The following is a 57,302-nucleotide window of genomic DNA, read 5'->3' as shown; positions in this document are numbered from 1 at the left end:
GCCGCGTCCTCGAGCGCCTGGCAGGCGCCCTGGGCGAGGTACTGCAACATCGGGTGCGCGGCGTCGCCCATCAGGACCATCCGGCCGGCCACCCAGTTTTCGATCGGGTCGCGGTCGTACATGGGCCAGCGCATGCTGGTGCCCAGGTTTTTCAGCGCTTCCTGGACGGCCGGGACGCAGTCCTTGTACGCAGCCTCGAGCTCGTCCACATCGCCGTACTGCTCTTCGCCGCGTTCGAAGGAAGGGGACTTGAAGACGGCCACGGTGTTCAGCAGCTCGCCCTTGCGCAGCGGGTACTGCACGAGGTGGCAGTCCGGTCCGAGGTAGACGATGACGTCCTCCAGGTCCGCCTTCGGGGTGTTTTCCGTAATGGGAACGGTGCCGCGGTAGGCGACGTAGGCCGACGAGACCGGCTCGTCCTTGGCCACGAGCGGACGCAGGGTGGACTTGAGTCCGTCGGCGCCGATCACGACGTCTGCTTCGTAGTCCACACCGGCGGCGGTGTGCGCCACGCCCCGGCCGTTGACGGTTTCGACGCTCTCGACCATGACATCGTTGACAAGCCTGACGCCCGCAGCTTCACAGCCTTCAAGCAGGACCCGGTGCAGGTCGCTGCGGTGGATCACGACGTACGGCGCACCGTAGCGTTCGGCAAATTCGCCGCCGAGCGTCTGCCGGGTGAGCTCCTCGCCGGTGATGGCGTCGCGGAAGACCAGGTGCTTGGGCTGGACACCGATTTCCAGTGCCTTTTCCAGCAGTCCCCAGCGCCGGAGGACGCGGGAGGCATTGGGGGCCATCTGCAGCCCCGCTCCCACCTCGCCGAATTCCGGCGCCCGCTCCACGAGGGTGACATTGGCGCCGTTCTCGCGCAGCGCGAGTGCTCCGGCCAGTCCGGCCATTCCCCCTCCGATGACGAGAACATCGGTGGACGGTACATCGGTAGACGGGGCGTGTTCAGACATTGATTGCTCCTGTTGGTGAAGGTGAAATGGAGAGTTTTGACTTGAGTTTGAGGCCGACGGCGGTTAGCAGCACCGCGGCGATGGCGGCTGCTCCGGCGAAGGCCAGGAAATTGGAATTGACGCCCAGCCCGGCGGCCAGCAGCAGGCCACCTATCTGGGGTGCGGCGACGGCGCCAATCCGGCCCGTGCCAAGGGCCCAGCCCAGCGCGGTCCCCCGCAGGTGACCGGGATAGTGGCTGGCGACGGCGGCGATGATGAGGCACTGAGTGCCGTGCGTGCCCACACCGGCGAGGACCAGCATGAAGTACACGACCCCGACGGGTGGCCCGAGCACGAGGACCACCAGCGCTCCGGCGGCGACGAAGGCGGCGGCGATCGCCGTCGGAATCGGACCAAAACGGGTGCCTGCCCAGGCCGCGATGACCGAGCCGGCCACCGCCCCGAGGTTGAGGGCCAGGGCGAAGGTCAGGGCGGAACCCAGGTTGTAGCCGGCCAGCTGCATGAGGTTGGGCAGCCAGGTGCCCAGCCCGTACCAGGCGAAAAGGGTGGCAATCGTCGCTACGGCGAACAGCACGCTGATCCCCAGGTAGGGGGCGCGAAGCAGGGAACTGAAGCCGGATGGTTCTTTGCCTGTGGCGGCTTTGTCGGGGCCACCCGCCGGTGCCAGCGTCTCCGGAAGGTATTTCAGTCCGAGAGGCACCACGATCACCAGGGCAAGCACGGCCACCAGGAACATTGACTCCCATCCGAAGGTTGGGATCATCTGAATGCCGACGAGCGCGGCGACGGATCCGCCGATCGGGACACCGGACATCATCAGGGTGGCAACGGTAGACCGCCATTTGGCGGGCACCAGCTCGGCAACGAGGGCGTTCGCCGACGGCACCAGGCCGCCGAGTCCAAGGCCGGCGAGGAGCCGCAGGGCGCCGAAGACGGCGGCGTTGGGCGCGAAAGCGCACAGGATGGTGAAGACCGAAAAGACCACGGCGCAGCCCAGGATGGTGCGGCGGCGGCCCCAGGCGTCGGCCATCCGGCCGGCAAAGATTGCCCCAATCATCATGCCGACGAAGGCCATGGATCCTATGGTTCCGGCGGTGGCCTTGCTCAGTCCCCAGCCGGTTTCGGAGATCAGCGAGGACTGGACGGTGCCGTAGACGATGAGGTCGTAACCGTCGAAGACCACCAGCAGCCAGCAGACAAGCACGGCAAGGGCGGACTGTTTCGAGAAACGGGGCGCCGGCGCCGGCGGGAGGACTGCCTCCGGCATGGACCGCTCCGGCGCTGCAGCGGAAGGTGTGTGATTCATGCCACCAACTCTCATGGCTGAGGCGGCGGCACTCCAATACAATTCTGGCATGCAGAATTCACCGCTCAAGAGGAAGCCCACGTACTCGATCGAGGCGGTGGACAATGCCCTGCAGCTGCTGCAACTGCTGCGCGACGGGGGCAGCCTGCGACTCAAGGACGCCGCGAGCGAACTTGGCGTGGCACCGTCCACGGCACACCGCCTGCTGGCGATGCTGGTGTACAGGGGCTTCGCCGTGCAGGACGAGACGAGGCGGTACGTCCCCGGACCCGCGATGGGGGCGGGCCCGGCAGGGGTCACCTGGACCCGGCTGCTGCGGAACCTGGCACGCCCCCACATGGAACTGCTGAGCTCGCGCCTCAACGAGACCGTGAACCTCATGATCCGGGTGGGCACCAAGGTCCGGTTCCTGGAGACAATTGAAGGCACCAACGCCCTTCGCGTGGGCGACAGGCAGGGAACCGTACTGCCGGCGCACAGGGCATCCGGCGGCAAGGCCATGCTCGCCGAGCTGGAACCGGCACTGGTTGAGCAGCTGTTCCGGAGCCAGAATGCCGAGATTGGCGGGGACAGCATTCCCGACGCCGAGTTCCCGGCGTTCCTGCGGGAGCTGGAAACCATCCGCAGCAACGGCTTCGCGGCCAACTTCGAGGGAACCGAGGAGGGCATCAGCGCACTCGGCATGGCCCTGCACAACGGGAAGGGCGAGGTGGTGGGCGCGATCACCGTAGCCACGCCGGTGACCAGGTTCCGCACCGTCTTCGACGCCGGCCTAGTGCGGGCCATGCTGGAAACGCGCCGGCAGCTGGAGATCGATATCGCCGCCAATCCCGCCGAGCCGGGCTGACGGAAACGAGCGAGAGGCGGCTTCAAGATTCTGCAGGACAGAATATGCTGGGGGTCACAGCCGCAGCGTCCCTAGTCTCGGTAGTGCGCCCAGACGTATTCGCACTCACCGAGGAGGCCCCCGTGTCCATCAGCGCCGAGACCACGACCCATGCATCAGTTGCCGCCGCCCATGTGGCCCCGGAGCCGACCCCGGAGGAAGCCGTGCAGCTGGAGCAGCTGTACAGGGACTTCGAGTCGGAGAACCTGATCCCGCTGTGGACCGAGATCGGTGACCTGATGCCGATGGTCCCGTCCCCGAAGGCCGTGCCGCATGTGTGGCGCTGGGACGACCTCTACCCCTTGGCTGCCCGCGCCGGTGACCTGGTCCCGGTCGGGCGCGGCGGCGAGCGGCGGGCCATAGCCCTCGCCAACCCGGGGCTGGGTGGCACGCCCTATGCGACACCGACGCTGTGGGCGGCCATCCAGTATCTCGGCGCCCGGGAGACCGCCCCGGAGCACCGGCACTCGCAAAACGCCTTCCGGTTCGTCGTCGAGGGCGAAGGCGTCTGGACCGTGGTGAACGGCGACCCGGTACGGATGTCCCGCGGAGACTTCCTCCTCACACCCGGCTGGAACTTCCACGGCCACCACAACGACACCGATGAGCCGATGGCCTGGATCGACGGCCTGGACATCCCGTTCGTGCACTACGCCGACGCCGGGTTCTTCGAGTTCGGCACCGAGCGCGTCACCGACGAGGCGACCCCGGACATCTCCCGGTCCGAGCGGCTCTGGGCCCACCCGGGCCTGCGTCCCCTCTCCGGCCTGGACGACACCACCAACTCCCCCATCGCCGCGTACCGGTGGGAACACACCGACGCCGCGCTGCGCGAGCAGTTGCTGCTGGAGGATGAGGGCCACCCGGCCACGGTGTCACAGGGCCATGCCGCCGTCCGGTACTCGAACCCGACCACGGGCGGGGATGTGATGCCCACCATCCGCGCCGAGTTCCACCGGCTCCGGGCCGGCGCCGCCACCGAGCGCCTGCGCGAGGTCGGCTCCAGCGTGTGGCAGGTCTTCGAAGGCACCGGCACCGTGCTGCTCAATGGCGAACCGCGGAACCTGGCCAAGGGAGACCTGTTCGTCGTCCCGTCCTGGCAAGAATGGTCCCTGCAGGCCGACGCTGGTTCTCAAACGGGGTTTGACCTGTTCCGGTTCAGCGACGCCCCCATCTTTGAACGACTGAACTTCAACCGCACCTACACCGAAGGACGCAACAAGTAATGAGACTCCTCACCCTCCGCCTCGCCGAAGGCACCGGAAATTCCAAAGGCACGGCCGCCGTCCGCCAGGACGGCGACACCCTGACCGAGATCGACGGGTTCAGCGACGTCGGCGCCCTGCTGAAAGACTCCAACTGGGAGTCGATCGCCCGGGCGGCCAACGGCGCAACGCACCCGCTCGAGGGCGCCGACCTCGAGGCCGTTGTCCCGGCTCCGGGCAAGATCATCTGCGTGGGCCACAACTACCGGAACCACATCAAGGAAATGGGAAGGGAAGTCCCGGAACACCCCACCCTGTTCGCCAAATACGCCGAATCCCTGATCGGCCCCAACGACGACCTGGCGCTGCCGCAGGAATCCGACGCCGTGGACTGGGAAGCCGAACTCGCCGTCGTTATCGGTAAAACCGGCCGCCGGATCAGCGAAGCCGACGCGAAGGACCACATCGCCGGATACTCGGTCCTGAACGACATCAGCATGCGCGACTACCAGTTCCGCACCGTCCAGTGGCTGCAGGGCAAGACCTGGGAAAACTCCACCCCGTTCGGCCCCGCCCTGGTCACCAAGGACGAGTTCAGTGCCGGCCCGCTGATGACCTCCGCCGTGGATGGCGAGATCCAGCAGCAGACCCCCACCGGGGACCTCGTCTTCACCCCCGAATACCTGGTCTCCTACATCTCCACCATCATCACCCTGAACCCCGGCGACGTGATCGCCACCGGCACCCCCGGCGGTGTGGGCCACGCCCAGGACCCTAAGCGCTACCTGCAGGAAGGCCAGGTCCTGGTTACCACCGTCGAGGGCCTGGGCCAGCTGGCCAACCGCGCGGTCAAGGAGGCCTGATGGTCGCCCGCAGCGACCTCGCCACCGATCGGCGCCTGCAGGAAGAACTCCTGCAGGCCCGGCGGGGCACCGCGTTCTTCGCCCGCAAACTGAGCGAACTCACCGATGATGAGCTCGACGGCGGCTCCCTCCTTCCGGGCTGGACCCGCCGACACGTCGTGGCCCACGTCGGCTACAACGCCCGCGCGATCGCCCGGCTGGTCGAATGGGCCGCGACCGGGGTGGAGACACCCATGTACCCCTCCACCGAGGTCCGGGACCACGAGATCAACTTCGGCGCCACCCTCTCCCCGATCGCCCTGCGGAACCTCTTCGACCACTCCGCGGTGCACCTGTCCGTCGAATGGCGCGACCTGCCCGACCGGGACTGGGCCAACGAAGTGAAGACCGTCCAGGGCCGCACCGTGCCTGCCTCCGAAACCGTCTGGATGCGCACCCGCGAAGTCTGGATCCACGCCGTCGACCTGGGCAACGGCGCAACCTTCGGCGACATTCCCGCACCCGTCCTGGAACGGCTGCTGCGGGACATCACCGGCGCCTGGAAAACCCGTGGCACCGACGCCGGGCTCCTCATCAAAGTCACCGGCACTGAAGTAGCAGGCACGGATCTCACGTTCGGCGACACCAGCGCCACGGACCCGACGATCATCACCGGCCCCCTGCCCGCCGTCGTCGAATGGGCCACCGGCCGCGGCACCACCGGCGTCACCGCCGCCCGCGGGACCGAGGGGCTGACCAACGTTCCCGCCGCCCCGAAGTGGATCTGAGGTCGGCCAAAACGCCGGGGTAGACTGTGCCCGTCAGCGCGGGAACGGATCCGACGGAAGGCACATTCATGGGCACGGCCGGGGCAAACGGGGCAATGTCGGACGACGAACTGGACCTCCTCCACCGCTACTGGAGCGCGGCGAACTACCTGACGGTGGCCCAGATCTACCTCCAGGACAATGCATTGCTCCGGGAGCCGCTGCGGCCGGAACACATCAAGCCGCGGTTGCTGGGACACTGGGGCACCGGACCCGGGCTGTCGCTGATCTACGCCCACCTGAACCGCCTGATCCGGAATACGTCGGCCGAGGTCCTGTTCATCGCCGGGCCGGGCCACGGCGGACCGTCCGTGGTGGCGAACGTCTACCTCGAAGGCACCTACTCCGAGGTCTACCCCGACGTCAGCCGCGACGCTGCCGGCATGCACCGGCTGGCACGGCAGTTTTCGACGCCGGGCGGCGTGGGCAGCCACGTGGGCCCCGCCACCCCCGGTTCCATCCACGAGGGCGGCGAACTGGGCTATTCACTCATGCACGCCACCGGCGCGGTGATGGACAACCCCGGACTCATTGCCGCCTGCGTGGTGGGCGACGGCGAAGCCGAGACCGGGCCGCTCGCCGCCTCCTGGACGGCACCGTTCTTCCTCAACCCTGTGCGGGACGGCGCGGTCCTGCCCATCCTGCACCTCAACGGGGCCAAAATTTCCGGCCCAACTGTCCTGGGCCGCCGCTCGGATGAAGATGTTGAGGCGCTGCTGCACGCCAACGGCTGGGAGCCCGTGACGGTCTCCGGCGACCAGCCTGGGAAGGTCCATCGGGCCCTGTCCGCCGCGCTCGACAATGCTTATGCCACCATCCGGGACATCCAGCGGGACGCCCGGGACGCCGGTTCCGGTGACACCGGAACCGGCAGTAATCGAACGCGAAATCGAACGACGGCGGCCCGCTGGCCGGCGATCATTCTCCGCACGCCCAAGGGGTGGACGGGCCCGGAAACCGTAGACGGCAGTCCGGTGGAAGGCACGTTCCGTGCGCATCAGGTTCCCCTGTCAGGCGTCAAGGACGACCCGGAGCACCTGGCGCTGCTGGAGCAGTGGATGCGTTCCTACCAGCCGGAATCGCTGTTCGACGACGGCGGCAGGCTCCTGCCCGAACTGGCCGCACTGGCGCCAGAAGGCAGGCTCCGGATGGGGGCCGCACCCTGGGCCAACGGCCAGCCGTCCGTCCCGCTGGAGATTCCCGACCTCGTGCAGTACGCCGTCGATCCCGGACGGCCGGGCTCCACCAGCGTCGAAACCACCAAGCCGCTGGGCGAGCTTTTCCGCGACCTCTACACAGGAACGGAGGACAACCCCCGGTTCCGGCTGTTCTGCCCGGATGAGACCAACAGCAACAGGCTGGGCGCCGTCTTCGAGGCCACCGACCGCTGCCTCCTGCTCCCGGGGCACGATGGGGACGACCACGTCTCGGCGGACGGGCGCGTGATGGAGGTGCTCTCGGAGCACCTCTGCCAGGGCTGGCTGGAGGGCTACCTGCTGACCGGCCGGCACGGGTTCTTCGCCAGCTACGAGGCCTTCGCCATGGTCAGCGCCTCCATGACCGTCCAGCACGCCAAATGGCTGCAGCACGCCCGGGAGCTGGCATGGCGGTCGCCGGTGCCGAGCCTGAACATCCTGCTGACCTCCACGTGCTGGCGCAACGACCACAACGGCTTCAGCCACCAGGGCCCGGGCCTGATTGACACCGTGCTGTCCCTGTCCGGCGAGGTGACCAGAATCTACCTGCCGCCAGACACCAACACGCTGCTGGCAGCCGCAGAGCACGCACTGCGCAGCAAGGACTACGTGAACCTGGTCGTCGTCGACAAGCAGTCCCATCCCCAGTACCTCACGCTGGCGGAAGCCCGCGCGCACGCCGAAGCTGGAGCGTCGCGGTGGGAATGGGCCGGCAACGAAAATGGCAGCAGCGCGGAACCCGACATCATTCTCGCCTGCGCCGGCGACATCCCCACCGAGGAGGCACTGGCGGCCGCTTGGCTGCTGCAGCGCCACGTTCCGGATGCCACCGTTCGCGTGGTGAACGTCATGGATGCCATGGTGCTTCCGCCGCGGGAGGTGCACCCACACGGGCTCGACGACGGGACGTTCACTTCGCTGTTCACGGACACCGGCGAGGTGGTCGTGGCCTGGCACGGCTACGCCCGTTCCTTCCACCAGCTCCTGCATGGCCGGCCGAACCCGGAGAGGTTCCACGTCCGCGGCTACAGCCAGCAGGGCACCACCACCACACCGTTCGACATGGTGGTTCTCAACCGGATGAGCCGCTACCACCTGGCACTGGAGGCACTCAGCCGGATGCCTCGGCAGTTCGACGGCGCGCAGGCCCTGGCCGACCACTGCAACCAGCTGCTGGACGCCCACGCCGAATACATCCGGGAGCACTTCGAAGACCTGCCCGAAATCCGCGAATGGGTCTGGTCGCCGCCAGGTTCCTGAACAGCCCCAGGCTCCTGAACAGCCAGGTGGGACACCACAAAGCGTCGCCTCGCGTCAGTGGCGGCGCGGGCGTCGGTATACCTTGAGCCCGTCACCGTGCAGGAACAGCGCGCGGCCGTTTGCGCCGTCCTGGTGTATCCAGAGCATGCTTCCATCCATGGCCAGCATGTCAATCTTTCCTGATGCTATGGCTTTGCCGTTCCGGTAGATCTCCACCTGGTCAGCGCGGGACAGTTTTGACCAGTTGGGTACCGGCTCAGGTCGTGCGGCCAGCGGTTTGGGGGTGCGTGAATAATTTGTCATGGCAGTGTCCTTGTCGAGTGGGAGGGCTGGACGAGCGGAAGAGATGGGCGAGACCGGGCGGGATTGTGGCGAAGGCAGGGAGCCGTTGCCGTCTCCCTGCCTTCTGCGTGCGGACCCGCGTCCCGCGCCCGTCCTTCGGGCTACCTGTTGCGATGGAGTGCGGGGTCGGGACCGACGCGCGCCGGATGTGCCCGGCAGTCTTCGATCTCCAGCTGTTCTGGCTGGTTACATGATGCCGGTGGGTACCAGCAGTGCCCAGGCCAGGGCCGGGGCGACCAGCACGACACCGCCGGCGTACATCATCAACTGCTTGTAGACGCGCTGCCGGTCGTCCTCGCGGGCGTTGGCGACCACCAGGGCACCGTCGGTGGAGAAGGGCGAGACGTCCACGACGGTGGCCGCGATGGCGAGGGCAGCCACCGTTCCGGAAGCGCTCAGCGAGCTCGTGGCCAGCAGAGGGCCGGCCAGGGGGATGAACGCGGTCAGCAGGGCCGTGGAGGAGGCGAAGGCTGAGCCGACGCCGATTACGTAACAGAGGACCAGTGCGATGAGCAGCGGTGCGCCCAGTGCCAGGGCCTGCTCGGCGAGGGTGTCGATGACGCCCACGTGCTGGAGCAGGGAGACGTAGGTGATCATGCCGGCGACCAGCAGGACGGTGGACCAGGAGACTCCGCCGACGAAGGTCCGGTGTTCCTTGATGTTTACGAATGCCAGCAGGAGGCCGGCGGAGAGGGCCACAAAGCCGATGGGCATGTGGAAGCCCAGGGTGCACACCAGCATCACGGCGATCAGGGCCAGCGTGAAGATTTGCTGGCCATGGGGACGGCCGGTTCGGGACGTGTCGACGTCGGCGTGCTGGCCGCCGTGGCTGTCGCGCAGTTTGCCGATGAGGGCGAACAGGACCACTGTCAGTGCGGAGAGGATGAGGTTGACGGCGAAGCTGGCGGCGAAGAGTGCGCCCTGGGAGATGGGAAAGTCGTTTTTCAGGGCGATGTCATGCACCAGTACGCCCGCCACCGACAACGGGGAGAAGCCGCCGGCGTGCGCTCCGTTGATGATGAACGCGCCCATCAGCACGGGATGGATGCGCGACTCGTAGGCGAATCCGATGGCTGCCGGTGCCAGCAGTGCGACCGCGGCCGGTGAGAAGGTGCCCAATGATGTCAGCGCGGCAGCGATCAGGAAGAACACCCACGGCAAGAGCATCGTCTTGCCCCTGACGAGGCGCACGCAGGTCCGGACGATGATGTCGATGGTGCCGTTCCGCTGGGCCATGCTGAAGAAGTAGGTGACGCCGATGATCGTCAGGACGATGCTGGCCGGGAATTCTTCAAGGATCTGTTTGTCGGTCATGCCAAGCATGAAGTAGCCGACGCCGAAGGACGCGACCAGCCCCATGACGCCGATGTTCAGCGGCCACTTCGTTGCCACGACGAACATAACCACGAGGATGACGAGCGGGATGATCTGCACAGCGGTCATGGTGGGCTCCCGTTCCGCGGTGGCCGCCGGGTTGAAGATGTCACCCCCCAGCATGAGGGCAATCAACGCCAGGATCGCGAAACCGGCGGCCACCGCCACCAGTAGGATACGGCGGCGTCGGGTGGGACGCCTGGTGTCTTCGCCGCGGGTCTCGCCCGCAGCGGCAATGGTGCGGGTCTCAGTCTTGGTCATGATGGTCTCCTCAGCGAGTGGCTCCCGCGAGGGAGGCAGCGACGGCGCTGCCGGTGTCCTCGGGGAGGTGGATGATGGTGGTGGCGATCGTGCGGGCCGTGCGGTCGACGCCTACGAGGAGCGTCCTGCCTTGTTCCTCGCTCCACGTCTCGATGACCCCGGCGGGCGTTCGGAGCCGGAGCGTGCTCCCCAGGGTGTCGCCCGTGATGCTGTGCAGCACGGTGCCGGAGGTGCGGGCGGCCAGGGTCAGGGCGATGCTGCCGGTGATGGCCAGGGCCGGGTGGGGTTTGCCCATCGAGAGCATCATGACGTTGGCGTCGCAGCCGGGATCGGCCTGGGTGGGGGCACCGACGATGGCGAGTTTGGGGATGGCCCGCGCCGCTTCCGCTGTTGTGGCGACCAGCCCCATCCGCACGGCTGCCTGGCGCCGGATCAGCTCCAGGGTATCCAGTTGCAGCTCCACCCCGGCGCGCCAGCTGTCGTACCGGGCCGGGTCCAGGCCGAGCTCCTCGGCGCGGACCATCACCACCGGAGCTCCGGCGTCGACCATGGACACGGTCCAGCGGGTTCCGCCGGCGGCGATGGTGTCGGTGGCCGTTCCGGTGGGAAGCAGCGAACCGGTGGTCTTGCCGGCAGGGTCCTGGAAGCCCAGCCCCACTGCGTAGCCGGGGAACGGCACGCCGGGCATCTGGGCGTCCGGAACCGCCGCCAGAGCGCCGGCGGGGGTGGGCACGCGCTGGACGATGATTTGGTTGGTATTGGTGTTGCGGGTGACGATCCGGGTGACGTCGCCGGTGGGAAGCACCCACCCCTGCTCGATGGCGTACAGACCCACCACCGCCGAGCCGTTACCGCAGTTGCTGCCCCAGTCCACCGCGGCCTCTTCGATGCCCACCTGGGCGAAGGTGTACTCGACGTCGACGTCGTCGCTGACGGGCCTGTGCAGGATGACGGCCTTGCTGGTGGTCGAGGTGGCTCCGCCGACGCCGTCGATTTGGCGCGGGTCCGGGCTGCCGAACAGCCGCGGCAGCAGCACATCGAGGCTGGTGCCGGCCTCCTGAAGATGCTCCGCTTCGAACACCCAGCACTTGCTGGTGCCTCCGCGCATCCATTGGGCTTGGATCTTCATGGTGTGTACCGCTTCTCCTCGTGCTCGATTTCGTTATCGGCGCCTGAGAAGAGATTGAGCCAGATCACACCTTTAGACAATGTTGGATTATTGTTGGGGGATGTAGGGATGCTTAAGTCACTGAGAAGGAGAGGGCTGTTCCGCACATCTCTCCACTCGCTGGCCTGACCCGAGGCGGCGTCTCCTAGGTCCAGGCCGCGTCCTGACAGTGAATGAACCAAATGCGAAGAAGGGCGAAGCGTTGCTTAACGATGAAAGCCAGGACTTGTTCGATATCAGGCGGCTGGCCCTGCTGCTGGAAGTGGTGGAGCAGGGCTCCATCACGGCCGCGGCAGATCTCATGATGTACACGCCCTCGGCGGTCTCCCAGCAGCTGCGTAAGCTGGAACAAGAGGTGGGGCAGCCTCTCCTCACCCGCCGCTCCCGCGGGGTAGTGCCTACCGAAGCCGGCCAGGTGCTGGCAGGCCACGCCCGCAAGATTGTCTGGCAGATGCAGGCGGCCCGGTCCGACCTGGGCCAGATCGCCGGCCTCAAACGCGGTTCGCTTACCGTTGGCACCTTCCCGACCCTGGCCGGATCATTCCTGCCAATCGTCATCCGGACCTTCAAGAAGCGCTATCCGGCCATCAACCTCTCGTTGCGTAGCGCCCGCTTCGATGAACTCGTGGCAGATCTGCAGTCCGGGGCCACGGGACTGTGCCTTCTCTGGGACTACCCGTGGAATCCGTTCCGGGACGACTCGATCCGGGTCACAGAGGTCTTCCGGGAGAGCACCGTGATCCTGGTGGCCCGCAGCCATCCGCTGGCTGACCGGGAGCAGGTAAGTATGGCGGAGCTGCGCAACGAGTCCTGGATTGTGCGCGCCGAGGCACACCCCGTCGTGGAGGTTCTGCAGCGTTCCGCCCACGACACCGGGTTCGAACCCAAGATTGCCTTCCTGGCCAACGACTACCAGGAAGCCCAGGCCATGGTCAGCGTGGGAATGGGTGTGGCCATGGTGCCCAAGACTGCTGTGGCACTGCAGCATCCCGACGTGAAGGTGCTGAGCCTGGGTGCCGCTGCCCCGTTGCGGCGGGTCCTGCTGGCACAGCGCGAGGACAAGGTCTACGCCCCGGCCGAGGTGGCCTTTCACTCCACCCTGCTGGAAATTGCGCGCGAACGGGCCGGCGACTACCTCTAGACGGGCCCCAAACCGTTTAAATGCCTACGTCGTGGCTAGGAAGCAGGAGCTGCCGCGGCTCCGTTGACGTTGACCAGCCACGCGATGCCGAACTTGTCGGTGCACATGCCGAAGATGTCGCCCCAGGGTGCTTTCTCCATCGGGACGGTGACTGTGCCACCTTCACCTGACAACTTGTCGTAGTAGCCCCGCAGTTCGGCCTCATCGTCCCCGCTGAGCGACACGGAAATGTTGTTCCCCGGCGAGTAATCCATGGAGTTGGGCGTGTCGGCCCCCATGAGCACAAGCCCCTTCTCCGAGGTCAGCATCCCGTGCATGATCTTGTCCGCCTCCGCGGGATCCTCACTGGCCTGGAACTCCCCGAAGGTGCTGAGCGCCAGCTCACCGCCGAACACCGACTGGTAGAAGGTCATGGCGTCGCGGGCGTTGTCACGGAAACTGATGTACGGGTTGAGCAGGGTGGACACGATCGGTTCTCCTTCGGCTGTACATGTTGGCGCGTGGTGAGAGGCGCCCGGCACTACACATGTTGCCCGAATCCCTCTCCTCTTCATAGGGGTTCACGGAAGTTCACTGGCCGTTCATAAGTGCAGGTCAGGGCCGAAATCGGTAGCCAATGCCGGCCTCGGTCAGCAGATGGCGGGGGTTGCCGGTGTCCGCCTCGAGCTTGCGCCGCAGCTGCGCCATATAGACGCGCAGGTAATTGGCTTCCTTTTCGTAGGCCGGACCCCACACGCTGGCCAGGATCTGCTGCTGGGTGATGAGCTTCCCGGGATTCCGTACAAGCAGTTCGAGAATGCTCCACTCCGTGGGAGTGAGCCGCACGGGTTCTCCGTTCCGGGTGACCATCCGCCGTCCCAGGTCCACGCTGAACTCCGGGGTGTCCACCGTGGACGGCTCGATGGCTTCCGGGGCCCGGCGCAGGAGGGCGCGAAGCCGGGCCAGAAGCTCCTCCAGTCCGAAGGGCTTGGTGATGTAGTCGTCCGCGCCGGCGTCGAGGGCGTCCACCTTGTCCGATGAGCCGTGCCGGGCCGAGAGCACCAGGACAGGTGCGGTGCTCCAGCGGCGGAGTTCCCGGAGGACCGCCGCGCCATCCATGTCGGGCAGTCCGAGGTCCAGGACAACAATCCCGGGCGGATTGCGGGAGGCGGCAATCAACGCCGCCTCGCCGTCCGCGGCCGTCTCCACGGCGTAGCCATGTGCCTGCAGCGTGATCCGCAGGGCCTTTAGCAGATGCTGGTCATCATCGACCACGAGGACGCCGGTCACTGGGCAGTCTCCTGGGGAGCAACAGCCGGAGAACCGGCAGGCGAGACGGCGGATGGGCCGCCGTCGTGCCTGTCTTGCCCTGTTGAGTTGGGCCCTGTTGAGTCAGGCCCTGTTGAGCCATGCCCTGGTGAGGCATGTCCCGTCGAGAGGGGAAGCCTGATGACCATCGTGAGTCCCCCGCCGGGCGTCTCCTCCGCCCCCAGGCTGCCGCCCATGGCCGAGACGAATCCCCTCGCGACGGCCAGTCCGAGTCCCACGCCGGTTGACTGTGACAGATCGTCCAGGCGCTGGAAGGGCCGGAACATCGCCTGCACATTGCGGTCAGGCACGCCGCGTCCGTGGTCGATGATCCGCAGTTCGCCGGCCGGGTGGCCGTTGAGGACGGCGCTGCTGAGCCCGCCCGACGCCGAGGTCACGGTGACGTCCGATGCGGGCGCGTACTTGACCGCGTTTTCCGCGATGTTGGCGATGACGCGTTCCAGCAGGACAGCGTCAGCGTCGACGGCGGGAAGGTTCGGCGGCAACACCACCCGCACGCTGCCCGGCGGAAGCCCACGCAACGCCGGGGGCACGACGTCGAGCCACCGGACGGGCTTCATCAGGGGCCGTACCGAATCGGCCGTGATCCTGGACATGTCGAGGAGGTTCCCCACCAGGGCGTCCAGCCGGTCCGAGCATTCGTCGATGGTTTCCAACAGCTCCTGTTTCTCCTCGGGCGTGTACGTGACGGCGGTCTGCAGAAGGCCGCCGACGGCGAGCTTGATACCGGCGAGCGGCGTGCGGAGGTCGTGCGAGACGGCGCGGAGGATCGCGGTCCGCATGGTGTTGCCTTCGGCAAGCCGAAGCACTTCCAGCCGGCTGGCGGCCAGCTGCCGGCGCTCCAGCTGTGCCAGCACGTGCGCGGCAAAGGCGCCCAGCAGGCTGCTGTCAGCAGCCGGCACCGTCCTGCCGAACAGCACCAGCCAGGTGCCGTCGTCGACCGGTTCCACGGTGTGCTCGGCAAAATCCGCGCCTTCCCGTTCAGAATCGGTCAGCTCGCCCGCACTCGCCAGCAGCTTCCGCACTGGCCCGCCCTCCCCGTCGCGGGAAGCCGGTGCGTCACTGAAAGGCTGTGCGTCGCCGGAAGCCAGTCCGCTCCGGGTAGCCGTCCCGCTGAAGAGGGCCGCTCCGCGGACTCCGAAGACGTCCAGTGCCTGTTCCAGGAGACTGCCCACGGTGTCCTCCGCGCGGGTGGCTCCGCGGGCCAGCTCGCCGAGCGTCGCGGCCTCGGCGCGCGCCCGGGCGGCTTCCTTGGACCGCCGGGCAGACCTGTCCACCACACCGGCCACAGCCACCGAGACGCCCACGAACACGGCCAGGGAAAGCAGGTCCTGCGGGTCTTTGATGGCCAGTTCGCCAAGCGGGGGCGTCGAGAAGTAGTTGACCAGCAGGCTGCTCCAGAGCGCCCCCGCGACAGCCGGCCACAGGCCTCCCACGAGCGCTACGGCTACGGCCCCGGCGAGCTGGACCAAGACGGCGGTGGCCACGCTGTGCTCAATGACGGCGAGCGCCAGCTGCATCAGGATGGGGACGGCGGCCGCCAGCACGAACCCGACGGCGACGCGCACGCGGCCGAGGTCCCGCTGCCGCCGCCGGCCTGTGCCGCGCCCGGCGAGGGGATGCGGCACCACCTGCACGTCGAGGTCTCCGGCACGGCGGATGATCCGTGTCTCCGTGGCGCCGGTGAAAGGCCTCGACAGCGGGTGTGCCCGTGACTGGCCGATGACCAGGCGGGTGGCGCCGACATGGGACGCAAACCCGAGGAGTGCTTCGACGGGGTCAGCTGCTGCGACGGTGTGGTAACTGCCCCCCAGCTCCACCACCAGGCGGCGCTGCGATTCGAGGGCGCTGGTCGATTCCCGCGACGCGCCGTCCGCGGAACGGATGTGCACGGCTAGCAGGTCCCCGCCGCCGGCTCCGTCCAGGACCTTGAAGGCACGGCGGATCAGGACCTCCCCCTCAAGGCCTCCCGACAGGCCAATGACGATCCGTTCCCCTGCCATGACGCCATTCTTTCACCTGTCCGCCGGCCAACGCGGCACGTGCGGTGGGGTGCTTCACACCGGCGTTAAGGATCCGTCAAGATTCCGCTGCCGGCGGTCCCGGCGCTCCTGCCCGGTGCTACGTTCGGCAGTGCCCGCAGCGAAGTGCCCCGGGCTGAAAGGCACCATGACCACCATGAGCCGCCCACCGGCGGAACCCTCCGAGCTGCGCCGCACACGGAGGCAACGGCTTCACAGCTGGCTGCTGCTGGGCCTTCAGGACAGTAAGGGATCCCACCAGGGACCCGGCGGCCGGACCATGGCCAACGAGCGGAAGCATGCATGGTGGCAGGTCATGTGCCTGACCGGCGTGGACTACTTCTCCACGCTCGGCTACCAGCCCGCCATCGCCGCGCTCGCGGCCGGCGTCATTTCCCCGCTCGCCACGTTGGTGCTGGTGGTCGTCACACTGTTCGGTGCACTGCCGGTGTACCGCCGGGTGGCGGGCGAAAGTTCCCATGGCGAGGGTTCCATCGCCATGCTGGAGCGGCTTCTCCCCCGCTGGGGCGGGAAGGTGTTCGTCCTGGTGCTGCTCGGCTTCGCGGCGACGGACTTCATGATCACCATGACCCTCTCCGCCGCCGACGCCACGGCGCACCTCATCCAGAATCCCTACGCCCCGGCGTGGCTGCAGGGGCAGGAAGTGACGGTGACCCTCGTTCTCCTGGCGCTGCTCGCTGCTGTGTTCCTGCGGGGGTTCAAGGAGGCGATCGGGATCGCCGTCGTCCTGGTGGCGGTCTATCTGGGGCTGAACGTCGTGGTGGTGGCAAGGGCCGCCGTCGAAACCCTGGGCCACCCGACCGCCGTCGGTGACTGGTGGCAGGCCCTGGGGACGTCGCACGGCAATCCTGTCCTGGCGGTGGCCATAGCGCTGCTGGTGTTTCCCAAGCTGGCCCTTGGGCTGTCCGGCTTCGAAACCGGCGTGGCAGTCATGCCGCAGGTCCGGGGGCAGGATTCGGACACCGAGGAGGACCCGGCGGGCCGCGTCGCGGGAACCCGCCGCATGCTGACCACGGCCGCGCTGATCATGAGCGCGTTCCTCATCGCCAGCAGCCTCACCACGGTGATCCTCATTCCGGCCGCCGAATTCCAACCGGGCGGGCAGGCCAACGGGCGCGCCCTTGCCTTCCTGGCCCACCAGTACCTGGGGAACGGGTTCGGCACGGTCTACGACCTGAGCACCGTCGCCATCCTGTGGTTCGCGGGCGCGTCGGCGATGGCCGGGCTGCTGAACCTGGTGCCGAGGTACCTGCCGCGGTACGGGATGGCGCCCGAGTGGGCGAAGGCCGTCCGGCCGCTGGTGCTGGTTTTCGGTTTCATCGCCTTTCTGGTCACCATTCTTTTCGAGGCCGACGTCGACGCCCAGGGCGGTGCCTACGCCACCGGCGTGCTGGTGCTGATGACGTCGGCGGCGGTCGCCGTCGCGCTGTCCGCCCGGCGGCGCCGGCAGCGGAAGCGCACCGCCGGCTTCGGGCTGATCGCCCTGGTGTTCATTTACACGACGGTCGCGAACGTCATTGAGCGGCCCGAGGGCATCCGCATTGCGGCGTTCTTCATCGCCGGCATCATCGTCATTTCGCTGCTGTCCAGGATCGGGCGGTCCTTCGAGCTGCACGCTACCCACGTCCGCCTCGACCGGACGGCACTGGAATTCGTTGCCGCGGACGAGAGCGGCCCGATCGGGATCATCGCGCACGAGCCGCGCAGGCTGACCGCGGAGGCGTACCGGCAGAAATTGACATCCGCCATCGAGGTCAGCCACCTGCCGGTCCATTACGAGGCGCTGTTCCTTGAGGTGATTGTTGACGACTCCTCGGACTTCGAAACCGAGCTGCAGGTGCACGGGGTGGTGCGGCACGGCTACCGGGTGCTGGAGGTGCACGGGCCCGTCGTTCCGAACACCATCGCGTCCGTGCTCCTGCACATCCGGGACGTCACCGGCCTCATGCCGCACATCTACTTCCGCTGGACGGAGGGGAATCCCGTGGTGAACCTGCTGCGCTTCCTGTTCCTCGGGGAGGGTGAGATCGCACCGGTCACGCGCGAGGTGCTGCGCGAAGCCGAACCGGAGGTCACCAGGCGGCCGTGGGTGCACGTGGGGTAAGGGCCGGGACTGGGGGCGCGGCTGTGATCGCGCGCGTGTGGGTGCGTGCGTGGACGGCGGCCGGGCCGTAGGCTCAACGCATGGCGAAATTCTTTGATGTCCACCCCGAGGACCCCCAGCCCCGAGCGATCTCGCAGATCGTGGAGCTCCTTCGATCGGGCGGGCTGATTGCCTACCCCACGGACTCCTGCTACGCCCTCGGCGCGCAACTGGGGAACAAGGAGGCGCTGGACCGGATCCGTTCCATCCGGCAGCTGGACGACAAACACCATTTCACGCTGGTCTGCCGGGACTTCGCCCAGCTGGGGCAGTTCGTGAACATCGGCAACGATGTGTTCCGCAGCATCAAGTCCGTCACGCCGGGCAGCTACACGTTCATCCTGCCGGCCACCAAGGAGGTCCCGCGCCGGCTGCTGCATCCGAAGAAGAAGACGGTGGGGGTGCGCATTCCGCGGCACAACTTCGTCCAGGCGCTGCTGGCGGAGCTTGGCGAACCTTTGCTGTCCAGCACCCTGCTGCTGCCGGACGAGGAGGATCCGCTGACCCAGGGCTGGGAGATCAAGGAGCGGCTGGATCATGTGGTGGACGCGGTGATCGAGTCCGGTGACACCGGCTCCGAACCGACCACCGTCGTCGACTTCTCCGGCGGCACTGCCGAGGTGGTGCGCCGCGGCACCGGCGACCCGTCCCGGTTTGAGTAGGGCGCGGGTTTGAGTAGGGACTGGTTTGAGTTGGGCGCGGGTTTGAGTAGGGACTGGTTTGAGTAGGGACTGGTTTAAGTTGCGCGGAGTTCGGGCCTAGGCACCGCCCCGGGCGGGGCGGTGTGCCCGGCTACTCGGCCTTCTTCGCCCTGCTGGGCTGGACCCGGGGCGGTTCGCCCGGCATCTTGGGGTAGTCCGGCGGGAACGGCAGTTCCCCCAGCCCGTTCTCGAGGTCGCGCTCCCACCACCCCAGCAGTGTGTCGATGGTGCCCGGGTTGGCATGCATCTCCGCCCATGGGTCCCCCACCGTCTTCAGCCTGTCCGGCACAGTGAGGATGGTGAAGTCCTTTGGATTCACGCTCTCCAGTTCGTCCCAGCTGATGGGACAGGACACGGAAGCGTGCGGGAGCGCCCGCGGGCTGTAGGCGCCGGCGATGGTGCGGTCACGGTTGGCCTGGTTGAAATCGAGGAAGATTCGCTCCCCGCGTTCCTCCTTCCACCAGTTCGTGGTCACCTTGTCCGGCATCCGCCGCTCAAGCTCCCGGGCGGCGCCGATCACGGCATGGCGGACGTCCAGGAACTCGCGGGTTGGCTCAATGGGCGCGTACACATGCAGGCCACGGTTCCCCGATGTCTTGATAAAAGCGTTCAGCCCGGCCTCCGACAGCACTTTTCTCAACTCCAGGGCCGCAGGGACTGCGTCGTCGAAGTCCGTGCCCGGCTGCGGGTCAAGGTCGATGCGCAGCTGGTCCGGGTTATCCGAATTCCCGGCGCGCGAGGGCCACGGGTGGAAGACGACGGTGTTCATCTGCACCGCCCATACCGCGGCCGCAGGCTCGTCCAAAACCAGCTGGGGGTGCGAGCGCGCGCTCGGATAGACCACCTTGACCGAACGGATGAAGTCCGGCGTCCCTTTGGGCGGATTCTTGGAGAAGAACTGCTCGCCGTCGACGTTGTCTGAAAACCGCTGGAGGGACACCGGCCGGTCGCCGTTCGCCCTGATGAAGGCCTCACCCACATCCACGACGTATCGTGCGAGATCCAGTTTGGTCAGTCCCAGCTCGGGCCACAGCACACGGCTCGGGCTGGAGAGGCGCATTTCCCGGGGGCCGTTCGGTCCGTCGACACTGATGGTGGTCTGTTCACTGGCCATGGGGACAACCTACCCCGCGCGGCCCACCGCGTCAGCAGCATGCCTGCGGCGATTCCTGCCTACGATCGGTGACAGACCGTTCCATCAGGCAGGTTGCGCCGTCGGCCCCGAAGAAACACCTGCCCGCTCTCTGGGCAGCGGCGGGGCCATCTGTAAGGATGAAACCCACCGGAGGGATGAAACCACCCGGGCGCCGCCGGGCGCAGAGCTTCGTCGAAGGAGACCCGTTCCATGGTTGAACCCGCGAGTCTGGACGCTGCCCAGGGACCATTCGCCGCCCGGGAATCCGGCTCGCCGCAGCCGTCCGGGGCATCCAAGGCAGGCAGCCGCCAGCTGTTCAGCACAGTGGCCAGGCGGGCCGGGTTGGAGCCGGGCAGCCAGGACTGGATCGCACTGGAGCAGCGCTTCGACCGCCATTTCCCCGACCTGTCCAGGCTGTTCCGAGCGCTGTACGGATCGCGGCCGGACATCGAGGAGCAGCTGGCGGCCCTCGCCCTGGAGGCCGCCCGTTCCTGGAAGGAGCGGGCCGCAGAGCTGAAAAAGCTCGACACCGGCCGCGAAGGCAATACCGAATGGTTCCAGTCCAACCGCATGCTTGGTGGTGTCTGTTACGTGGACCGCTATGCGGCAGACCTGGAGGGCGTCCGCGCCCGCATTCCGTATTTCAAGGAACTCGGCCTCACCTACCTGCACCTGATGCCGCTGTTCCTGGCTCCGGAGCCCCTGTCCGACGGCGGCTATGCCGTGTCCAGCTACCGCGAGGTCAACCCGAAGCTCGGCACCATGGACCAGCTGCGGGCGCTTGCCGCCGAACTGCGCGCGAACGGCATCAGCCTGGTGGTGGACTTCATCTTCAACCACACCTCGAACGAGCACGAGTGGGCACAGCGGGCCGCCGAGGGCGACCCGCGCTACAGCGGCTATTACTGGATCTTCCCGGACCGCGCCATGCCCGATGCGTTCGAACAGAATGTGCGCGAAATTTTCCCGGAGGACCACCCCGGCTCCTTTGTGCAGCTGCCGGACGGCCGGTGGGTCTGGGCCACCTTCCACACCTTCCAGTGGGACCTGAACTACTCCAACCCCGAGGTGTTCCGCGCCATGGCGGGAGAAATGCTGTTCCTGGCCAACCTGGGCGTGGACATCCTGCGGATGGACGCTGTGGCCTTCATCTGGAAGCAGCTGGGGACACCCTGCGAGAGCCTGCCTGAGGCGCACACCCTGCTGCAGGCCTTCAACGCGGTCTGCCGGCTCGCCGCGCCGTCGCTGCTGTTCAAGTCCGAGGCGATCGTGCACCCGGATGAGGTGGCCCTGTACATCGATCCCGCCGAGTGCCAGCTCTCCTACAACCCGCTGCAGATGGCCCTCACGTGGGAAGCCCTCGCCACGCGGAACGTGTCGCTGCTCGCCCAGGCCCTCGAACGGCGGCATAACATTGCGCCGGGAACATCCTGGGTGAACTACGTGCGGAGCCACGACGACATCGGCTGGACGTTCGCCGATGAGGACGCCGCCGAGTTCGGCATCAACGGCTTCGACCACCGCCGGTTCCTGAATTCGTTCTACGTCAACCGTTTCCCGGGCAGCTTCGCCCGCGGCGTGCCGTTCCAGGACAACCCGCGGACGGGCGACTGCCGCATCTCCGGCACCACGGCGTCGCTGTGCGGCCTGGAGGACGGTTCGGCCGAGGCCATCCGCCGCATTCTGCTCACCCACTCGGTGGCCTTCAGCACCGGCGGCATCCCGCTGCTCTACCTCGGCGACGAGGTGGGCCAGCTCAATGACTACGACTACACGCTGGAGGATCGTCACGAGACCGACAGCCGGTGGGTTCACCGGCCGCAGTTCCCAGCAGAAAAGTACGCCAAGCGCCTGGACCCGGCCACGCCCGAGGGCGCCGTGTTTGCCGGTCTGAGGCGGCTGGCGGAGGTCCGCGCGGCCACCCCCGAACTGGCCGGCACCCGCCTCGTTCCGTTTACTACCAACAACCCCGCCGTACTGGGGTACCAGCGGCCGGGCGAGGGAACGGTGGTCCTGGCCCTGGCCAACTTCGGTGACGGCCCGCAGGTGGTGTCGGCGGAAACGCTGTCCGGATTCGCGGCCGAAGCTTTGGATCTGTTTTCCGAGGAGCCGGTCCGGGTCGACGAGGGGCTCGTGCTGCGGCCGCTGGATTACGCCTGGCTCAGGGTGGTGCCGGCCTCGTAGCCAACCGGCCGGCTAGGCATTCACCTTACTGCGCGCTTTCCTGATCCTTCCGGCGATGAACGCGGTCGCCAGGACGGCGCACCCGGCGATCCCGTCGGGGCCAGCGGCGTCAGCAGTTGCCGCCAGGAACGTCACTGCGTGCCCTGCTGGGTCTGTAAGCCCTGCTGGGTCTGTGAGCTGGCGCCGGCTTCATCGAACCTGAACGCCGCCGTGCCGCAAAAGGCCGCGACGACCATCGCAACAAGGGCTGCGCCGATCCTGCCACTGCCGACGGTCAAGGGAGCAATGGGCCGGTACGCGATCATGATGGTTCCTCCTGGCGGATGATGGGCTGTGTCCGGCGTAGCCGGCTTCTGCATCCACTGTCCGGTCCGGAGCTGGCTGGAGACTTTCGCCTGCCTGTGCCCGGGCTGTGCATCACGAACCGGGCATCACGACGCCGGCACCCGGACCGGGGGCATCCGAACCGGGAGCCGTCCGGACCGGGGGCCGTCCGGATCAGGGAGCCGTCCGGATCAGTGAGCCCAGGTCAGGCATGATGGAGTCATGCCTATCGCTGATTCCCCCGTCACCATCGCCGTCGGCGAAGGCCACGTTTCCGGCGCCTACGCACGGCCGGCCAATCCGTTCGCAACGCTCGTGCTGGCCCACGGCGCCGGCGCGGGCATGGAACATCCGTTCATGCGCGGGTTTACCGATGCACTGAACGACGACGGCGTCGCCACCTTGCGCTTCAACTTCCCCTACCGTGAGGCGGGCCGGAAGTTCCCCGACCGGCCGCCGGCGGCAATTGCCACGTGGCGGGCGGCCATGGCCGAAGCGGCCGCCCGGGCGAAGGCCGCAGGAGAAGCCGAGCCGCTGTGGGCGGCAGGGAAGTCGTTCGGCGGCCGGATGGCCTCCATGGCCGTGGCAGAAGGAATGCCGGCCGCTGGCCTCATCTACCTCGGCTACCCGCTGCACCCGCCGGGCAAGCCGGAGAAGCTCCGCGACGAGCACCTCTACGGGCTGGAAACCCCCATGCTTTTCCTGCAGGGAACACGCGACACATTCGCCACCCGGGAGCTGCTGGAAGGCGTGGTGTCACGGATCGGACCGACGGCCACACTCCAGTGGTGCGAAGGCGGCGACCACTCATTTGCGGTCGCCGGAAACAAACGCAGCGCCGAGGACATCGGCGCCTCGCTCGCTGCGCCGGTCACCGCGTTCCTGCGTGCCAACAACCCTGCCGGCTAAGGATTTCAGGCGTGCGCCGCCGCCGGCGCCACGTTGCCTGGAACCGGTTCGTGCCGCAGGTAGCTGCGGCGGAACCGGCCCGTGCCCGCGGTCAGCGCCCGCAGCTGGACCGCATACCGGAGGAGTTCTCCGTCCGGTACCTCGGCGGTGACCTCCGTGGCATCCCCGCCGGACGACGTCGTGCCCGTGAGCCGGCCACGGCGTGAGGAAAGGTCGCTCATGACCGCCCCGACGTACTCGTCCGGGATGCTGATGGTGACGGCGGAGACGGGCTCCAGCAGCTGGATGCGGCCGGCGGCTGCAGCCTCGCGCAGTGCCAGCGCGCCGGCAGACTGGAACGCGGCGTCGGAGGAGTCAACGCTGTGGGCCTTGCCGCCCACGAGCGTCACCCGGATGTCAACCACCGGGAACCCTGCGGAAACGCCCTTCTGCATCTGCGCCCGCACACCCTTCTCCACCGAGCCGATGAACTGGTTCGGCACTACCCCGCCCACGGTCTTATCCACGAATTCGAAGCCTGCCCCGCGTTCGAGCGCCTCCACCTCAATGTCGCAGATGGCGTACTGGCCGTGGCCGCCGGACTGCTTGACGTAGCGCCCGTGCCCGGCGGCCGGCGCGGCGAAGGTCTCGCGCAGCGGCGTCACCACGGGCACGGTCTGCAGCTTCACCCCCTGGTCCCGCAGCCGGTCCAGGATCACCTCGCCGTGCGCCTCGCCCATGCACCACAGGATGAGCTGGTGGGTTTCGGAGTTGCGTTCCACCCGGAGGGTCGGGTCACCGGCGGCCACCTTGCCCAGGCTCTTGGCGAGGGCGTCCTCGTCGCTGCGGGTGGCGGCCTCGACGGCTACCGGCATGAGCGGTTCGGGCATATCCCAGGCCGTGATCAGCAGCGGGGCATCCTTGGCTGACACGGTATCGCCCGTTTCCGCGCTGCCCAGCTTGGTGATGGCGCAGATGTCGCCAGCCACAGAGTACGGGACAGGCCGCAGGCTTGCCCCCATTGGGGAGTACAGGTGGGTGAGGCGCTCATCGCTGTCATGGTCCTCGTGCCCGCGTTCGGCCAGGCCGCGGCCGCTGACGTGCACTGCGGAATCCTCGCGCAGTGTGCCGGAAAAGACACGCACCAGGCAGACGCGTCCCAGGAAAGGATCCATGGTGGTGCGCACCACCTCACCGGCCAGCGGTCCGTCGGGGTCGCAGGAGAGCGGCCCGGCCGGTTGGCCGGCGAGGTCGGTCACGTCCGGCACGGCACGCTCAAGGGGTGTCGGAAACGCCCGGGTCAGCATGTCCAGCAGCTCCGTGATTCCCAGACCCTTCTCAGCCGACGTCGCCAGGACGGGAAAGAACGATCCACGCGCCACAGCCGTTTCGAGGTCGCCCACCAGGACATCGGCGTCGATGTCCTCGCCCCCAAGGTAGCGGTCCATCAGCGACTCATCCTCGCTCTCGGAGATGATGCCTTCGATCAGCGCGCCGCGCTCGGACTCCGCGGCGGCGAGCTCATCAACACTCGCCTCACGGACCGCGGGCTCCGGGGATTCGCCGTCGTACTCCGAGACCTGCCCGGACAGCAGCCCGAGCAGTCCCGTGACGCTGCCGTTCGTGCGGACCGGGAGGTAGGCCGGCACCACCGACTGGCCAAAGGCTTGCTGGCAGGCGGCCAGGGCGGCGTCGAAACTGGCCCTCGGGTGATCGAGCCGGCTGATCACCACGGCCCGGGGCGTATCCAACTGGGCGCACTCCGCCCACAGGGCGGTGGTGGCGGCGTCGACGCCGTCCACGGCCGACACCACGAACAGTACCGCGTCCGCAGCGCGCAGCCCGGCGCGCAGCTCGCCGGTGAAATCCCCGTAGCCCGGTGTGTCCAGCAGGTTCACCTTGACGCCGTCGTAAATCAGCGGCGCCACGGACAGGACCACGGAGCGCTGCTGGTGGATCTCGGACGGTTCCGCATCGCTGACCGTGTTGCCGTCAACGATGGAGCCCATCCGCGGGATGGTCCCGGTCGCTGCGAGCAGTGCCTCGAGCAGCATGGTCTTGCCGGCCCCGGAGTGTCCCACCAGTGCGACGTTGCGTATGCCCTCCGGCCTGTCCACCGGTGCTCCGGCCGACGCGTCCGCCCGCCGGAGATCGGAACTGCCGCGGCCCGGACCCTTGCCCCGGCCATTAGTGCCCTTTACCGACATGACCATCTCCCGGCGTGCTAGTCGTGAGCCGCCAAGCGGCCTTGGTAAGAAGATTCGACACCCAAAGCTGCTGATCAGCAAGGGGTCCGGGCGCTGGCCGCCAGTCCGACGGCGCGGCGGCGCGGCTTTCCGGAGCCGTCACCGCCGGCGGGCAATAACCCGTTGCGGCCTCATCCAGGTAGGGGGACGATGGATAACGTGGCCGCACGGGCCGGCCCATGCCATCCGACTAGTCACCAGGGAGCGGTCGATGAGTGCGTGGAATGAAAACATCGGTGCAGGATCATCCGGCCTGACAGCGGTGACCGTGGTGGAGGGCTCCTCCTTCTGCATCTCCGCCGAGAGCGGGGACGTGTTTCCCGGCCAGCCGCAGGGCGCCTTCTACCAGGACACCCGGATTCTCTCCTGCTGGCAGCTGACGGTCGATGGCGTTCCGCTGGAACCGCTGTCCGGCCAGACCCGGGAACCCTACCGGGCAGTGTTCGTCGGCAGGCCCCGCGGGGCCAACGGTGCGGTGGAAAGCCCGTTGGTGGTGGAGCACAGCCGGCAGGTCGGACCCGGCCTGCGTGACGACATCAAGGTGCACAACTATTCGGAACAGCCGCGGACCTGCCGGATCCAGATCAGGGTGGACGCGGACCTGAGCGACCTGTTCGACGTCAAGGGCGGAAAGGTGGTGCCGTCGGCCGAGCACAGCCGAAAGGTCCGGCCCGACGCCCTGCAGATTGACGCCATACGCAACGGAATCCACCGGGGCGTGGTCATCAGCGCCCCCGGTGCCGGGGTCACCGAGGACGCCCTGACGTTCGACGCCGTGTTGGCTCCCCGCGGTAACTGGACGGCCACCGTATTCACTACGCCCCTGGTTGACGGTGCCGGTCCGGAACAGCCCTTCACGCACGAGACGGCTCAGCACGTGGGCGCACAGCGCTACGCCGCCTGGGAGGAACATGTTCCCCGGCTCACCGTGACGGACAAGAACGTGGAAAAGGTCCTGACCCGCAGCCAGGAGGACCTGGGTGCCCTCCGGATCTTCGACCCCGACCACCCCGAGCGGGCCGCCGTCGCCGCCGGCGCCCCGTGGTTCATGGCGCTGTTCGGCAGGGATTCCATCCTGTCCTCCTACATGGCGCTCGCGGTGGACCCGAAGCTGGCGGCAGGGACCCTTCAGACCCTCGCCTCACTGCAGGGAGAGAAGGTTGATCCGGACACCGAGGAGGAACCGGGCAGGATCCTCCACGAGGTGAGGCTGGGGGTCACCGCCGGGCTGGCACTCGGTGGCAGCCAGGCGTACTACGGCACCGCCGATGCAACGCCGCTGTTCGTGGCACTGCTGGCGGAACTGGGACGCTGGGGGCTGGCAGGCGACCTGCTGGACTCGCTCCTGCCCCATGCGGACCGGGCCCTGGACTGGGTGCAGCACTATGGCGACCGCGACGGCGACGGGTTCGTGGAATACCAGCGCGCCAACGAGCACGGTCTGCTGAACCAGGGCTGGAAGGATTCCTGGGACGGCATCAACTTCTCCGACGGACGGATGGCGGAGGCACCCATAGCACTGTGTGAGGTGCAGGGCTACGTCTACGGCGCCTACCTGGGACGTGCCCTGCTCGCCCAGCAGCTGGGCGACGAGGAGACCGCGTCCAAGTGGAACCGACGGGCCGCCGACATCAAGGCCGAGTTCAACGAGAAATTCTGGCTTCCCCGGAAGGGGTACTTTGCCGTGGCCCTGGACAAGGACAAGCGTCCCGTGGATGCCTGCACCTCAAACATGGGGCACTGCCTGTGGTCAGCCATCGTCGACGCCGACAAGGCAGCCCTGGTGGCCGAACGGCTGATGTCGCCGGAGATGTTCACGGGTTGGGGTATCCGGACGCTCGCCGCGGACATGGGCGCCTACAACCCGGTCAGCTACCACAACGGGTCGGTGTGGCCGCACGATACGGCCCTGATAGCGGGCGGACTGATGCGGTACGGCTTCATCGAGGAGGCCACGCGCATTGCCACCGGCCTCTTTGACGCCGCGGAAAAGTTCGACGGGCGGCTGCCGGAGCTCTTCTGCGGGTTCTCCCGGGACGACTTCCCCGACCCCGTCCCCTTCCCCACGTCCTGCTCGCCGCAGGCCTGGGCCTCAGCTGCGCCGGTGCATCTGATGCGGGTCCTCCTGCGCTTCGATCCCCTGCTTCCCCGCGAGGAGGTCTGCCTCGCCCCGGTACTTCCGGCTGAGTTCGGCAGCTTCCGGGCGGACCACGTCCAGATGGGCCCGTCCCGGATCACCGTGCACGCCGCCGGCACCGAAGGGTCCATTGACGGCCTAAGCCAGGGCCTGACCCTGCTTAACAAGCCGCGGCCGCCGCTGGAGCGTTTGATGGCACCCTAAGAGCGGACGCGTAGTCCCACATACAACTGAATGGTCTCAGTAGTTAAGACGGTCTCAGAACATCCGGACAACACGGGAGCTGCGGATGCGTATCGGTTTAATTGCGGGGCCCTGGTATCCGATTCCTCCGGCGGGATACGGAGGCATCGAACTGGTGGTCGACGCCCTGGCCAAGGGGTTTTCCAGAGCCGGTCATGAGGTGCTGCTCGCCGCCGCGGCAGACAGCACCTGCCCGGTGGAACGGCTGCCCGGGATGCACTCCTCTGAACCCGACCTCGTGGGATTCACCTCCTCGGAACTCAGCCACGTGATCAGCGCCTACGCCGGGATGGACGGCATGGTGGACCTGGTCCATGACCACACCCTCGCCGGCCCGCTCTACCGGGGCCGCCCCGATGGGCTGCCGGTGGTCACCACGATTCACAGCGACCTGAGCCCCTCGTTCGCCGCCGTCTATGGCGCGGCAGCCCGGGACACAACCCTGATCGCCATCTCCAAAAGCCAGGTCAGCAGCGTACTCGCAGACCGGGTCGCTGCCATCATCCCCCACGGCATGGAGGTGGACGCGGTTCCGGTGGGGCACGGGCAGGGCGGCTATGCGTGTTTCCTAGGCCGGATGTGCCCCGACAAGGGCGTGGTGGAGGCCATCAGGGTGGCGCAGCTGGCCGGGGTTCCGCTCCGGATCGCGGCGAAGATGCGGGAACCGGCTGAACTGCAGTACTACCGCGATGTTGTAAAGCCGCTGCAGGGCCCGGACGTGGAGTTCCTGGGCGAGGTGGGCGGCGCAGAGAAGTACAAACTGCTCGGTGAAGCCACCGCCTTGCTCAATCCCATCCAGTGGATGGAGCCGTTCGGGCTGGTGATGATCGAAGCGATGGCTACAGGCACACCGGTGGTGGCCACGCCGATGGGGTCGGCGCCGGAAATCGTTGACGACGGCGTCAGCGGCTACCTGGCCTCGTCGCTGGAGGACCTGGCTGGGCTGCTGCTGCGCGCTGGGACCCTGGACCGCAGGGCCGTGCGCGCCCAGGCCGAAGACCGGTTCAGCACCGAGCGAATGGTCGAAGCCCATCTGGCCCTCTACTCACGCCTGACCGGTGTGGCTTCCACGCGGTAATCACATCGGTGCAGTAATCACTTCCGCGTATTGGTCCGCGCGGTCGCCGTCGCGGTCCAGGGGTCCTCCGGCCAGGGGTGCTTGGGATAGCGGCCCCGCATCTCCGCTCGGACCTGTGCGTAGGGGCCGGACCAGAAGGAGGCAAGATCGTCGGTGACGGCCAGCGGCCGGCGGGCCGGCGACAGCAGATGGAACTGCACCGCCACCCGGCCGCCGGCGAGCAGCGGCGTCCGGTCCCAGCCAAAGCATTCCTGTAGCTTGACGGCGACCACCGGCCTGCCGCCGTCGTCCCCGGCCGCCGGATAGTCAATCCTGACGCGGGAACCGCTGGGCACCTCCAGAAACTCCGGCGCGAGCTCGCCCAGCCGGGCGGCGTCGGGCCACGGCAGCAGCCGCCGCAGCGGGTCCGCCAGGTCAATGCCGGAGGTCGCAGCCCCTCCGGCCAGCGCCTCCAGCTCCGGACCAAGCCAGTCGTCGAGCCGGGACAGCAAAGCAGGCTCGGACATGTCCGGCCAGGGGTCCCCCAGTTCCCGGTGCAGCAGGGCGAGACGGCGGCGCAGCGCATCCGCCGCCGTCGACCATCCGATGGTTCCCAGCCCCTGCTCCTCCAAAGCCCGGGCGACGGCGGCACGGCCGGCACCTGCCGACGCCCGCACCGGCGTGGAGGAGAGGGAGATGGCGCCAAGGCGCCGCTCCCTGCGGGCCGTCACACGGCCATGGCCAAACGTTGCCTCCACCGAGTCGAGCAGCAGGTGCGCCGCGGCCCCCTCGGCTGTGTCAGCCGTCAGCGGCGCGGCAGAACGGATCACCGCGCCCGTCCCGGCGGCGTCCCGACCGTCCGCCCGCGCAACTTCGGCCACCGCCAGCCACTCGTGTCCGGCAAGCGGACTGCCAGCGGGAAGACCGGCCCGCGTGCCGGAGGTCAGCAGATAGCGTTCCGGCCCGTCTCCGGGGACGCGGCGGGCCACCCTGTCCGGGAACGCCAGGGCGACGACCAGACCGATCTGCTCCGCGGTTCCCGCCGGCACGTCGAGCACCGGCATATCGACCACCGGCATATCGACAGAGGAAAGCCCGACGCCGGACCCCGCCTGGCGCGCCAGGGTGTCCAGCCGTCGTGCCTCATCGGCCCACCGCCTGGAGGCGGGATCCTTGCCGGAGCGGAGGGCGGACACCAGCCGGGGCAGGTCCGCCCCGGTGGCGCGCTGGTCCCCGGCGACGGCGGCAACCACCTCCGCCGCCAGCCTGTTACTCCCAGCCCCGCTAGCCGCCGTCGCGTTCCCAGTAGTCCCAGACCCTGTGCGGCCGGCATTCGCTCCACCCAGCAGCGCCGAACCGACCAGGAGGGCGCGTCCCAGGCGGGGGTCGGCGGGAATGCGTGCCAGGGCTTTGCCCAAGTCCGTGGCGAGGCCATCCTCCCCCACGGCACCAAGTTCGCGCAGCACCTCGACGGCGTCGCCCATGGCAGCCTGCGGCGGGGCGTCAGGAAGGGCAAGCCCGCGGCCGCCGGGCGAGCCCCAGCACGCGAGGATCAGGGCTGCGCCCGTCAGGTCGGACACGGCGATCTCGGGCGTTTGGTGCGCAGGCGCTGCGCCGAGGGTTTTCTGGTCATAGCAGCGGACCACCTTCCCCGGCCCTTGCCGGGCCGCACGTCCGGCGCGCTGTTCCGCAGAGGCCCGGGAGCAGGAGACGGTGACCAGGCCGGTCATGCCGCGGCCGGCGTCGCGGCGGGGTTCGCGGGAGAGCCCGGCGTCGACCACCAGCCGGACGCCGGGCACTGTCAGCGACGATTCGGCGAGCCCCGTGGACACAATGATCCGGGCGGGATCCCCGGGCTTGCGACCGGACACGGCGCGGTTCTGGGCCGCGGGGCTGACCTGGCCGTGCAGCTCCAGGATTTCGACGCCGGGACCCACCCGGGCGCGCAGCCGGCCGGCCACATGCGACACCTCCCACGCGCCCGGCAGGAACACCAGGGCGTCGATGCGGGGGTCGGCGGCGAGGGCATCGGCATATGACACGGCGGCGGTTTCGGCCACATGATCGAGGAAGAGGCGCGTCACTCCGCGTCCGTCCAGCCGCGCCACCGGCGCGGGCGTCCAGGCCGTTTCCAACGGGTGAAGAGCAGAGGGGCAGTCGACGACGGGAGCAGGCCCGCCGCCGTCGGCCCCCTGGGTTTGTTCCCCGCCGCCGTCGGCCCCCTGGGTTTGTTCCCCGCCGGGGTCCGTGCCGAGCAGCGCAGCGAACCGCGGCGCGTCCAGGGTGGCGGACATGGCGACAAGCATGAGGTCGCCGCGCAGCTGGCGCACCTCGGCGAGCAGGCCCAGCAGCAGATCGGTTTCCAGGCCGCGCTCGTGCACCTCATCAAGGATGACGGCGGCCGTGCCCTCCAGGCCGGGATCGGCCAGCAGGCGGCGCAGCAGGATGCCCGGCGTCACAAACTCGATGAGGGTGGCCGGGCCCGCCTGGCGTTCACCGCGGACGGTGTAGCCCACCCTGTCCCCCAGCTTCGTCCCGTCGAGGTCAGCGAGGCGCCGTGCGGCCGAGCGCGCGGCCACCCGGCGGGGCTGGGTCACCACGATGCGCGGCTTGCGGTCGCCTGCGGCAGCCTGTGCCAGGTTTGCAACCAGCGGGGGAACCAAGGTCGTCTTGCCAGTGCCGGGCGGGGCCTGGACCACCGCGGCTCCGTCGGCGCCCTGCTCACGCAACACCCCGCCCAGCGCCCCGAGCGACTCCGCGAAGACCAGCCCGGAGCCGATGGCCTGCAGATCGAACGGGGCGGAACGGCCCAGGGCATCGATTGGGGCGTCGATTGGGGCATCGTGCGGGCGGGGTGCGGAAGTCACCCTTCCATTGTGCCGGTGGCAGGCATGGGACCGGACACGGACAGGCTTGGACCGGGCATGCCTGACGGCGGACGAACTTTCGGGGCAGACGTCTTCCTAGGCTGCTGTGGAGGACGACCAGTATGGCCATGGATCCACTGGCAGCGGTGGTTCAACGCCGTCGAAAGCCATCTGGCTCCCAACTCCGTCCCGGTCGTCGGGAGGTTCCGGAGGTTCGGGACCCTGGTCAAACCAGTCCGGCAGCCCCTGCCATTCCTGGCCGGGCGGCGGTTCCGGCCAGTGCGGTGGTTCCCAGTCCTGCTGTTCGCTGGCGTAACAGCGGCCTGACGGTGAGATCCAGCCGGGCGGGCTCTCACGGGTGGCGCCGACCGGTCTCCACGCCGACGTGTGTTTGAGTCTGTGGTGTTTGGGGCAGGGCTGGCCAAGGTTGGTGATCCCGGTGGTCCCGCCGTTGGCCCAGGCCAGGATGTGGTCGGCGTCGTTGTCCAGGGAGTGGTTGTTGCAGTTGGGGAACGTGCAATGTGCGTCTCGGAGGCGGAGCCAGTGGCGCATCGGCTTCGTCAATCGGTAGCTGGTGTGTCCGATCTCCAGCGGTGCCCCGTCCCGAGGGTCGGTCAGGACCCGCAGGAAGGACGTGCCGCCGTCGGCGACGAGCCGGCGGGCCATGGACGGCGGGATCGGCCCGTACCCGTCCAGCACCGCCGGTTCCTGCGTCTGTCCGAGCAGCGAGAACACCGGAACTGTGACCAGGACCTGCGCCCGCGGAGACGGCACATCACCGGCCAAACCAGGAGCACCCGAAACAGCGTCTGCCGCCCCGGTCAGCACAGCACCTGCGGCACCGGCTGGCTCGAATCCTGCGGGCCGGATATCGGCAGGCGGGGGGACTGTGGAAAGAGGCTTACCGCGCAGCGCAGCGTCCTCAGGGAAGGTTCCAGCGACCCGGTCTCCAGCCGCGCCGCCCACTCCCGGTGCCGGACCGAGCAACCAGCTGGCGAAGGCATCGACGCGGAGCTGGGTCAGGGTTCGGGGCTCGGTTGGCCCCTGCAGGGCGCGGGCGGCGGCGGTGGCGCGGTCCCAAATCCCGGCCGCCTGATCCGCCGGCAGATAGGCCGACAGCCACGCCATGCCGTCCCGGTCCGGGGCATACTCCAGCCGCCGGTCCGTCACACACTTGTGGTGCCGTTTTTCAATGCTGACCGGATGGTGCCGTTCCCGCCAATACCGGGCCTTGGCCCGGAACCTTGCCGGGGTCAGCTCCCCCGCCGCGCAACCCCGTGCCGGGTTTGGTGCGTCCGGGTCCAGGAAATGCGCCTCAAGCGCCGCCGCCGCTTCCGGCGACAGACCCTCGGTCTCGTCACACATGATCCGCCCGTGCTGCCACGACAGCGTTCCCGCTCCGAGCGCGGCAAGGGTCAGCGGCAGATCCGTGCTCAGCCTGGCGGACTCTTCTAGAAAGCGTGCCGCCGCTCCTTCGCTCACGGTCAGCGCGCACGCGACCTCGGCGGTCACCGACATCTCCAGCGCGTCCCGCTCCGAGACAGACGCATCAGGAGCCGCCCAAGCCGCCGCGGCAGCAGCGAAACCAGCCGCGGCCTGGACCTTCAACGCAGCCACCCGGGCCTCTAGCCTGGCCGTCCCGGCCAGCACATCCAGCCACGCATCCGCCTCATCCCGCAACGGATCAGCAACGGTCAAACCCCCAGAACCGGTCACCGACACGGAACCCGCCACGGCGCCGGCCGCCTCATGGACAAAAACAGCCAGCACAGCAACAGAGGACCCGATGCCCTTCACCGTCTGCACCGCTGCCTTCGCATCCATACCCACAGCATGACAGGGGGCTATGACAATAAAGGGTCGAAAATGCACAACATACGGACCGGACCGAAAAGATTTTTTAGACTCCTTGAGAAGGAAAACCCGGTAGCACATCAGGGCGTACCCAGCGCTCAGAACGCCCTGATCTGCCACCTACTTGGGCACTTAGAGAAAACGCAAAGCCCACGTCCTGACCTGCACGGCCTAGGAAAGCAGGCCGTGCAGGAGCTTGGGAATCCCGCTACCTCCGGACCACGACGTCGTCGATGTAGCTGTCGCCCATCTGGCGTGGGTGCTCGGCTCCGAACTGAACCTTGCTCAGGCTCGTGGCTCCGAGGACAAGCCGGTTATTGGAGTACACCCGGGCGCCGTCGAGCCAGATCTCAATGGAGGACTTGTCGCCTTCGGCCCTGACCTGCATCTGCACATGGTGCCAGGTATTCAGGGTCATGTTCCGGGCCAGGAGCTTGGTGTAGGAGAACGTCCCGTTGGGGTTGGTGGTCCGCAGCCAGGGCGTGCCCGTGGCATTGTCGCGGAAGACGTCGGCGATGCGCGTGCCGCCGGAGAAGAACCGCACGTAGGGAACGTTGTTCCCACGGAGTCCGCCCGACACGATGTTGACCCAGGCGTCGGCGCTGGCCCTCTTCGTGCCGGCCTCGAGGCCGTACCCCATGTTCGCCACGGACCCGACGGTATCGGTCGCCCGCAACCGGACCGAACACGTGCCGGTATGGGCCCTGGGGCTGGCCACGGCCACAATTCCGTTGCCTGACCGGGTGGCCACGAACGGCGCGATCGTATTGCCCTCAAAAGTTGCGGAGGTCAGCACCTTGCCCCCGAGGTTGCTCACCGGGACTGCCGTTCCGGGACGGCAGGTAGCCGCCAGTGCGGCCTGTGATGAACCGAAAATCAGGCTGCCCGACAGCAGCAGCCCAAGGCTTCCGATCGTGCCGAGTTTCCGTAGCTCGCCCATGGCATGTCCTCACTGTTGTTCGGTTTAGTCTCCGTAGCCATCCAGCTTGCACCCCGGGCCATGATCGGCTCCGGAGGTTGGGAAAACCTTGGGGCACCCTATGTGGCGCATAATTGCATGACCGAGAGGCAAGAATTCCGACGGCGGCCAGGGCAAAGGAGGTCCGGATGCTGAGGCTTCCGCGCATCACGGTGGAGGTTCCCGTCCTCAGCGTCGGCGCCAAACCCGCTGACTACGAACAGCTCGCTGCCTACGCGGACGGGCTGCGCAGGCCGCAGGGCCTTCACATGACCCTGCTCCACATCGGCATCCTGGAGGACTTCGCCGCCGACGTTGCCGACTGGACCAAGGGCGCCACTGACCCGGCCGCGGCCGCCGTCAAGACCGCCGGCTGGCTGCGCGCACTGCCCGTGCTGGAGGGTTTCACCGGGACAGCGGAGCGGCTGGTCCTGCTGGGCGGCGGCAGGGTGTCCGGGCTCGAGGTGGAAGTACCCCAGGGCGTGCGGGACTTTCAGGTCGGGCTCGTCCAGGCCCTCCATGAGTTGCTGGATGACCTGCTAGTGGACAACCCCGATGACTTCATCCTCAGCTCCCGCGCCCTGGGCTTCAGATATCCGCGGTGGCGCCCCCACGTTGCTGTGGGCAAGCCAAAGTCGCAGGGCCCCTCATGGGAAGGCCGTCCACGGGAACGCAGCGGCTCCTGGGAAATCCGTCCGCTTACGGTGGAGTTCGGACCTTCGCAGATCAGGAACCGGCAGCTGCTGCCGGGACCGGCCGACGGCATTCCGTAGCGGTTCGCCTTCCGTGACGGCTGGCTTTCCAAAGTACGACGGCGGGTCTCACCGCGAGGGTTTGACCACCATGGCGGAACCCCCACCGCGCCTTGCCGGCTCGGCCGCGGCAACCATGCGTCCGCCGGCCTTGAACTCGATGGCGGTGGCCGCGCCGATCTCGGCCGCCGAGGTGAACGCGTCACCCGAGGGGGTGAACTCGTGGCCGAAGGGCATCAGCCGCTTTCCGTAAGCCGCGATGAATTCCGGCTCGGCCGTGACCTTGGCCGCGTTCCGCTGCGCTGCCCGCGGAGCGGCGATGGCGTCGGAGATGTTCATCCCCAGGTCCACCCTGTTCAGAATTGACTGCAGGACGGTGGTGATGATCGTCGAGCCGCCGGGCGAGCCGAGGGCGAGGAAGGGGTCGCCGTCTTCGAGGATGATGGTCGGGGACATCGAGGACCGCGGCCGCTTGCCGGGCTCAATCCGGTTCGGGTCCTTCGGGTCGTACACCGTGGAGAAGTCGGTCAGCTCGTTGTTCAGCAGGAATCCGCGGCCGGGAACCACAATGCCCGATCCACCGGTCTGTTCGATGGTGAGGGTGTATTCGACGACGTTGCCCCACTTGTCCGCAACGGTCAGGTTGGTGGTGGAGATGTTCTCGGTGTCCTTTTCGCTGGCGGGGGCTGCCGCGGCGGCCGGGCAGGCGCCGTCGTAATTTGCCACGTCACCGGGGGCCACCGGCTTAGCGGCTGCCACCTTCGGGTCAATTTGGCAGGAGCGTTCCTTGCCAAACAGCGGGTCCGTCAAGGCGTCCGTGGGAACGTCGACGAAGGCGGGGTCGCCGACGTACTTGCCGCGGTCCGCAAAGGCGAGCGCGCTGGCTTCGAGGTAGTGATGCAGGGCGCTGGGCGTTGACATCCCGGAAAGGTCGAACGGCTCAAGGATGTTCAGCGCCTCGCCCACCGTGGTGCCGCCGCTGCTCGACGGTGCCATGCCGTAGACGTCCAGGCCGCGGTATTCGACGTGGGTGGGCGACTGGTTCAGGGCGCGGTACTTGGCGAGGTCCGCTGTGGTCAGGTGGCCGGCCGGGACGGGCAGCTTGGTGGTCTTGGTCTTCGGCGGGGCTTGGACGGTTGACGCTATCTCCTTGGCTAGCGCGCCGTGGTAGAAGGCGCGGGTGCCCTTGTCCGCCAACAGCCGGTAGGTTGCCGCGAGGTCCGGGTTCCTGAAAATACTGCCGACGGCGGGCGCGTCACCGCCGGGCAGAAAGAGCTTGCTGGTGGAGGTGAACGCCGCAAAGCGGAGCTTGTTGTCGAGTGTCTGCTGGCGGAAGGTGCCGTCCACCACGAAGCCGCGGTCCGCGACGTCGATGGCCGGCTCGAGGACGTCATCCAGGTCTTTGGTCCCCCACCGTTCAAGCGCGCGCTCCCAGGTGGCCGGGGTGCCGGGCACGCCCACCGATACGCCGCTGGTGACGAGCTCGGGCGTGAAGTTGTAAGGCTTTCCGGTCTTCGGATCAATGAAGGCATCGTGCGGCATGGCCGCCGGCGCCGTTTCACGGCCGTCGATGGTGCTCACATGCCCGCTGTGTGCGCTGTAGAAGACGAAGTACCCGCCGCCGCCCACTCCGGCGCTGTACGGCTCGGTCACCCCGAGGGTGGCCGCGGCGGCGACGGCGGCGTCCGCCGCGTTGCCTCCCCGGCGGAGGATGTCGATGGCCGCTGCGGACGCCTCGGGGTCCACGGTGCTGACGGCGCCGCCGTATCCCGTGGCCGTGGCGGTCTTTTTGGTCTCCCGCTGGTCAGCAAAAGCGGGAGTGGTGACGGACCCCGCCGTCACGCTCAAGGCCAGGGCCGTGGTGACGGCGGCTACTCGGCTTCTCAGGTTTGGCATGGTCGCTCCCGGGTGGGTGTTATGCGGGTTGACGGTACTGTCACGCTACTCCGCCGGGGAAGGACACTCAACGGCCGTGTGCTTCATCGGCAGCGGCGCGCTGGCGGCGGCTGGCGTACAGGAACGGCACCGCGGCCAGCTGGATCACGCCGCTGACGGCCAGCGACGCCGAGTAGCCGTAAACATCGGCTGCCCGGCCCAGCAACGGCTGCACCACCACACCGCCGCTCGAACCTGTGAGCGAGGCGAAGCTGAGCACCGTGGCCCGCTGCCTGGAGTCGATCATGTCGTTGAGGTAGGCCTGCCCCACCGGGGTCCCCACCTCGGCCACCAGCGCCCACACCGCCAGAAGTACCAGGGCCACCCAGAACTCACGGGTGAACCCGAGCGCCACCAGGATCACTGCACTCACGGCGCCGCTGAGGATCAGCACCGTGGTGCGTTTGCGGACCAGGCGCCGGAAGCGCGGCGCCAGCCAGCCGCCGAGGACCTCGGCCCCGGCCACGATGGCCGCTGCCAGGCCCGCGATGCCGTAGGCGCCGCGGTCGCCGAACAGCTCCAGCAGGAACGGCTGCAGGGCGTAGAAGACGTAGATTCCGACGCCGGCAGTGAATGGGGCGGCCAGCATCACGTAGCGGACGGGCGGGTTCTTCAGGCCGTTCTCGATGGAGGCAGCCAGGACGGCGCGCGTCGCCTGAAGGGGACGCGCCGAGTGCTCGGGGGTGAAGCCGACGTCGTGCATGAGCCACAGGGCCACCCCGAACATGGCCAGCAGCACGCCCACGCGCAGCAGGAACGGCACGCCGAGGTCGGTGGCCTGGGCGATGGCGCCGCCCGCGACCGACCCGATGAGCATGGCGGTGCCGGAGATCATCTGGCCGCGCCCCAGCACCGTTTCCAGCGCGCCGTCGTAACCGGAGAAGTGCAGCGCGTCCACGAGCCAGGCCTCCACGGCGCCGGAGAAGAAGGTGAAGCCCAGGCCGAGCAGCACGGATACGACTGCCCACGCCCAGAACGCCGCGGAAAGCTGCCACAGCAGGTAGTAGAGGAGTGTCGAGACGGCCAGGGTGGCGGTGCCGAGCAGGAAGGAAACGCGGCGCCCCCAGCCGTCTGCCACCACACCGGTGGGAACCTCGAAGAGAACCATGCCGGCGGTGAAGAAGGCATTCGCGGCAAAGGCTTCGAGGTTGCTGAGCCCGGCGTCCAACAGGAAGAGCGTGTTGATGCCCCAGATGAACGAAGCCGCAAGGGTATTGCCGAGTGTCAGCGTCAGGTAGATGCGCTGCACCTTGCGGGCCGCCGGGTTCATCGCCTCGCTGTCCGTCCCGGCGCGAAGTTGGGGCACGAAACCCATTCTCGTCGTCTTCACCGGAGGCCGCCAGAGACCCTTTTATCGGGAGGCGTTCGGGCGTAGCGTCATGCCCAACGGAGTAGGCGGCGAACGGCAGTGCGGCTCCGGTCCGCACAGCGCCGCCTCATGCTGAGCCGTCGAAGGAGGCGGGCATGGCTGCTGGCTGGAACGCTGATACGGCTGCCGGTCCTGTGGGGTCGGACACGGTCACCCTGGTGGAAGGTTCGTCCTTCTGTATCTCCTCGGCGAACGGGGACATCCATCCGGAGCACCCGCACGGGGTTTTTCATGAGGACACCCGCATCGTGTCCCGCTGGAACCTGTCCGTGAACGGCCTGCCACTGGAGGCGCTGACGGCAGAAACCAAGGAGCCTTACCGGGCGCTGTTCATTGGCCGGGTTCCCCGCTCCGACGGGTACGCGGACAGCCCCCTGATCGTGGAGCGCCTGCGGGAGGTCGGTGCAGGAATCCGCGAGGAGATCACCATCCGGAACTATTCCGCGAAGGAGACCGAATGCGTCGTTTCCCTCAACGTGGAGTCGGACTTCGCGGATCTCTTTGAGGTGAAAGAGGCCCGTGTCCAGCGGCGCTGGGAAGAATCCCGCAGGCCAGAGGGCGAGTCCCTGGTGATTAGTGCCGGCTGGCAGGACCTCGTCAAGAGCGTCGTCGTCGATGCAGCCGGCGCCGAGGTCACCGCCGATTCCCTTACTTTCCGGACGGTGGTCCCGCCGCGCGGTGCATGGAGCTCCCGGGTGAGCGTAGCGCCTGGCGCCAACGGCGGCGGGGTCACGCCGTCGTCGTTGGTCCGCCCGGCAGCCGGTGATCTTTCCCCGAGCGACCGCCGCCGGCAGGAATGGGTGACCAAGATACCCAAGCTGCACATGGGCAACCGCTCTATCGAGCGCACCCTGCGGCGCAGCTACGACGACCTTGGTGCGCTGCGCATCGAGGATCCCGCCCATCCGGAGCGGATCGTGGTGGCTGCGGGTGCGCCGTGGTTCATGACGCTGTTCGGCCGGGACTCGCTGTGGGCCTCGGAGATGGCGCTGCCGGTTGATCCGTCCCTGGCCCTGGGCACGCTGCAGACGCTGGCCGACCGGCAGGGCAAAGTGGTCGACCCGATGAGCGAGGAGGAGCCGGGGAAGATCCTGCACGAGGTCCGGCTCGGTGTCTCCAGCGGGTTGGCGCTGGGCGGCAAGAACGCCTACTACGGCAGCATCGACGCCACGCCGCAGTTCGTGATGGCGCTCGGGTCGGTGAGCCGCTGGGGCTTTGGCCGGGACACCATTGCCGAACTGCTGCCGCATGCGGACCGGGCGCTGGACTGGATCCGGAACTACGGCGACAAGGACGGCGACGGGTTCGTCGAGTATGAGCGGCTCAACGATCAGGGCCTCATCAACCAGGGCTGGAAGGACTCGTGGGACGGTATCAACTTCGCGGACGGGACGCTGGCGGAGCCGCCGATCGCACTCTGTGAAGTCCAGGCGCTGGTCTACTCTGCGTTCATGTCCCGGGCGTGGATGGCGTACGACGCCGGCGACGCACCGTTGGCGGCGCAGCTCACGGAAGAGGCGGCGCAGCTGAAGAAGAAGTTCAACGAACAGTTCTGGCTGCCGGACCGCGGCTATTACGCCGTCGCCCTGGACCGGGACAAGCGGCCCGTTGACGCATGTGCGTCCAACATGGGGCAGTGCCTGTGGCACGGCATCATCGATGAGGACAAGTTGCCCCAGGTGGCCGAGCGGCTGATGTCACCCGAGATGTTCAGCGGCTGGGGCGTCCGGACGCTGGGCAGCGACATGGGGGCCTACAATCCGGCGAGCTACCACAACGGGTCGGTCTGGCCGCACGACAATGCCATCATCGCGGCGGGCCTGCTGCGTTACGGCTTCGTGGACGAGGCGCAGCGGATCGCGACCGCCCTGCTGGAGGCGGCCGACTACACGGACGGCCGGCTCCCGGAACTGTTCTGCGGCTTCAGCCGGGACCAGGTGACCGAGCCGGTGCCCTATCCGACGGCGTGCTCCCCGCAGGCGTGGGCAGCCACCACCCCCATCATGCTGGTGACCAGCCTGATGCGCTACGACGCGCACGTCTCCCGGGGCGGCATGTGGATGGACCCGGTCCTGCCCGAATCCTTCGGCGACCTGCACATTACCAACGCGCCTATGGGCGGCGGCCGGATCACCATCAACATCACGGGTTCCGAACCTTCCGTACAGGGGCTGCCGGAGGGACTGACCTTCCACCGCGAACACCGGCCGTGGCTGACAGAGCTTATGGCTGAAGCCGGGCTGGGTAGGTGACGTCGACCTAGGTCCGCCGGTCCAGCGCCTCCAGCAGCCGGCGGACGGAGCCGCCGAGGTTCCACTCAGTGGAGAGCCGCTCGAGTTCTTCCCGCGCCGCACCCGTGACGGGGTGCAGTTCCGCGCCCGCTTCATCGAGGGACGGCAGCTCCAGATTCCGCACCACGTTGACGACCGCGGGCGCGACGTTGAGATAGTCCGCGGCCGCAGCGAGCTTGGACCGCACCGGGCCCGACACTCTGCCTTCAGGGTCCGCCGCAGCCGCGAGCAGCCCGTCGAGCGTGCCGTGTTCCAGGAGCAGCGCCGCCGCGGTCTTCTCGCCGATGCCGGCAACACCGGGCAGCCCGTCCGAGGCATCGCCCCGGAGGGTGGCGTAGTCGGCGTACTGCGCGGGGAGAACCCGGTACTTCGCCACTACGACGGCGTCGGTCATGACTTCGAGGTTCTTCATCCCCCGGGCAGTGTAGATCACCCGGACCTGGCGGGCGTCGTCGACCACCTGGAAGAGGTCCCTGTCCCCCGTCACCACGTCGACCGGCAGGTCAGCGTGGCTGGCGTAGGTGCCCACGACGTCGTCGGCCTCATGCTCCGGAACACCCACGACGGCGATGCCGGCGAGGTCCAGCACGTGGCGGATCAGGGGGATCTGCGTCTCAAGGGCGTCCGGCACCACCTCCACGTCGGCCGCACCCGCCACCACCTCGGCCACGCGGTGGGCTTTGTAGGTCGGAATGAGGTCGACCCGCCACTGCGGACGCCAGTCGTCGTCCCAGCAGGCCACAAGATGCGTGGCGCCGTAGTCGGTGGTGAGCCGCGCGATCATGTCGAGCAGGCCGCGGACGGCGTTCACCGGGGTGCCGTCGGGGCGGCGGATGGTGTCGGGCAGGCCGTAAAAGGCACGGAAGTACAGGGAGGCGGTGTCGAGCAGCATCAGGCGGTTGACCATGTCTGATCCTGACACGGAATCGCCGCGCGATGCCCGGGACACGGGCCGGAAGTGGGAGGATGGGCGCATGGAACTGCACATCACCGGCGACGAAGCCGCCGACAAACTGCTCAGCGATGACGCCTTCGCGCTGCTCACCGGCATGCTGCTCGACCAGCAGGTGACCATGGAGTCGGCGTTCGCCGGACCCGAAAAGATCCGCACACGCATCGGGTCCATCAGCCCTGCGGCTGTCGCCGAACATGACCCGGCAGGCTTCATTGAGGTCTTCAAGGAACGCCCGGCAGTACACCGCTTCCCCGGCTCCATGGCCGGCCGCGTCCAGGCGCTCGCCGAGGCCGTGCAGAGCGAGTGGGGCGGCGAGGCAACTGCCATCTGGACCCGGGACGAACCCAACGGCAAGGAAGTGCTACGCAGGCTGAAGGCACTGCCGGGATTCGGCGAACAGAAGGCCAAGATCTTCCTGGCACTGCTCGGCAAGCAGTGCGGGCTCCAGGCGCCGGGCTGGCGTGAGGCCGCGGGCCACTACGGCGAAGAGGGTTCATACCTCTCGGTCGCGGACATCGTGGACCCCGAGTCGCTGACGAAGGTGCGCGCCAGCAAGCAGGCAGCAAAGGCCGCCGCCAAGGCAGCGAAGGCGCCGGCCGCCGGGTAGTTAAGTACGACGGCGGCCGGTGGCCTTGGCGGGGCTGCTCAGTATTCGCCCTTGATCACGAAGTAGGAGCCGCGGATCACCCCGGCCAGCTTCGACTTCTGGCGTGCGAACTTGAAGCTTGCTGCCAGTTCCTCCGGGACGTCCATGCCTTCCGAGAGCTTGAAACCCACTGCCCGTTTCGCTCCGTCTTCGATGCCGTACATCACGTTGATGGCCAGACCGGATTCGTAGAACACATAGGCCATCCGGAAACCATCCACTTCGAAGGAAGTAACCTCGAGTGGACGGGCGGAGATGACGATGTTGCGCTCGTCGGAGAGGATGCGGTTCACCCAGTCGAGCGTTTCCGGCGCCTCACTGGCGGGCCGGACGGTGAACGCGTGGTCGTACTTGTTCTTGAAATAGCGCGCCTCGTTGGCACGCAGCCCTGCCAGCGGTTCCGCTACTGGGGACGATTCCACGCCGACGGTGGACACGTTCTGGAAGTCTACGGTGTATGGCATGCGCCCTCCTGGTAATGGTTCATCGCATTCCTCACCCTAATATCCAGGCCGCGGCCCGGCTTCTCGATTCCTGATCGTTTGGACTAGTGCACGACCGGCCCGAACGCCTTGGGCTGAAGCCGTGCCAGGAGCACATAGACGACTACCGTGGCCAGGGTTGACGGCAGCGTAGCGGTAGTGAAGGCAAACACGGGAGCGGAGGCAAATGTGACCGGGTCAAGGAGGAGGAAGTAGACGACGATTCCAACGCCCATGCTGACGAAGCCCGTCACATTCAGGCCCTTCCAGTACCAGTACGCCGAACCTGCGCCGTCGTTATACAGGCCATCCAAGTCCAGACGTTGCTTCCTGATGATGAAGTAATCGGCGATTTGAAGCCCGCACAGCGGGCCGAAGACAACTGCCGAGAGGGTGAGGAACGTGCCGAAATTGGCGTAGAAGGGTTCCGCCAGGAAGATGATCACCACGGCCATAGTCAGTCCAGCCACCGTGGTGGAGCCTCTCCAGCTAAGGCGGGCGTCGATGGCAGGCTGCTGCTTCAGGGAAAGCGCCGCCGTGTAGGTGCCGACCATCGCCGTGCCGACGTTGGCAACGATGATGAACGCGAATGCCGGCAACGCCAGCCACACGCCGCCGATTTCCAGCAGCCCGGGCAGTGGATCTCCACCTGAATCCGGAAAGACCAGCCCGGTGTAAAGGCCAATCAGGCAGATGACCGCCAGGGCGAGGCCAAGTCCCAGCGTTACAGGCAGTACGGACTTCTTGGTGCTCTTTGAGAACCGCGTCATGCCACCGACGTACGGCCACCAGGACAGGGCCGTGGCGAGCATGAGTTCGATGGCCGTCGTGTAGTCCAAGAGCTTGTTGCCGCTTGCGGCGCTCGGCTTGGCCTCGAGGAGAGCACCCCAGCCGACCTTGGCAACAATCACGATGATCACCATGAGCCCGAGAGCAAGGACCGAGCAGGCAACGATCACGCCGACCCTTCGAAGAATGCCGGGGCCGCGGCTGATCAGCGTCCACACCACCAGGAGGCAGGTGAGGCTGCTTACTGTCTGGGCGATTGGCTCGTTAGCCTCGCTGACGACGCCGAGAGTAACCAGCAGCAACGCAGCGGACTTTCCGCTGAAAATCATCAGGGTGGTCCCCCACCCGATCGTGAAGAGAAAGGTGAGGGCGACGGTGAAGAGCGAACCACGGGTTCCGAAAACGGGCCGTGTTGAGCGGACCGCCTCCAGCCCGTACCGCGTTGCCATCGGCACCGTGGCCAGGAATACCAGGAACATTCCTGCCAGCATGGCCGCGATCATCACCACCGATCCCTGCGCCGCCGGCAGATAGAAGGCCACATAGCCGCCGATGATGAAACACCATGTTGCCACGGCAGCCTGGGCAGAACTGAAGAACAGGGCCTTGGGGCTCCAGTTCCGCTCGTGGCTCAGCAGCGGAAGCGATCCTTCAGTTCCCGACGTGGAGATTTCGTCCGTGGTCTGGCTCATAGGAACCACCCCAGGATCAAGGCGATAACGGGAAGAGCCAGGGTGACAGCGTGCAAGGTCCGCATGTCGGTGAACCTGAAAGGGGGTTCCAGGCTGCCCGCTTGCCACTCGGCCAGTCTGGCGTTCAGTTCTTCTGCGTACTGCTCTTTAAGTGTGCTCATGTTGTACCCACGTTCAAGGAGTTGGAGTGATGGCGGACCGCGGCGCTGCGGCCAAGACTTAGATTTCGGAGTAGCGGAAGGAGTGTGACTCCGCACCGTCGCGGTTGGGACCGTAAATAGTGACCATGCGCGCGTAGACGGGCGCCCAGTACCGGCCGGTCCGTCCGGGATTTACCCGTGCCGAATCGCCCGGCCTCAGGATGACAGTCTGGCCCTCGCACTCGATGTGGAGTTCGCCTTCCAGCACGAAGTTGGTCTCGGTATGGGGGTGGAAGTCTTCCCAGCCACACGCCTCCAACTCCCACTCCGAGAGGATGAACTCGTCCCAGGGGCCCACGGGATCGGAGTTTATGAACCTGCAGCGCAATCGCTGCCATTCGTCCTTCATGACCTTCTTCGACTTCGCAGGCCAGAAATCGATCGCCTCACCTGTGGTGGACGTCAGGGGCTGAGGGGTGGTTGTCGTCATTGTCTTTACCCGTTTCTCACGTAGGGACATCTGCTGTGCGGGGATCTGCTTTTGGGAATCTGAATCAGATTGAGTCATCGTGATCTGCGTCACGGCGCTTTCAATACAGTGACAGGGACGCTTGTTCCAGTCAATGGTTCAGAACGAAAGATCTCGAAGTGCTCAGGAAAAAAGCCACGCCCGACGCTCCGGGAAGATCTTCAACTTGAACGCTTGACTCGGACAGCTGTCCATGTGAAAGTTTTGGAACACGAATACGTGACTTGCTTCACACCGGCAAGGCTCGACGCGGAGCCAGCCGGGCCTCTCGACACAGAGATTGTCGCGTTGACCACGGTCCCCCCGGAGCCCCAACCCCGGCTCTGGCTCGATCCCGACACAGTCCATTTGGCGCCAACGCCCCTTTGTACCAAAGCACCCCCGTCAGCGCCACGCTGTTCACTTCAGAGAAATCCCTTACAACACCACTCACAGGAGAAACCCATGGAAACTCTCGTAGGAACCCTCACCAAGGCCGGATCCATCCACAAGGTAGTAGGCGGATATGTCGGTCTGCCGCCGATGAACGAGCCCGGCACTGTCGCCGCAATCGGTGACTCCCTCCATAACCCTGAGGGGTCGGTCATGAGCGCCGGCTTCTTCGAGCTGAAGGCTTCCGAGCCGCTGGTGTACACGTACACCTACGACGAGATGAAGGTCGTCATCAAGGGCGAGTTCATCCTCACCGACCAGGCGACGGGCGAAGTCACCCACGCGAAGGAGCGCGACGTGCTGTTCTTCCCCAAGGGCACCACGGTCAAATTTGAGACCCCCGAGTACGGCCTGGGGTTCTTCACCGGCCACCGCTCCTTCGCTCCGTAGGCACAGCACCGTAAGCACAGCTCAGCAAGGACTCCCCCCGCGCACATTGCGCACCCCGCCCAGCGCAACCACGGCGTCGCAGAGCAGCGACCCACACGATCCATTGGAAGAGGAGAGAAGCATGACATTACGAGTCGGAATCATCGGTGCGGGGCCCAGCGGCCTGGCACAACTGCGGGCCTTTGAATCAGCGCGCCAAAAAGGCGCCGACATCCCTGAGATCCTGTGCTTTGAGAAGCAGAGCGACTGGGGCGGACAGTGGAATAACAGCTGGCGGATAGGGCTGGACGGCAGCGGCGAGCCGGTGCATTCCAGCATGTATCGCCACCTATGGTCCAACGGTCCCAAGGAGTGCCTGGAGTTCTCGGACTACTCCTTTGACGAGCACTTCGGCCGCCCTATCTCTTCCTTCCCGCCCCGCGAGGTTCTCTTCGACTACATCAAGGGCCGCGTGGAAAAGTCGGACGTCCGCAAGTACGTCAGGTTCAACACCGTTGCCCGCCACACCACCTACAACGAAGCAACGCAGGAATTCACGGTGACGGTTGAGGATCTCAAAACCAACCTCACTGAAACCCACGTCTTCGACAAGCTTGTGGTGTCCACCGGCCACTTCCACGTTCCTTCCGCCCCCGAATTCAAGGGGATCAAGACCTTCCCGGGCGAGGTCCTGCACGCGCACGACTTCCGCGGAGCCGAGCGCTTTTATGGCAAGAATCTGCTCATGATTGGCAGCAGCTATTCCGCGGAGGACATCGGCATGCAGTCCCACAAGATGGGCGCCGCATCCATCACGCTCAGCTACCGCACGGCCCCGATGGGCTATCACTGGCCGGCCAACACGGTGGAGCGCCCGCTTGTCACCCATTTCCTGGGCCCCACCGCCCACTTTAGCGACGGCACCCAGGGTGACTTTGACGCCGTCGTACTTTGCACCGGATATCAGCACAAGTACCCGTTCCTGCCCAGCGAGATGTCGCTGAAGTCGCCGAATGTGCTGTACCCGGGCAACCTGTACAAGGGCGTTGTGTGGCAGCAGAACACCAATCTGTTCTACCTGGGTGCTCAAGACCAGTACTACACCTTCAACATGTTCGACGCGCAGGCCTGGTTTGCCCGCGACGTCATGACCGGAGCGATTGACCTGCCGTCCCTTGCCGACCGCGAGGCGGACATCCAGCTCTGGCTCAAGCGCCAGGCCGCCCTGCCTGATCACGACGCAGAGGCCGATTTCCAGACGGACTACCTGCGGGAACTCATCGACGCCACCGACTACCCGCCGTTCGACCTGGACGCAGTGTCCCAGTTGTTCAAGGACTGGATGCGCCACAAGCATGACGACATCCTGGGTTACCGGGACATGCTCCACCGCTCCGTGGTGACCGGCACCATGGCCACCAAGCACCACACCCGCTGGCTCAACGCCATGGACGACTCCATGGAGCGCTACCTCAACGGACCTTCCCAGGACGCTGATAATGGCGCGACCGTCCCGGACATCGTGGCCGCCAGGTAGTCTCTGGCCGAGGCCACACTCTATGCACGGCCTGGCACCCCGGACCGCGAACACTCTCCCGAGAAGTGACGCGGCCCGGGGCCAGGCAGCCCCGCTTAGCCAGCGCCGGCTCCCAGTACGCACTCCTCAACATGACACCCGTTCCAGTCAATTGTTCAGGACAATGGTGTGAAACCTTTGTCCAAGCAATAGTCTTAAGGAAAATGTCCCTACGGGGCCAGAACCGGGAGACGGGAGAGTGAGCCATGCGGATATCGTCAGCCGATCGTAAAGAACAGTTAATTGCCGCGACCGTGGAACTGATGCGGCGCGAAGGTGTCCAGTATGTGACCATGCGGGCCATCGCCAAGGAGGCCAACGCACCCCTGGCCGCGGCCCATTATTGCTTCAGCGACAAGAGCGAACTCATGGACGCCGCCGCAGAGGCCTGGTTGAAGAACCTGAACCGCTATTCCAGCGACGTCCCGGTCCATCTGGGACTGCGAAAGGCTGTGGAACAAGTCGCGGAAAACTACTGGCGCGCCTTGGAGGAAGAGCCCGGCAGCCTGCTTGCGGAAATCGAACTCATTCTGTGGGCAACGCGCAATGCGGCCTCCAGCCCACTGGCCGGGAAGATCTATCCCGCCTATGAAGTGGAGCTGGGAAACCTCTTCACTGCTGCCGCCCAGGGCAACGGTGACAAGTGCCTCATAGACGCCGCAACGCTGGTTCGGACCTTTCTGATGATCTACGACGGAGCGGCCATTCAGTACATGACCGACCCGAAGGCCGCCGACCACCGCGGCAATTTCTTTCTGGTGCTCGATGCTCTCCTGGCCAAAGCCGGCGTCTAGCTCCCTGCACCGCACGCTGGCGTCCAATGTCGACGGCAAGTGCCACAGGCTGCAGGCCGGTTCACACTAACGCCGGCTAGTACCGCCAGCGGAGGGCGGCAATCACAGCCTCACGGTCGAGCTTGGCAAAACGCTCCGCCTCGCCCCGCCGCACAGCCACATAAGCGTCCAGCAGTTCATGGCCCAATGCTGTGCGGAGAAAACTGCTGCCTTCCAGATCGTCAAGGGCTGTGAACATGTCAGGCGCAAAGGCACGGATATCGAGGCGCTCCCTCTCGGCGTCGCTCAACGTGCCGGGGTCGACCGTGACCTCTGCCGGCAGTTTCAACTGACCCCTGAAGCCCTCCAGTGCGGCTGCAAGAATGGCAGCCACGGCAAGGTATTGGTTCGCGGAGCCGTCGCAGCATTTCACCTCCACATTCGATTGCTTGTCCTCGTAGCCCCTGAGGCCCGGCACGAAGCGGACAGCAGCCTCGCGGTTGCCCGTGCCCCAGCAAATGAAACTGCCCGCCCACTGTGCCGGCTGAAGCCGGGCCAGGCTCAGGGCACTGCCTCCCAGTAATGCTGAGCTTTCAGCCAGCCTCCCGAGCACGCCGGCGATCATGCTCTCCCCTGCCGGACTCATCTGCGTGCCGGCTGCAGCGTCGTAGAAAACGTTGCCGTCCCCGTTCCTCGCGGAGAAATGGATGTGGCATCCGTTGGTCGCAGTAGTGGAATCCGCGATTGGCGAGTAGGAAACGTGCAGTCCATGCTGGCGTGAAACCCGGGCGACAATGAACCGCGTGAGGAGGTAGTCATCAACAGCCTGAACCGGGCTCCTGGGGGCCAGAGCGATCTCCACCTGGCCCCTGCCATATTCGGGGTGAACTTGTTCAACCGGAACCCCGGCCTCCACAAGGGCTGTGAGCACGTCCAGATGCCACGCTTCCAGCTGGAGGAATGCAGTCGCAGCATAGCCCGGACCATCATGCGCCAGAACAGGCGAGTCCCGAGTACCGCTAAACACCGTGAACTCCAGTTCGAAGCCCACCGATACCTCCAGCCCGGCTGTTCCCCATTCGGCAGCAACACGTTTAAGTGCTGTGCGCTGGCAGGTTGGATAAGGCGCACCCTGCAAATCCACCAGGTCGGCCGGCGCCCAGGCGAGGCCACTTGTCTTGTCGACGACGGCAACCGCTGTGCGGTCCGGCATGCCACGCAGGTCACCCACTATGGGGTCGATCTCCGATGACCGGGTGACGTGGTCGTCAGACGCCAACAGGACTCCGACGCTGACCGAGACACCGCAGCCATTATCGAAAGCACCCTCGACCTTGGGTCCCGGCAGCACTTTAACCCTCGAGACGCCTGCGTTGTCCAGGGTGGAAATGACAAGGGCCCGCACGTGCTGGAGATCCATGTCTGCCTTTGGATTCGAAGTCACTACTTTCCTCCCGTTGTTCACGCGACCGGCATTTGGGCTTCAGGCGTCCAATTTATAGACGCGTTTGGCGTTATCGGAGGCAACCATCGTGGCAATTTTCTCGGCGTCTTTCGGGGTTGCCCAGCCCGAGCTGACCCATTCGTCCATCAGGGCCGCAAACGAAGTTCGCCAGTTAGCCGCGCTGACGGCGTAGTGCTCGCCAAGTCCGTAAGAATCCGACGAGTAGAGAATCTTGCTGAAAGGTGCAATTTCCATTGCCTGGCGGACTGCTGTACCGGAACCTGGGCCCAGGTAATGCGAAACCAGGCCCACATCGAGGTATACATGCGGGAAGATCTGGGCGAGGATTCCGGCTTCCCTGACGAACGGGTAGCAGTGGAGCAGCATGAAAACGATGTCCAGTGACCTGGTGGCGCGGAAGAGTGAAGTGAGCCGGGATGGATCAGCCCGGAAAAGCTCAATGTCGACATCGCCGTATCCCGTGTGGAGCTGAATGGGCAGTCCTGTATCGATCCCCGCCCAAAGCCCGAACCTCAACAGGACCGGGTCAGTGATCCTGAATGTTCCCGTCGTCGTGGCGGCACGGAACCATTCGTCAGCGGCTTTGAGCGCTTCACGCCCGGTTGGCCGTTCGGCGGGGATGTCGAAGCCATGACGGTAGGCAATGATGGATTTCAGCCCCACCGCCTCCCGGCTCCGGTCTGCCAGCGCCTCCGGGAGTCTTGAAACGAAGCCGGCTGCCGTGGATTCGGAAGCCAGATGCTCCGCGACTGTCTCGATGCGGACGATTTCGCGGGTGCGGGCCCCAGCACATGCCGCCATGGCGGTGGGGTCAAGAAGCCGCGCGTCCGGTATGCCGGTGTCTAGAAGGAACTCGGTCGTTCCGGTGCTGCGGAGCAGCAGCCTGTTCGCCGCGCCGGCGCCAATGTTCCTGCGCTGCGCGAGGTATTCATCAATCGGCACGAGCGGCTCAAGTCCGAGGATCGGGGCACAAAGACGCCGTACCGCCAGCCCAAAGGGCGAATCAAGGCTGTCAGTGCCTGCCGGACCCGGCCAGTCGGATTCTGTGGCCAGGCTCCGGAACTCGTCGTCGCTCAGTTCCGTCTCGACCAAACCATGGCAATGGTGATCGATGAGGGGCAGGTCAATCCTGCGGCTGCTGGTGTCAGTCATGATCCCCGCCAACTGTTGGTGTTCGGCCACCCTTAGATTGAGTATGGGTCTGATGCCGCGGGAGTGCCATGCGGCGGGGCATATCGGCCGGCGCTGACGGCCGGAGTGTTGACGTGTCCGCCCAAAGCGGCCCAGAGATAGCGGATCGCAGCCTCGACGCCTTTCGTATTGGCGCCCGCCAGGAGCTGCAGGACCAGGCCGTCCAGGGCGGCGAAGGCGGCCTGGGCGGCACCGTCCTGGCCGCCGAAGCCGATCCGCTCCAGGCCGCCGGACAGCGCCGCAATGTAGCTTTCGTAAAGGTGCTGTACCGGCCCTGCCAGTTCCGGGCGCCGCCGCGATTCAAGGATCATTTCGTACTGGAAGATCTGGATGTCGGGGTTGTCTTCGATCAGCGACAGGATGCTTCGGCAGAACTCCTCCTCGGTGGCAGGCAGCGCTTCCAGCCGTGACAGCCCGATCGATTGCTGCACGGACCATTCGAGTGCTGCCCCGATGAGGGCATCCCGTTTGCCGAAGTGATGCACGACCAGCGTGTTGTTGACGCCGGCGCGCTCGGCGACAGCGCGGAATGTCAGGCCCCGCAGACCCTTGCGCGCCACCACATGCACCGTGGCAGCCAGCAAAGCTTCCCGCCCCGTGCCGTAGCTGCCGTGTTTCTCCCCGCTCATGTCACCGATTCTAGCTGCCGAAAACTGGGGCTTGACTCCAAACCTCAGCAAATGCTTAGCTGTGATGCACCACACAACTAAGCAACTGCTGAGTTGTCCAACGTCGAGGAGGCACCCATGTCCACGTCCGCGAACGCCGTCGAATTCACCGTCCACGATGCTTTTGACCCGCAGAAGTACGAGCCATTCATCCTCGGCCAGGTCCAGTGGGTCCGCCGGCCGGGAGACGGGAACCGCCCCGCTCTGTCCGCCGGCTTCTGGCACGTCACCACTGAAGAGGCCCCGGAACCGTTCGACCTGCTGATCGAGGCTGACGAAACCATCCACATCATCGAAGGCCACCTGCGCATCGAGGTCGACGGGGGCGAGGGCTTCGACCTGGCGCCGGGCTCGGCTGCTTCATTCAACAAGGGTGCGCAGACCCGCTGGACCGTCATCGAAGACACCACCGAATTCTTTGTCTACTCCTGACCGGCAGCAGGATCCGAAGCAGAAGGCTCACCGTGACTGACACCATCAACAAAACCCAGCAGCCCGACGTCGTCATTATCGGCGCAGGCTTCGCCGGCCTCACGGCCGCCCGTGAACTGCGCCAGGCCGGCCTTTCCGTGATTGTCCTCGAAGCCAGGGACCGGATCGGCGGCCGCACCTGGCTGGACGACCGGCTTGGCCGCCCGCTGGAAATAGGCGGCACCTGGGTCCATTGGACCCAGCCCTACGTGTGGGCGGAAATGAAGCGCTACGGAGTCGGCACCGTTCAGAGCCCCGTCCCGGAGCGTGCCTACTGGTGGGCAGGCGGCGCACGGCACGAGGGCACTCCGGATCAGCTGCTGAACGAAATTGATGCACCGAACCGGAAGCTCGTTGAACAATCGCGCGAGTATTTTCCCCAGCCATTCGCTCCGTTCACCAACCCTGATATCAAGGTCATCGATCATGTTTCGCTGCCCAAGAAGATCGCAGAGCTGGAGATCACGAATTACTCCCGCGACATCCTGGAATCCTTCTGGGCACTGAATTTCAACGGCCCGATCGACGACGCCGCCCTCACCCAGGCCCTGCGGTGGGTTGCACTGACCAACGGCGACTGGAGGGTCAGCTTCGAAGCCTGCGCCACCTTCAAAATTCAGGGAGGCACCGGCAAACTGATCAGCGGCATCGGCGCCGGGACAGACGTCCGCCTCGGAAGGACTGTTTCGGCGGTCAATTGTGCCGGCGGCAAAGCCATTGTCACCACCACCGACGGCGAAGAATTCAAGGCAGCGCACGTGGTGTGCACTCTGCCGCTCGGTGCCCTGGGAGCAATCACCTTTGAACCGCCCCTGCCCGCACCCGCCCGGAAGGGCATATCTGAAGGCCAGGCCTCCCGGGGGATCAAAGTCTGGATCACCGTCAAGGGCGAGGTTAAGCCGTTCGTGGCACTTGGCTCTGCCGAATGGCCGCTGAACTTCGTCCAGGCCGAATACGACCAGGACGGAAACACCATCCTCGTTGCCTTCGGACCGGATGCGGGGCGCCTTGACCCCGCCGACATCCGGCAGGTCCAGCCGGCCATTGATCTGCTGGTGCCGGACCTTGATGTACTGGACGCCGCCAGCCACGACTGGACCAGCGATCCGCTGTCGGGTGAAACCTGGCCAATGCACCGGACAGGCTTCCTGACCGAGTCCCTGGGCAGCTTCCAGCAGCCACACGGCCCCCTTCTGTTCGCGGGTTCGGACTATGCGAACGGCTGGGGCGGCTTCATCGACGGCGCCATCGAAAGTGGGCTGGAAGCGGCCCGGGTCATCCTGAACGGGCGCACGGCCTGATTTTCCTGCCCGCGGAGAGACCGAAGGGTCTGACTCCGCGGGCAGGCGTTACTGCTTGGCCGGCGAGAGACCGGCACCGGTCGCGTCGCCGGCAATGCCCGAACGCTCAAGGAGCCTGCCAACCTGGACGACGGCGGACCTGATCTTCCCCGGATTTCCGAAGGTGAGGAACTGGAGCATCAGTCCGTCGAGCGCAGCAAAGACTGCCCTGGAAAGTTCATCGTCCGTATCAAGGGAACGCTCGCGGAGAGCCCTTTCAACGGTTGAGATGTAGTTGTCGTAAAGGCGATCCAGCAGGGCTTTCAGCTCCGGCTTTCGCCGCGCCTCGAGAAGCATCTCGAACTGAAAAAGCTGCAGTTCCGGCTCGGCGGACACCGAGGCAAGGAGGGCGTCGGCGAACTTCTCATCGAAATCCGCCACGCGGGCAAGACCAGTTTCGTCAATCGACCGCTGCACGGCCCATTCAAGGGTGGCAGCCAGCAGCCCCTCGATGGAACCGAAGTGATGCGTGATCAGCGTATGGTTCACACCTGCCCGGGCGGCAACAGACCTGTAGGTCACGCCCCGCAGGCCCTTCTCGGCAACAACATCAATGACTGCCGCCAGCAGGGCGTCGCGGCCATCCCCGTAGGGCAACCGTTGGGAATCCAGACTCATAAGCCGATTTTAGCCCCGCCGTTCCAGTCGCCTAAGACCCTTGACACATGAAACTAAACACTTGTAGAGTTTTACTCGTGATCCGGCTCACGTTCCGCTGATCACACTCGCTTCCGCCGGAAGACGCGCACGAGGGGGTGCGCCTTCAGCCGGTATCCACACGTACTCACACCGCATGACACTCATGAGTCCATGCCCTGGCGAAAGAGCCACACCATGAATCAACAAACCGGACAGATGCCCGCCTTGCAGCACACCACGGTCCCTTCTGCCCGCCTGCGGCCCGACAAGCTGGGGGTCGTCGCGGTGGCCTTCTTTGCCATCGCTGCTGCCGCACCCATGGCGGCCGTTGTGGGCGCAAGCCCCGTCCTGTTCGCGGCCAGCGGCCCAGGAACCCCCTTTATCTACGTCATCGCGGCCCTTCTCGTGGCCCTCTTTTCCGTTGGCTATCTTCGGATGAGCCACAGCATCACCAACGCGGGAGGCTTTGTCGCCTACATTGCCAAGGGACTGGGAACGAAGTGGGCCACCGGCGGTGCAGGCATCGCGATCCTGACATACGTCAGCCTCCAGGTGGGGCTCTGGTCCCAGTTCGGCGTCTTCGCCCAGCAACTCGTCGAGAGCCTGACGGGCCTGGGGCTCCCGCCGTACTTTTGGATCGTCGTCGTGCTGTCCCTGGCCACCGCCCTGACCATGAAGGGTGTAGATGCGAGCCTGAAGGTACTGGGAGTTCTGATCCTCGGCGAAACCCTGGTGGTTGCTGCTCTTGTTGTCTCGCTGATCGCCCAAAAAGGGTTCGGGATCTTCACCTTCGAAGGGTTCACCGGCGCCAACATCGTGGGACCCGGACTCGGCATCTCACTGCTGTTCGCCTTCGCCTGCTTCACAAGCTTCGAAGCGACAGTCGTGTTCGCTGAGGAGGCCGTGAACCCCCGCAAGACGATTCCCCGCGCTGCATACCTGGTCATCGCCTTTGTGGGCTTCTTCTACATGATTTCAACCTGGGCCATCAGCGGCGCGATCGGCGTCGACCGGATCCAGTCCGAAGCCGCCGGGAACCCCGCCGGCATGATCTTCGATCTGGCCCAGAGCAGTGCCGGCTCCTGGCTCAGTCTCTCCATGCAAATCCTCGTGGTCACCAGCTTCATCGCCATGATGCTGGGGTTGGCCAACATGTTTTCCCGGTATCTCTTCGCCCTGGGCCGCGCCGGAACCCTGCCCGCAAAGCTGGCGTCCGTCTCCAGGACCGGCGCCCCCACCTTCGCAGGGCTGGTCAACGGCGTCGTCGTCCTGGCCATCATCAGCGCCTTCCTGATCTCCGGGGCCGATCCCATCACCACTGTCTTCGCGTGGTTCGTGGCCCTCGGAACCGCCGGCTTCATCAGCATCCTTCTCCTGACATCGGCAGCGATCGTCGTCTACTTTGCCAAAACGAAGACGCGCGACAACCTGTGGGTGACCGTGATCGCACCCGTCCTGTCCTTCGTTTCATTCATCGTCATCGGCTACCTGACCCTGGACAACTACGATGCGCTGCTCGGCGGCGCCGGCGGCATTGCCCGGTGGCTCCTCCTCGGCATCCCCCTCGTCCTCGTCGCAGGAATAGCCCGGGGAACGCAGAAACCGTCAATCAACTACGCCTCCGAAGTCGTCTGACGCACCGCCCCCCAAGAGACCATTCAGCAAAAACCAGCCTCAACCAAAGGACAACCATGACCGCGACTGATATCCAGGACTACGTTCCCGAAAACGAATGGCCGTCCGTGGCCACCATGCTCGACGGATTCGGGAACCAGACACTGCCCGCCTCACCGGCCCTGACCGGCACGGCATTGCAGATCCCCCACGACGGTGAACATGCCGCCACATACACCTTCCATGACGCGCATTCCCTGACATGGACGGCTACAGACGGCGACAAAACCCAGGGCGACAATACCCAGGGTGCAGCCAGGTACAAAGCGATTGAAGCGCGCCCCGGGATATTCATCATCGACTTCGTCAAAGGCGAAGACCGCCAAGCAGAAAATGTCACCATCGTCCTCGACCGGAACACCGGCGCCGTCACAACCGCCGTCAGCTCTTTCGTCGTCGAAGGTGACAGGACACGCAGCACCACCACCTTCAGCCACGGAAACGTGGAAGGTGCGGCGGCCCTTCATTCCCGCTCCGGCGGACTGGTCGGCAAGCGCATCTATTACCGTTACAGCGACGTCGAAACCTACGAACACATCTACCTCAACTCCGGCACCTTCACCTGGCACTGCCTCCGCGGCGGCGAGGCCGGACTCGCAGACACCGACCGCTGCCTCACCTTCGACGTTGGCGACGGCCTCTACCTGTTCTTCTGGACCGAAAAGGTGATGACCGTTGACGCGGTCCTCCTCATCGACCTGCGCGAGCAACGCTCCATCGGGCGGATGTTCGGCTGGGACGAACCCGCCGCCGAACCTGTGGTCCTGCCTTTCAACTCCCGCCTCACCATCCTGAACAGCACCGAATACCCGCAGGACAACCACAAGCACTAGCCGTTCATATCCACTGCACAAGGAACACCAATGGAAACCTACGATTCACTGCTTGCGAGCATCACCCCCGGCTCCGGCGAGACCCGGACTATCTTCGATCCGGCCACCGGCGGGGCGGTCGGCGAGGCGCCGGTCCACACCGTTGAAGACCTCGAGGCCGCGGTCGCTGCCGCGGTCGCTGCCCAGCCGGCATGGGCCGCCCTGGGCCACGACGGCCGGTCCGCGGCGCTGCTCAAAGCCGCCGACGCCGTCGAACGCTCCGCCGAAGAACTCGCCCAACTCCTCTCCCGCGAGCAGGGCAAACCCCTCAACGGCCCCAACGCCCGCTTCGAAGTCGGCGCCTGCGCCGCCTGGCTCCGCGCCACCGCCACCACCGAACTCACCCCCGAAGTCGTCGTCGACGACGGCGAAACCTACGCCGAACTCCACTACGA

47 protein-coding genes (1 of these 47 running past the window's edge) are annotated in these 57,302 nt (G+C 66.4%); 23 read left to right on the top strand and 24 right to left on the bottom strand.

Going from position 1 to position 57,302, the window contains the following annotated elements:
- Both ARGLB_RS18620 and ARGLB_RS18615 read right to left on the bottom strand, forming a co-directional pair.
- Positions 1–962 carry the 5' portion of an FAD-dependent oxidoreductase gene (locus ARGLB_RS18620; protein WP_003805500.1) on the bottom strand. The gene continues 310 nt to the left of window position 1, outside the view, so the window shows 962 of its 1,272 coding nt (coding positions 1–962); its start codon is at positions 960–962; the stop codon falls past the left edge of the window.
- Positions 955–2,268: an MFS transporter gene (locus tag ARGLB_RS18615; RefSeq protein ID WP_043419775.1), complete on the bottom strand. Its 1,314-nt coding sequence runs from the start codon at positions 2,266–2,268 to the stop codon at positions 955–957. The genes ARGLB_RS18620 and ARGLB_RS18615 overlap by 8 nt, the downstream gene beginning before the upstream one ends.
- Before the next feature lie 49 nt (positions 2,269–2,317).
- Between ARGLB_RS18615 and ARGLB_RS18610 the strand changes: the two genes are divergently transcribed.
- The 5 genes from ARGLB_RS18610 (at position 2,318) to ARGLB_RS18590 (ending at position 8,484) form a co-directional block, all read left to right on the top strand.
- On the top strand, positions 2,318–3,115 hold the full coding sequence (locus ARGLB_RS18610; RefSeq protein ID WP_043419814.1) for an IclR family transcriptional regulator: 798 nt from the start codon (positions 2,318–2,320) through the stop codon (positions 3,113–3,115).
- A 122-nt stretch (positions 3,116–3,237) separates the two neighbouring features.
- Positions 3,238–4,380 carry a cupin domain-containing protein gene (locus ARGLB_RS18605; RefSeq protein WP_043419772.1) on the top strand — a complete coding sequence of 381 codons (1,143 nt, stop codon included), beginning with the start codon at positions 3,238–3,240 and terminating at the stop codon, positions 4,378–4,380.
- Positions 4,380–5,222 (top strand): fumarylacetoacetate hydrolase family protein, encoded by an 843-nt coding sequence (locus ARGLB_RS18600; protein WP_003805492.1) that lies wholly within the window; start codon positions 4,380–4,382, stop codon positions 5,220–5,222. The genes ARGLB_RS18605 and ARGLB_RS18600 overlap by 1 nt, the downstream gene beginning before the upstream one ends.
- Positions 5,222–5,989 carry a maleylpyruvate isomerase family mycothiol-dependent enzyme gene (locus ARGLB_RS18595; protein ID WP_003805490.1) on the top strand — a complete coding sequence of 256 codons (768 nt, stop codon included), beginning with the start codon at positions 5,222–5,224 and terminating at the stop codon, positions 5,987–5,989. Before ARGLB_RS18600 ends, ARGLB_RS18595 begins: the two co-directional genes overlap by 1 nt.
- Positions 5,990–6,057: 68 nt before the next feature.
- Entirely contained in the window at positions 6,058–8,484 is a 2,427-nt protein-coding gene (locus ARGLB_RS18590; RefSeq protein ID WP_003805488.1) for a phosphoketolase family protein, read from the top strand.
- 54 nt (positions 8,485–8,538) lie between these two features.
- Here the strand turns inward: ARGLB_RS18590 and ARGLB_RS18585 are convergent, their stop codons facing one another.
- From ARGLB_RS18585 to ARGLB_RS18575, 3 genes are all read right to left on the bottom strand, one after another.
- Complete coding sequence (locus ARGLB_RS18585; protein ID WP_003805486.1) at positions 8,539–8,787, bottom strand: hypothetical protein; 249 nt, start codon at positions 8,785–8,787, stop codon at positions 8,539–8,541.
- Positions 8,788–9,012: 225 nt separating this feature from the next.
- A complete protein-coding gene (locus ARGLB_RS18580) occupies positions 9,013–10,461 on the bottom strand; it encodes an SLC13 family permease (RefSeq protein WP_003805482.1) in 1,449 nt (482 codons plus the stop codon).
- Between the two features lie 10 nt (positions 10,462–10,471).
- Positions 10,472–11,590: a PrpF domain-containing protein gene (locus tag ARGLB_RS18575; RefSeq protein ID WP_003805480.1), complete on the bottom strand. Its 1,119-nt coding sequence runs from the start codon at positions 11,588–11,590 to the stop codon at positions 10,472–10,474.
- Between the two features lie 241 nt (positions 11,591–11,831).
- Between ARGLB_RS18575 and ARGLB_RS18570 the strand changes: the two genes are divergently transcribed.
- Positions 11,832–12,770: a LysR family transcriptional regulator gene (locus ARGLB_RS18570; protein ID WP_003805478.1), complete on the top strand. Its 939-nt coding sequence runs from the start codon at positions 11,832–11,834 to the stop codon at positions 12,768–12,770.
- 35 nt (positions 12,771–12,805) lie between these two features.
- Here the strand turns inward: ARGLB_RS18570 and ARGLB_RS18565 are convergent, their stop codons facing one another.
- The 3 genes from ARGLB_RS18565 to ARGLB_RS18555 form a co-directional block, all read right to left on the bottom strand.
- Positions 12,806–13,237: a VOC family protein gene (locus ARGLB_RS18565; RefSeq protein WP_003805476.1), complete on the bottom strand. Its 432-nt coding sequence runs from the start codon at positions 13,235–13,237 to the stop codon at positions 12,806–12,808.
- Positions 13,238–13,364: 127 nt separating this feature from the next.
- Positions 13,365–14,039 carry a response regulator gene (locus tag ARGLB_RS18560; RefSeq protein ID WP_003805474.1) on the bottom strand — a complete coding sequence of 225 codons (675 nt, stop codon included), beginning with the start codon at positions 14,037–14,039 and terminating at the stop codon, positions 13,365–13,367.
- Positions 14,036–16,081, bottom strand: a complete 2,046-nt coding sequence (locus ARGLB_RS18555; protein ID WP_003805473.1) for a DUF4118 domain-containing protein — start codon at positions 16,079–16,081, stop codon at positions 14,036–14,038. Before ARGLB_RS18555 ends, ARGLB_RS18560 begins: the two co-directional genes overlap by 4 nt.
- A gap of 166 nt (positions 16,082–16,247) precedes the next feature.
- On the opposite strand from ARGLB_RS18555, the gene ARGLB_RS18550 reads away from it, so the two are divergent.
- A complete protein-coding gene (locus tag ARGLB_RS18550; RefSeq protein ID WP_003805470.1) occupies positions 16,248–18,224 on the top strand; it encodes an APC family permease in 1,977 nt (658 codons plus the stop codon).
- Positions 18,225–18,304: 80 nt separating this feature from the next.
- Complete coding sequence (locus ARGLB_RS18545; protein ID WP_003805468.1) at positions 18,305–18,925, top strand: L-threonylcarbamoyladenylate synthase; 621 nt, start codon at positions 18,305–18,307, stop codon at positions 18,923–18,925.
- A 130-nt stretch (positions 18,926–19,055) separates the two neighbouring features.
- Here ARGLB_RS18545 and ligD read toward each other — a convergent pair whose 3' ends face one another.
- Positions 19,056–20,078 carry a non-homologous end-joining DNA ligase gene (gene ligD / locus ARGLB_RS18540; protein WP_003805466.1) on the bottom strand — a complete coding sequence of 341 codons (1,023 nt, stop codon included), beginning with the start codon at positions 20,076–20,078 and terminating at the stop codon, positions 19,056–19,058.
- A 231-nt stretch (positions 20,079–20,309) separates the two neighbouring features.
- Between ligD and ARGLB_RS18535 the strand changes: the two genes are divergently transcribed.
- Positions 20,310–22,283 carry an alpha-amylase family protein gene (locus ARGLB_RS18535; protein ID WP_003805464.1) on the top strand — a complete coding sequence of 658 codons (1,974 nt, stop codon included), beginning with the start codon at positions 20,310–20,312 and terminating at the stop codon, positions 22,281–22,283.
- Between the two features lie 131 nt (positions 22,284–22,414).
- On the opposite strand, the gene ARGLB_RS23725 is transcribed toward ARGLB_RS18535, so the two are convergent.
- Positions 22,415–22,588, bottom strand: coding sequence for a hypothetical protein (locus ARGLB_RS23725; RefSeq protein ID WP_003805462.1), 174 nt, complete (start codon positions 22,586–22,588; stop codon positions 22,415–22,417).
- A gap of 241 nt (positions 22,589–22,829) precedes the next feature.
- Between ARGLB_RS23725 and ARGLB_RS18530 the strand changes: the two genes are divergently transcribed.
- Positions 22,830–23,516, top strand: a complete 687-nt coding sequence (locus ARGLB_RS18530; protein WP_003805460.1) for an alpha/beta hydrolase family protein — start codon at positions 22,830–22,832, stop codon at positions 23,514–23,516.
- A gap of 5 nt (positions 23,517–23,521) precedes the next feature.
- Here ARGLB_RS18530 and ARGLB_RS18525 read toward each other — a convergent pair whose 3' ends face one another.
- Positions 23,522–25,702 (bottom strand): elongation factor G-like protein EF-G2, encoded by a 2,181-nt coding sequence (locus ARGLB_RS18525; RefSeq protein WP_003805459.1) that lies wholly within the window; start codon positions 25,700–25,702, stop codon positions 23,522–23,524.
- A gap of 250 nt (positions 25,703–25,952) precedes the next feature.
- Between ARGLB_RS18525 and ARGLB_RS18520 the strand changes: the two genes are divergently transcribed.
- Positions 25,953–28,082, top strand: coding sequence for an amylo-alpha-1,6-glucosidase (locus ARGLB_RS18520; protein ID WP_003805456.1), 2,130 nt, complete (start codon positions 25,953–25,955; stop codon positions 28,080–28,082).
- A gap of 85 nt (positions 28,083–28,167) precedes the next feature.
- Positions 28,168–29,199, top strand: a complete 1,032-nt coding sequence (locus ARGLB_RS18515; RefSeq protein ID WP_003805454.1) for a glycosyltransferase family 4 protein — start codon at positions 28,168–28,170, stop codon at positions 29,197–29,199.
- Positions 29,200–29,216: 17 nt separating this feature from the next.
- Here the strand turns inward: ARGLB_RS18515 and ARGLB_RS18510 are convergent, their stop codons facing one another.
- The 3 genes from ARGLB_RS18510 to ARGLB_RS18500 form a co-directional block, all read right to left on the bottom strand.
- Positions 29,217–32,012, bottom strand: a complete 2,796-nt coding sequence (locus ARGLB_RS18510; protein WP_050934417.1) for an ATP-dependent RNA helicase — start codon at positions 32,010–32,012, stop codon at positions 29,217–29,219.
- A 129-nt stretch (positions 32,013–32,141) separates the two neighbouring features.
- Complete coding sequence (locus ARGLB_RS18505) at positions 32,142–33,869, bottom strand: HNH endonuclease signature motif containing protein (RefSeq protein WP_043419770.1); 1,728 nt, start codon at positions 33,867–33,869, stop codon at positions 32,142–32,144.
- Positions 33,870–34,107: 238 nt separating this feature from the next.
- Entirely contained in the window at positions 34,108–34,839 is a 732-nt protein-coding gene (locus tag ARGLB_RS18500; RefSeq protein WP_003805447.1) for a hypothetical protein, read from the bottom strand.
- Between the two features lie 167 nt (positions 34,840–35,006).
- Between ARGLB_RS18500 and ARGLB_RS18495 the strand changes: the two genes are divergently transcribed.
- Entirely contained in the window at positions 35,007–35,630 is a 624-nt protein-coding gene (locus ARGLB_RS18495) for a hypothetical protein (RefSeq protein WP_003805445.1), read from the top strand.
- 48 nt (positions 35,631–35,678) lie between these two features.
- Here the strand turns inward: ARGLB_RS18495 and ggt are convergent, their stop codons facing one another.
- Both ggt and ARGLB_RS18485 read right to left on the bottom strand, forming a co-directional pair.
- A complete protein-coding gene (ggt, locus tag ARGLB_RS18490; RefSeq protein WP_003805443.1) occupies positions 35,679–37,505 on the bottom strand; it encodes a gamma-glutamyltransferase in 1,827 nt (608 codons plus the stop codon).
- Positions 37,506–37,572: 67 nt separating this feature from the next.
- Entirely contained in the window at positions 37,573–38,814 is a 1,242-nt protein-coding gene (locus ARGLB_RS18485) for an MFS transporter (RefSeq protein ID WP_083839699.1), read from the bottom strand.
- A gap of 194 nt (positions 38,815–39,008) precedes the next feature.
- Between ARGLB_RS18485 and ARGLB_RS18480 the strand changes: the two genes are divergently transcribed.
- Positions 39,009–41,165: an amylo-alpha-1,6-glucosidase gene (locus ARGLB_RS18480; protein WP_003805439.1), complete on the top strand. Its 2,157-nt coding sequence runs from the start codon at positions 39,009–39,011 to the stop codon at positions 41,163–41,165.
- Positions 41,166–41,172: 7 nt separating this feature from the next.
- Here the strand turns inward: ARGLB_RS18480 and ARGLB_RS18475 are convergent, their stop codons facing one another.
- Complete coding sequence (locus tag ARGLB_RS18475) at positions 41,173–42,111, bottom strand: 5'-3' exonuclease (RefSeq protein ID WP_003805437.1); 939 nt, start codon at positions 42,109–42,111, stop codon at positions 41,173–41,175.
- 67 nt (positions 42,112–42,178) lie between these two features.
- Between ARGLB_RS18475 and ARGLB_RS18470 the strand changes: the two genes are divergently transcribed.
- The gene (locus tag ARGLB_RS18470; protein WP_003805435.1) at positions 42,179–42,766 is read left to right on the top strand and encodes an HhH-GPD-type base excision DNA repair protein; all 588 of its coding nucleotides are present in this window, start codon (positions 42,179–42,181) and stop codon (positions 42,764–42,766) included.
- 38 nt (positions 42,767–42,804) lie between these two features.
- On the opposite strand, the gene ARGLB_RS18465 is transcribed toward ARGLB_RS18470, so the two are convergent.
- From ARGLB_RS18465 to ARGLB_RS18455, 3 genes are all read right to left on the bottom strand, one after another.
- A complete protein-coding gene (locus ARGLB_RS18465; protein ID WP_003805433.1) occupies positions 42,805–43,269 on the bottom strand; it encodes a DUF8821 family protein in 465 nt (154 codons plus the stop codon).
- Between the two features lie 83 nt (positions 43,270–43,352).
- Positions 43,353–44,768, bottom strand: a complete 1,416-nt coding sequence (locus ARGLB_RS18460; protein ID WP_003805430.1) for a purine-cytosine permease family protein — start codon at positions 44,766–44,768, stop codon at positions 43,353–43,355.
- A 219-nt stretch (positions 44,769–44,987) separates the two neighbouring features.
- A complete protein-coding gene (locus ARGLB_RS18455) occupies positions 44,988–45,398 on the bottom strand; it encodes a cupin domain-containing protein (protein ID WP_245531570.1) in 411 nt (136 codons plus the stop codon).
- Between the two features lie 483 nt (positions 45,399–45,881).
- On the opposite strand from ARGLB_RS18455, the gene ARGLB_RS18450 reads away from it, so the two are divergent.
- The 3 genes from ARGLB_RS18450 (at position 45,882) to ARGLB_RS18440 (ending at position 48,608) form a co-directional block, all read left to right on the top strand.
- Positions 45,882–46,259: a cupin domain-containing protein gene (locus tag ARGLB_RS18450; protein WP_003805424.1), complete on the top strand. Its 378-nt coding sequence runs from the start codon at positions 45,882–45,884 to the stop codon at positions 46,257–46,259.
- A 121-nt stretch (positions 46,260–46,380) separates the two neighbouring features.
- Complete coding sequence (locus tag ARGLB_RS18445; RefSeq protein WP_003805422.1) at positions 46,381–47,775, top strand: trimethylamine monooxygenase; 1,395 nt, start codon at positions 46,381–46,383, stop codon at positions 47,773–47,775.
- A gap of 245 nt (positions 47,776–48,020) precedes the next feature.
- Positions 48,021–48,608: a TetR/AcrR family transcriptional regulator gene (locus ARGLB_RS18440; RefSeq protein WP_003805421.1), complete on the top strand. Its 588-nt coding sequence runs from the start codon at positions 48,021–48,023 to the stop codon at positions 48,606–48,608.
- Between the two features lie 76 nt (positions 48,609–48,684).
- Here the strand turns inward: ARGLB_RS18440 and ARGLB_RS18435 are convergent, their stop codons facing one another.
- From ARGLB_RS18435 to ARGLB_RS18425, 3 genes are all read right to left on the bottom strand, one after another.
- The gene (locus ARGLB_RS18435; RefSeq protein ID WP_003805419.1) at positions 48,685–50,007 is read right to left on the bottom strand and encodes a type I glutamate--ammonia ligase; all 1,323 of its coding nucleotides are present in this window, start codon (positions 50,005–50,007) and stop codon (positions 48,685–48,687) included.
- A 63-nt stretch (positions 50,008–50,070) separates the two neighbouring features.
- Positions 50,071–51,204: an amidohydrolase family protein gene (locus tag ARGLB_RS18430; RefSeq protein ID WP_043419796.1), complete on the bottom strand. Its 1,134-nt coding sequence runs from the start codon at positions 51,202–51,204 to the stop codon at positions 50,071–50,073.
- Positions 51,205–51,236: 32 nt separating this feature from the next.
- A complete protein-coding gene (locus ARGLB_RS18425; protein ID WP_050934415.1) occupies positions 51,237–51,872 on the bottom strand; it encodes a TetR/AcrR family transcriptional regulator in 636 nt (211 codons plus the stop codon).
- A 117-nt stretch (positions 51,873–51,989) separates the two neighbouring features.
- On the opposite strand from ARGLB_RS18425, the gene ARGLB_RS18420 reads away from it, so the two are divergent.
- Together ARGLB_RS18420 and ARGLB_RS18415 are read left to right on the top strand one after the other, a co-directional pair.
- Positions 51,990–52,343, top strand: a complete 354-nt coding sequence (locus ARGLB_RS18420) for a cupin domain-containing protein (protein ID WP_003805412.1) — start codon at positions 51,990–51,992, stop codon at positions 52,341–52,343.
- A gap of 32 nt (positions 52,344–52,375) precedes the next feature.
- Positions 52,376–53,683, top strand: a complete 1,308-nt coding sequence (locus tag ARGLB_RS18415; protein WP_003805411.1) for a flavin monoamine oxidase family protein — start codon at positions 52,376–52,378, stop codon at positions 53,681–53,683.
- 48 nt (positions 53,684–53,731) lie between these two features.
- Here the strand turns inward: ARGLB_RS18415 and ARGLB_RS18410 are convergent, their stop codons facing one another.
- The gene (locus ARGLB_RS18410) at positions 53,732–54,340 is read right to left on the bottom strand and encodes a TetR/AcrR family transcriptional regulator (protein ID WP_003805409.1); all 609 of its coding nucleotides are present in this window, start codon (positions 54,338–54,340) and stop codon (positions 53,732–53,734) included.
- Between the two features lie 216 nt (positions 54,341–54,556).
- Between ARGLB_RS18410 and ARGLB_RS18405 the strand changes: the two genes are divergently transcribed.
- The 3 genes from ARGLB_RS18405 to ARGLB_RS18395 form a co-directional block, all read left to right on the top strand.
- Positions 54,557–55,996: an APC family permease gene (locus ARGLB_RS18405; protein ID WP_003805406.1), complete on the top strand. Its 1,440-nt coding sequence runs from the start codon at positions 54,557–54,559 to the stop codon at positions 55,994–55,996.
- A gap of 56 nt (positions 55,997–56,052) precedes the next feature.
- Positions 56,053–56,868, top strand: a complete 816-nt coding sequence (locus ARGLB_RS18400; protein WP_003805404.1) for a MoaF C-terminal domain-containing protein — start codon at positions 56,053–56,055, stop codon at positions 56,866–56,868.
- Positions 56,869–56,898: 30 nt separating this feature from the next.
- The coding region (locus tag ARGLB_RS18395; RefSeq protein WP_003805402.1) for an aldehyde dehydrogenase family protein at positions 56,899–57,302 on the top strand (404 nt) is incomplete at its 3' end.

Origin of the sequence: Arthrobacter globiformis NBRC 12137 (assembly GCF_000238915.1) — a bacterium.
Classification (GTDB): domain Bacteria; phylum Actinomycetota; class Actinomycetes; order Actinomycetales; family Micrococcaceae; genus Arthrobacter; species Arthrobacter globiformis.
The sequence above is the reverse complement of the archived record's forward strand: the minus strand, read 5'-3'. Positions and strand labels throughout refer to the sequence as shown.

Excerpts from the sequence above, each read along its gene's own strand:
- ARGLB_RS18580 (WP_003805482.1), bottom strand. The coding sequence starts at position 10,461 with ATGACCAAGACTGAGACCCGCACCATTGCCGCTGCGGGCGAGACCCGC.
- ARGLB_RS18465 (WP_003805433.1), bottom strand. The coding sequence starts at position 43,269 with ATGCCATACACCGTAGACTTCCAGAACGTGTCCACCGTCGGCGTGGAA.
- ARGLB_RS18485 (WP_083839699.1), bottom strand. The coding sequence starts at position 38,814 with ATGAACCCGGCGGCCCGCAAGGTGCAGCGCATCTACCTGACGCTGACA.
- ARGLB_RS18425 (WP_050934415.1), bottom strand. The coding sequence starts at position 51,872 with ATGAGCGGGGAGAAACACGGCAGCTACGGCACGGGGCGGGAAGCTTTG.
- ARGLB_RS18535 (WP_003805464.1), top strand. The coding sequence starts at position 20,310 with ATGGTTGAACCCGCGAGTCTGGACGCTGCCCAGGGACCATTCGCCGCC.
- ARGLB_RS18405 (WP_003805406.1), top strand. The coding sequence starts at position 54,557 with ATGAATCAACAAACCGGACAGATGCCCGCCTTGCAGCACACCACGGTC.
- ARGLB_RS18615 (WP_043419775.1), bottom strand. The coding sequence starts at position 2,268 with ATGAATCACACACCTTCCGCTGCAGCGCCGGAGCGGTCCATGCCGGAG.
- ggt (WP_003805443.1), bottom strand. The coding sequence starts at position 37,505 with ATGCCAAACCTGAGAAGCCGAGTAGCCGCCGTCACCACGGCCCTGGCC.
- ARGLB_RS18475 (WP_003805437.1), bottom strand. The coding sequence starts at position 42,111 with ATGGTCAACCGCCTGATGCTGCTCGACACCGCCTCCCTGTACTTCCGT.
- ARGLB_RS18495 (WP_003805445.1), top strand. The coding sequence starts at position 35,007 with ATGCTGAGGCTTCCGCGCATCACGGTGGAGGTTCCCGTCCTCAGCGTC.
- ARGLB_RS18530 (WP_003805460.1), top strand. The coding sequence starts at position 22,830 with ATGCCTATCGCTGATTCCCCCGTCACCATCGCCGTCGGCGAAGGCCAC.
- ARGLB_RS18585 (WP_003805486.1), bottom strand. The coding sequence starts at position 8,787 with ATGACAAATTATTCACGCACCCCCAAACCGCTGGCCGCACGACCTGAG.
- ARGLB_RS18445 (WP_003805422.1), top strand. The coding sequence starts at position 46,381 with ATGACATTACGAGTCGGAATCATCGGTGCGGGGCCCAGCGGCCTGGCA.
- ARGLB_RS18440 (WP_003805421.1), top strand. The coding sequence starts at position 48,021 with ATGCGGATATCGTCAGCCGATCGTAAAGAACAGTTAATTGCCGCGACC.
- ARGLB_RS18595 (WP_003805490.1), top strand. The coding sequence starts at position 5,222 with ATGGTCGCCCGCAGCGACCTCGCCACCGATCGGCGCCTGCAGGAAGAA.
- ARGLB_RS18410 (WP_003805409.1), bottom strand. The coding sequence starts at position 54,340 with ATGAGTCTGGATTCCCAACGGTTGCCCTACGGGGATGGCCGCGACGCC.
- ligD (WP_003805466.1), bottom strand. The coding sequence starts at position 20,078 with ATGGCCAGTGAACAGACCACCATCAGTGTCGACGGACCGAACGGCCCC.
- ARGLB_RS18435 (WP_003805419.1), bottom strand. The coding sequence starts at position 50,007 with ATGGATCTCCAGCACGTGCGGGCCCTTGTCATTTCCACCCTGGACAAC.
- ARGLB_RS18590 (WP_003805488.1), top strand. The coding sequence starts at position 6,058 with ATGGGCACGGCCGGGGCAAACGGGGCAATGTCGGACGACGAACTGGAC.
- ARGLB_RS18460 (WP_003805430.1), bottom strand. The coding sequence starts at position 44,768 with ATGAGCCAGACCACGGACGAAATCTCCACGTCGGGAACTGAAGGATCG.
- ARGLB_RS18430 (WP_043419796.1), bottom strand. The coding sequence starts at position 51,204 with ATGACTGACACCAGCAGCCGCAGGATTGACCTGCCCCTCATCGATCAC.
- ARGLB_RS18545 (WP_003805468.1), top strand. The coding sequence starts at position 18,305 with ATGGCGAAATTCTTTGATGTCCACCCCGAGGACCCCCAGCCCCGAGCG.
- ARGLB_RS18500 (WP_003805447.1), bottom strand. The coding sequence starts at position 34,839 with ATGGGCGAGCTACGGAAACTCGGCACGATCGGAAGCCTTGGGCTGCTG.
- ARGLB_RS18505 (WP_043419770.1), bottom strand. The coding sequence starts at position 33,869 with ATGGATGCGAAGGCAGCGGTGCAGACGGTGAAGGGCATCGGGTCCTCT.
- ARGLB_RS18555 (WP_003805473.1), bottom strand. The coding sequence starts at position 16,081 with ATGGCAGGGGAACGGATCGTCATTGGCCTGTCGGGAGGCCTTGAGGGG.
- ARGLB_RS18455 (WP_245531570.1), bottom strand. The coding sequence starts at position 45,398 with ATGACGACAACCACCCCTCAGCCCCTGACGTCCACCACAGGTGAGGCG.
- ARGLB_RS18520 (WP_003805456.1), top strand. The coding sequence starts at position 25,953 with ATGAGTGCGTGGAATGAAAACATCGGTGCAGGATCATCCGGCCTGACA.
- ARGLB_RS18470 (WP_003805435.1), top strand. The coding sequence starts at position 42,179 with ATGGAACTGCACATCACCGGCGACGAAGCCGCCGACAAACTGCTCAGC.
- ARGLB_RS18525 (WP_003805459.1), bottom strand. The coding sequence starts at position 25,702 with ATGTCGGTAAAGGGCACTAATGGCCGGGGCAAGGGTCCGGGCCGCGGC.
- ARGLB_RS18420 (WP_003805412.1), top strand. The coding sequence starts at position 51,990 with ATGTCCACGTCCGCGAACGCCGTCGAATTCACCGTCCACGATGCTTTT.
- ARGLB_RS18515 (WP_003805454.1), top strand. The coding sequence starts at position 28,168 with ATGCGTATCGGTTTAATTGCGGGGCCCTGGTATCCGATTCCTCCGGCG.
- ARGLB_RS18450 (WP_003805424.1), top strand. The coding sequence starts at position 45,882 with ATGGAAACTCTCGTAGGAACCCTCACCAAGGCCGGATCCATCCACAAG.
- ARGLB_RS18575 (WP_003805480.1), bottom strand. The coding sequence starts at position 11,590 with ATGAAGATCCAAGCCCAATGGATGCGCGGAGGCACCAGCAAGTGCTGG.
- ARGLB_RS18480 (WP_003805439.1), top strand. The coding sequence starts at position 39,009 with ATGGCTGCTGGCTGGAACGCTGATACGGCTGCCGGTCCTGTGGGGTCG.
- ARGLB_RS18600 (WP_003805492.1), top strand. The coding sequence starts at position 4,380 with ATGAGACTCCTCACCCTCCGCCTCGCCGAAGGCACCGGAAATTCCAAA.
- ARGLB_RS18550 (WP_003805470.1), top strand. The coding sequence starts at position 16,248 with ATGACCACCATGAGCCGCCCACCGGCGGAACCCTCCGAGCTGCGCCGC.
- ARGLB_RS23725 (WP_003805462.1), bottom strand. The coding sequence starts at position 22,588 with ATGATCGCGTACCGGCCCATTGCTCCCTTGACCGTCGGCAGTGGCAGG.
- ARGLB_RS18400 (WP_003805404.1), top strand. The coding sequence starts at position 56,053 with ATGACCGCGACTGATATCCAGGACTACGTTCCCGAAAACGAATGGCCG.
- ARGLB_RS18610 (WP_043419814.1), top strand. The coding sequence starts at position 2,318 with ATGCAGAATTCACCGCTCAAGAGGAAGCCCACGTACTCGATCGAGGCG.